Origin of the sequence: Devosia ginsengisoli, assembly GCF_007859655.1 — a bacterium.
In the GTDB taxonomy this organism is placed as follows: Bacteria; Pseudomonadota; Alphaproteobacteria; order Rhizobiales; family Devosiaceae; genus Devosia; species Devosia ginsengisoli.
In genome coordinates, this window is sequence record NZ_CP042304.1 from 2,962,389 (window position 1) to 3,018,520 (window position 56,132).

Genomic DNA, 56,132 nt, shown 5'->3' on the forward strand with positions numbered 1-56,132 from the left:
TGCCCGCCGACCCCGTGCTGAGATCAAAGAGGATGTCAGCAATGGCCTCCACTGGAACATTATTAAGTCCCTCCAGTACGAGGGCAGCCACTTGGTCGCTCTCCAGGGGAACTGCGGGGTTGATCGTTCTGCTCAATTCCGACGCGTTGAGTACTCCGATAGGCACGGCCAGGCGAAATGACTGGCTTCCGGCCAAGGCGATCGCGCATGCCCGCGCTGCCAGCGTCGCGAAAGCTCCTTTGAAGCTCACTAGGCAACAGGATGAGATAGCCGCGAATACTTCCGTCGCAAGTCTTTCTGCCGATGATGTCTTCAGTCCGATTGCCGAGAGATTTTGTTCCAGAAGTGCGGCTGGCCTCAAACTCTGTTCAGCGACGTTTTGGGCAACGGCTGCTGGGAATTCGATTGTTTCCAAGAGCAACGGTGGGGAGGACAAGACACCATGCGGTGGCGCCACCGGCGTCTGAGAGACGTAATCACTCTCAGCAACTTTATCCGTTGACAGATCTGCCTTCGCCTGCGGCAATTGGAGAAACAAAGATTCAAGTTCGTCGAGCCGTCCCGAGATTGTTTCGAACACTGTAGCGGTCTCGAGATGACGCCGCTCGTTGTCATCGCTTTCGGCGGTTAAACGCTCTAGTCCCTCCAGCAGCGGCACGAGTTTTTGTTCGTCGATGAGATGTCGGTGGCCCTCCTTCATCGCCGTGACAGAAGACGCCAAGCCTTCTACTTTCTCCTTCGTCTTCAAAAGCTCTGCCGCTAGATCTGTCACGCGAGAGGCAGTATCTTCAAAAAGCGTCGAAGCCGGTGTGGGCGCCGCTTGCCGCAACTGCTCAATATCGGCCGTGAGGGTTTCCAGCTCGACGACGACGGCATTCAGGCGGTCATCTTGGGATCGAATGAGTTCCTCGTCGCGATGAAGGCGTTCGGGCAGTCCGTGGAGAGCCTTGTCGCGATCGACTTCCTTCGCCGACTTCGAAGTAGCCAACGCGGCGGCGATGGCCTCAGATTCTTCGAACGGTCCGAAGAGGAAAAAGCGCTCAATTTTTTCCTTCGAGCATCGGTTTTCGACGGACGCTTCCTTGAGCGTGAAAAAAGACGGTCCGCCAATTCGAGAAACTCCGGCTCCTCCGCGGCATCCTCCTGGTCAAGGAGAAGTTCCATCTCGTTTAGGAGATCGTTGAGTTCAGCCTGTGCGCCGAGATGCTCCTTCCCCCATGCTCGCCAGAAGGAGTACAGCGCGCTGTCCGCTCGTGCCCTATCTGCACTGGGAACACCCTCCCGAGCCATGAATTTGGAAGCCAGAGTACGCTTTTGGACGGTGAGCTCCTGGGGGGTTCCTTTGCGAAAGCCCCTGACCGGGGGAAGCGTTTTGGCCAGGGCGCGCGCCGTGGCTGGCGGAACCTCGTTCAGAAATTCTATCAATTCCTTCTCACCCTCCATACGGAGGCGTTCCATTGCTCCCGGGCTCCAGGAAGGGCGTTTTGTCATCGGCGGCGACCTATCGATTGCATTATTTTGCGGGCATGACCCGCCATTCGCGAATTCAAGCCCAGTCTCTCGAGGCCTGCCAACATGTCACCGTCCAAAGCCTTTGGAACTCGTTTGCCGGCCAATAAATGGAGGTTGTTATTTCGGAATAGCCACTCGAGCTCTCGCCGGTAGCTATTCGGTAACTCCGGTGGTCGTTTCTCCTCGGACCGTTCTGCCATGGCGACCCACGACCCGTAGGCTCCGCAGTTGATCCAAATATCCTTATCGCGATCAAGGATGAGGTCGCCGAGCCCATCAGCAAGGGACGCCGGAGGTATCTGATAATCGGTCCACACTATCTCGGTCATTGCTCGGGCACATACGCGCGGCCTGACGAAGCTTGGAACTGAAATGGAGAGTAAGCGCAACCGACCGTGCCTTACATCCGTCAATGCTTCATAGCATGCAGGAAGGTGAAACTCCTCGACCCTCGTTGCGCCCGTGGCCGGATCCGACAGTTCGAGAGTTACCGCTTCCACTTTTGTGTAGCTCGCGGTTGTCCACTCGATGCCCTGGCGTTGTTCGCCCAAGACTATAGTTCCGACGCGTTCACCGGCATTGGAAGCGCGAACCTCCATCATCTGGGTTGCATTTTTTGATATTGGTAGGTCGAGCGTTCTCAGTTGGTTCATGGAAATTAGTTCCACGGTCCGCTCCGTTTCGTCATTGGAGGCGAAGGAAAGAACCATGGGTCCAACGTCTGGAAGAACAAGATCACCTGACGCGGTGGTGCCGAAAGGCGGAGGATAGACCACTCCCCATTGCGATAGGGGACCGCCAAATACTAGCCCGGTGTGCGTTGTCAGCCATCGCTCCGCAGCCGGGTCTCTTGTCTCTGGGAGGCCAACCAGAGCGCAGTGCCATCGACCTGTCGGGCCGAGTTCAGCAATGAGCAGATCATCCGGAATCTTCGCCGAAAGTTCTTCCCGCCAGATCAAGTAGTAATTCCTGCCCCAGCGGAGCGATGCTGCGGCCGGTTTCTGACGATCCTTCGAAGCCGAAAAGACGGTGAACCGATCGGCGTCGGGCGCCGCGACACGTTCGCGCACAACCGCGCTGTAGCGCGCTGGAACCTCATGACTGGTCCACGACGCAAAATAGGAGGTTGTGTCTGGATCCACGACATAGGTCTGGGCGCCCGTGACCAACCTCGCCATTTCGATCCGGCGATGGTTGCCGTTGCCGCATTCAAGCACAATGCTGCCCCACGCCGTTTCGGCTTTGGGCACAGTAATGTTGAGCCGCCAACGAGGGGGGGCGAGTGGGCCTTAGGGCTGCTTTCTCAACTGCGATTGAAAGGACGAGCGGCGGTGTCGCCGCTGATGTCTCGCCCGCGGATGTGACCAGGAGGCGCCAGTCGGGAAGGCCCTGAGATGGGTGGTAAAGTTCGCATTCCGGTCTTGCTGCGCGCACGACATGTGCAAAGTGGGCAACGCGATATAATCCCCTGCGTAACGTAACTGGGTATCCGCACACGGGACATCTATAGTCGCTCCTTCGATTGGCGTTCGACGCCCCGACTACTTTGTTGCTCTGGGTTTCGTGTGCGAAGTCCATTAGGAAAAGCGGGCTGCCTCGATATATCCGTCGTTCGTTTCGGTCCGCGGGGCCAACAATTCTTGGAGATTCGACCGACGCCATTGCCGGAAGTCGGTCGACCTGAGCGCACGCGGTATCATCCAGCGATCGACCGCCTTCCTCGATATCTCTTCGACTGTACTCAGAGCAGCTGTGTTCGGCACACCTTTGCCGTTCCGGAGGATCTCGAAAGAATTGGTGGCCATCTGCGCGATGAAAACTTCCCGACGAATGCCATGGCGCAGCACGCTCTCACTGACCCCCAATTCGACTAGCGCGGCCTTGATCGTCCGAAGCCGCCAGTTTGGACCACCGCCGTATTCGTGCTGATCGGCGTAGTGATGGTCTCGTAGGCGCAGAAACGTACGCATGTGGGAAAACAACTGCTCGGTAATGTGAAAATGACCCCAACCCTGCGTGTAACCAATGGGCATAAAATAGCTTTCTCCAGACAACTTTAATCTGTTGTAAACAGATGATCTGCCCATGGAGGAACTCGTCGTGACAGCAAGCAGGGATGCACTTTTCGCTTTGCCGGATATTATGCCCACTGAACTGCCATAGCTTTCACCGAAGTCGTTCAGGATGTCCCTGCTGCGAACTAGGCAGGCGACCGCCTTGCCGCCCAGCAGCATGCTATAGGGAGGAATGGCGCCCAACACATATGCGTCCATAATGCCCACGAGCCGATCCTCGCGGTCTCCAACCGACCATCCAATAAGGTTGTCCCTCACCCGCAGATTGAAGACGGGATCGCCGAGCGCGATTAGACCGGCAAGGCGGTCGTGTCCATCATCCCAGACAAGATAGCGCATACGCCGTCCAAAGCCTGAAGACACCGGCACCGACCAAGTCAGCGACGCCAATCGAAACAGGTTCGATTGCCAAGTGTCACTCTTCACCCGGATAAGCCGCAGGGAGATCTTCTCAGGTTCGATGTCTGCCCCATCAGCGAAATGATTGAGTAGTCGGCCAAGATTTCTCTCGATGAACGGCTTGCTGGATGCGATCCGTTCATCGCGTTGCCCAGCGTGAAGTCGCCGAACGTCATCCTTGTCTGACCCGGGCAATTGGAGCAGCCCGTCGGCACCCTTCGTAAAGCCCAACTTCGTGAAATGCTCACGAATGGCACGTTTCAACATAGCGTCCGGCATAAACGCCGGAGCAACGGCGCCTTTGTTACCTGTAGAATCCCTCATGGCGCTGACACTAAGTGATTATCTTTGCTTTGGACAGGACGGTGACATATGGCGGCACTGCTTCAGAAATCGCTAGAGGGCAGAAATGAAGATTAAGTTGCGAAATTGACTTTGGCCGTTGGCGAATCGGGTGTGTGCCCACAGCTGCAAGTACTCCGAAGCTTTAGCAAGTATTGCCGCAGTTCGGTCCTTTTGCGGGATGATTGATGGGTGACTCGCTGGTCATTCGGGGACGAAACCCGGCCACGATGCGCCTTGCCTAGGACCACCAAAGGCGATCCTGAGGTGTCCCGTTAGAGTAAACAGATAGAGGTCTACGACGAGTTGTCGTCGTCGGTTTGCGACCGCCGGGCGACCGTTTTCTAGGGAGCAATAGCTTGGCTTGGACCAGCAATAGTCATTGAGCGGTGACGGCTCAGCGTGACCAGAAAGCTGCGCTATAGTATAAGTAAGCCATGTAGATTGGAGCCGCCCGGCAGTGGGACGAACTAATGGTGTTTCCATTTCAGGATATCAATCACCAGGATCGTTTCGAAGCGGGGCGGTCATTGGTCCAACGGGGCGGAGCGGCCGCCGCCATGTGCGGCGCGAAGACTCGAAATGGCGGCTCTTGCCGGCAGCCTCCGCTTAAAGAGCATACACGCTGCCTTCGGCACGCCGGTCCAAAAGCCGCAACGGAGCATCGCGATCGCCAATGGCGGGATGTGCAGCGGGGGCGAATAAGCTGGGAGGACTTCGCCCTCGCGGAACTGAAGCGAGCGGCCAACCGACTGCGTTGGCGCTGGAAGAAGGACCCTTGGGCCCCGGGGCGCACAATAGACCTTGGGGAGCACGAGGACCGCTTCCAGATCGAGCTTGGGCGGCCGGACGAGCGCGGCCAGGCTATTGCCCCGGCAGTGCTGGACTGGTTGCGGTGGAAATTCCGTCGGATGCAACTTGACCGCCGCCGGGACGGGGAGTGGGCGGACTTGCTTCGGCATGAATACCCAGACCGGGTGCGCGCAGCTGGACCGGCGCCCAAAATGGAGGCTAACGAATGGGCGGGGCCTGAGCCCGAAGCGGCGGTCTGGGCTAGCCGCGTTCCGTCGACCACATCCAAGCGTGGGCGTCTGGACCGCGTGCGCGTCCGGAGGCCTGAAGACGATCGAGAAATTCGCGCGGTGCCCAGGAAAGAAAACCCGGAAGCCGAACGGGTGGCCCTCGCGCGCGTGGCGCACGAGAACCGGGTAGTTGTGGCGCCGCTGATCCAGAAATGCACCAGCGAGGACGAAGAAATCGCTTTTCTGCGGGTGCTGCGCGCCTGCGTCGAGAACCCCAACGACCAGAAGGCCCGCGCCAAATGGATTGAAGCGGCGCGGACCCTAAGCGCGCGCTAGCCCCAAATCGCCAGGGCGGCGTACCGCCCGTATTGTGGATCGCCTGGCAATACAGGCTTCACGCTTGGGCGCGTTCGCCCGGCAGGTTCGCGCGCTCGGCCCCGCTCGAGCACCCAGCCCAAGCCGTCGTCGGATGGGGAGAGCCCGAGTACGGAACCCAATTCGGGAAGTGTATCGAGGTATTCCATCAAAAAAAGGTTCTGCTCATGCGCCTGTAGCGTGGCTGTCCACAGGGCGCGGGCAAAGTCGCCAACGGGTGGCTCGCGGTCGGGATGCACCGAGACGAGCAGGGCTGTGCGCGTGTCGGCGTGCGTCTTGTACGGTTTGTAACTCTGGAAGTGGGTGTCGCGGTCCATGATCGCCCACTGGTCACGCCACTGACCGGACTTAAATGGCGGGTCCAGCACGTCCACCCAGGCGCCCGCCTTCAGCATTTCCGAAGCCTCCGCTGCACTGACGCGCAACGTGACGAACTCCAGCCGGTTGTCGGCCCTAAAGAGTTTGTCCGCTTCCACCCAAAGGCGCCGGGATACGGCGTTCCCTGCCCGTTGGCCGGGCGGTCCGGCTAGTAGAGCAGGGTCTTTCACCCACCCGCGTACGTCGGAGTCATAAACCAGGCGGGCATCCCGCTTTGGCTTTGTGGAGTGTCGTTTTGCTTTTGTCGTCGGCTTGCGCATGGTGTTTCCGAAGAGCGCGCGGCGGGATTGCCGGGCGTTAATTGTGCTGGGCTTTGATCTCCTTCCAGATGCCGCGGGGGAGCTTCTGCCCCGGGAAAATCCACACTCGTTCCACAGTCGCTAGCCCGGAGGGTTTGGCCTTGCACGCAACGGGAAAGTTCGCCTCTTTCTCCACCACCACAGTCGTTCCCTAAGCAACTTGACTGTGGTGGTGGGGGAGGGGAGGACCTGTTGTCCTCCCTCCCTCCCCACTCACTCTGCGCTCGGTTTCCACAGTGGTCCCCACAGTGAAATCCACTGTGGAGACGGGACCAGTCATCACCACCCCGGCACCACTTGTGGGTCCATTTGTACCGGCTCAGCGGGTGATTTGCCGACTTCGACAACTTCCATCATTCGCCCCGTCCGGCCGTCGTGCTGCTTGATCGTTGTCAGAGCCCCCTCGCGCTTCCAAGCGTTGAGCATTGCTACGACTTTGCGACGGGCAGCATTCTGGTTGGCGTCCCGTCCCTTCTGCCCACTAGCCGGCTCCCCAATATCGAGCCCCGTTGCGTCGGCTACCAGGTATCCTACCCAGTCCGGCGATTTATCTGACCACCGGGGCGGCGCTGCTGCCTGGCTGACGGCGCGCTGGACATTGATAAGGTCTGCAGCGCTTCCCAGCGTTGGGGTCGGCGGGGTCCAATGCTCTACCGTTTGCACGGTGTCGCCCTGCGGGTACTGAACATTCCCGTTGTTCAGGGAGACGCCAACCAGCTTCACCCACCGCGCAGCTTGAGCTGGGGCTAGGTTGGCCTTCCCGTTGTCCACCCGGATGAACTCCCAGCGCCGGTCCAAGGGCACGCCAAAGTTCCCCGCCTCTTTGTCCGTCATCTGCCCGAGCTGCCTTGAGCTGCGGACTGCATCCACCAATGCTGACGCGCCACGAGAGGCGCCCGCCCCCGCCGCGCTCATATTCGTCGACGCTACCTTGGAGGTGTGGTGGACCAACACAACGGCGACCCGCGCTTTGTCAGCAATCTCGCGGAGCGCGCCCATAAGCAGGTTCATCGCTTCGTTGCTGTTTTCCGGCAGGGTGTGAAGAGCGCCCAACGGGTCTAGCATGATAACGTCCACGCCGAGCTCCCGGGCTTGCTCAACGATGCGGTCCACCGACCGTTGGTCAACCTTTGGACCGTCGGCGCCGTCACGGGCCAGACTCAGACGGACATCCCGACCGCTGGACAAGATCAAGTTATTGTTGAGGTCCGCGAGGGTCAGCTTGTGGTGCTGCAACGCCGCCGCCAACCGCCGTTGGAGTTCCAGCCGGTCATCTTCAGCGTTGTGCAACCAGACGCGCAGCGGGCTCACCGGATTGTCCCCAGGCAGCAGCGTTTTCCCGGTGGCCATCGCAACAGCTTCCACCATCGTCAGCGCGGACTTGCCTGTGCCCCCGGGCGCCACCACCATCGAAATGTACCGGCGAATGATGGCGCGCCCGTACAGCCATTCCCTCGGCGGGATTTGCCGGGGGACAAATGGTTGTACCGGCACCAGGGCAAGACTCTTTGCCGGGGCGACAAATGCCAACTGCTCTGGCTCAATCGGCTGATTTAGGAAGGCCTCACGCGCAAGAAATCCCCGGGCAGTCTCGGGGGTGGAAGCGCGAGGTCCAAAGAAACATGCAGCGCCTGGTCGGCGTCGTACATGTCCTCAATTAGCTTCCAGAAATCGGCGCTGTTCAGATCAGCGCAATGCCCGTGGAAGCAGTTTGCTGTGCCGTCAGCGCCGATGAATGCGAAGCCACCAGGATCCCCATCAGAATGGACGCCGTGCATCATATGGTTGGGACAATCGCAATCGATCACGCCCGCGCGGCTCGACGGGCGCGGGTTGAGCCCCACTGCTTGCGCCAGCTTTACCAGCGGGTCGTCCATTGAGGCGTTGCGGTTTGGGGTGCCCCCACTACCGGCCAATGCACGGGTGGGACCCACCGGACCGATCATCGCCTTGCTCAAGAAGTCCGAGCCAATAAGATGCTCTGCGAGCTTATACAGGTCCACACTGGCGCCCGCATCGAAGTGTGTCGCCCGGACACGCCATGGACTACCGTCCAGCGGATTTACATACTTGGGTTTTCCGTTGATCCCGCCGGGCAGGCGCATGTACCGGGCGGCGTCGAAGCATGCGGGGTCACCCCAGCCGTTGGACTTGAGAAAATCCCGCACGCATGCAACCACCCGGCACGCTTCGCCTCCATCCTCAGGCACCGGCACCGAAAGCCTAAGCACCCATTGCTCGTTACCGGGGGAGGTTTCGATCTTGGCCAACGGGGCAAAGCCTGCCGCCTCCAAGGCGTCCAGGGTAGCGCTGGGAACCTTGGCGCCCGGGCCATCCCCGACGTCGTCAAACACGATCGCAACGTGGTGATCCACATGCGCAGCGGATCGGCCGTTGGTGCCAGGAGCCATAACACCGACGCTGTAGAAAAGATTGTCGTGCTCCTCCAGACTATACCCGGCCAGGCGCCCGCCCTGCCAACTGCCGGAGGAATTGTTGGGGTCGCCGGGAAGAGAGAGGACATGCACGCTGTTCTCATCAAATCCGGCAAAGAGCGCGGACAGAAACTCTTGAGGAGTTGCAGCAGATCGCACACCGGATCCGCTCATGCTGAGCGCTCCATCTCCATCCAAGCTTTCAATTCACTCGCACGCCAACGGGCTCGCCCTGCGATACGCAGCGGCTGAGGGAAATCGCCCCTTTGGCAAAGTCGAAGGATGGTCGAGCGGCTGAAACCGGTCAGGGCCTCCACCTGCGAATAGTTCAGCAGGTGGTCGAGGCTCAGAGGCTTGTTGCTGTACGACATGGGACTGCTCCATTGATGCTTGTTGCAGCACCATGACGCATCCAGCCGCCTTAGTTAGGGGTAGGTAATCGGCGAGTGGATACGCCAGGTCTGCCGGACATATGGCCAATCTGCCAGCGGTATTGGTCCCAAAGCCTCCGCGGGATCGCCGAAGTTATGACAAAACGCTCCGGCAGGCGTTGGTGCCGGCGGACGTAGGCGATTTCCTCCCGCGAAACTTCCCTTCGCCACGACCTGAATTGATAGTTGGAAACCGCCGCGCTGTCCCGCCCTGCAAACCCCTGCAGTGTCATTGCTAGACCCTCCCTGCGCGCCACAATCAGGACGCTGAGCACAAGAAGTTCTTTGCAGAGCCGGCTTTCAATCTGATAGTGGTGCTCGCCCCGCTTTCGCCTAGGCGGCCGTGCTCCACGAGGGCGAGAAAAGGTGCCAACGCTCATTGCGATGGCTCGAGGCAGAAAATCGTCCAAGAATTCCTCGTATTGGAGTTCAGCCTTCAAAGCGCCGTCAAAGTTCATACTGCGCGCCTTTGCAGTACGCGGCCCAGTCCTCCATCAAAAGCTTTCGCTTCACGAAGGCCGTGCCGCGACGGTAAGCCCTCTCAACTTTATTTCCTAAAATGTGCGCGAGGGCAGCTTCTGCGACTTCGCCCGAGTGGTCGGTTTCTTCGCCAACCCAGTCACGAAACGACGAGCGAAACCCGTGTGCAGTGGCCCCATCCACATTCATACGGCGCATAAGGGCGTTAAACACCATGTCGCTCATCGGCACGCCTTCCTTGGTACTCGGAAACACGAAACCGTGCCGCAGTGCAGGTTCAGGGGCCATCTCACGTAGGATTTCCAGACAGCGCTCTGTCAGAGGCACCCGATGCTCTCGCTCGGCCTTCATTCGACTCGCTGGAACAGTCCACACGGCGGCGTCCATGTCGATTTCAGACCAGACCGCACCTCGCACCTCGCCCGCACGGGCGGCGGTCAGAATTAAGAACTCCAATGCACGAGCACTAACGGCAGTTCGCTTGGCCAGTTCCGCCACGAATGCAGGAACCGCGCTGTAGGGCATCGCCGCATAGTGGTTGGGTTCGGCAGGCTTCTTTACTGTTTCCAGAGCATGCTCCAAACGCCCCGCCCAACGCGCCGGGTTTTCTCCCGCCCGGTACCCTTGATGGGTTGCGTGGTCCAAAACCTTTTCAATCCGGCCGCGCAAGCGCGTTGCAGTCTCGTGCTTCAACGTCCAAAGCTTGCCGCGAACGATCTTCTTCCCCACGCGTTTTGTGTGTTCGCGTTGCAAGACTTCCACAATGTCGCGGGTTTCTATTTCGTCCACCCGCATCGAGCACAAACGTCCGCAATAGGACTCACCTAGAGTTTGCCGCCATTGATAAAGGTGTTTAGAGTTTCGAGACTCTGGCGCGATGCGCAGGTCAATATACTCGTTGGCGACGGTGGCGAATGTTGGCTTCTCACGAGCCTCACGCAGGGCCTGCCGTTCGGCCTGCTTGGCAGCCGCCGGATCAATCCCCAACACTAACTGTTCCCGATGCCCCTGGGCCAGGGCACGAGCTGATTTAAGAGTTGTGCCCGGAAATCCGCCTAAGCCAAGCTCGGAGACCTTGCCTCCACCCGGGCGCGTATATCGGAAGACCCATCTCTTACCACCGCTGGCGTCCAGGCGGAGATATAGACCTCCGCCGTCGCTGAGATGCTTCGGCCCAACCGCGTTTTCCACCTGCTTTGGGCTCAGGCGATACATTGAACGGGCCATTTTATCCGCTCCGCCCATCGTGTGGTGCGAGACTGTCGGTCCATGGACCAGATAAAAGCCTTGAATAGCAGTGCCTTATCATCGTACCAACCCGTCGCGGCGTCTTACAAATCCTCTTACAATTAAGCTGCAGCGATCCCCCACGTCAAGACGCAGCATGACGCGTCAATCTCTTTGAGAGCCTTACATAACCTCAGGCTTTTCGAAAGCTCTGTGTGGCCGGACGCACTGAGATGCGATAGTTCGGTGGAGCTCAGCTCCACCATTCCGATACCCCTGCTATAAACCCTACCTTGCGGCCTAGTCCGCCATGGCGTGGGCGCGTTCGAGGGCCAGTTCTTCCTGGGTCTTGGGCGGCGCATTCCTGGCCTTTTTGGGGCCGCGCAGCAGCAGGATCAGCGGGATCGAGGCGACGCTGAGCAGCATCATCAGCCAGAAATCGTCGAGATAGCTGAGGATGGCCGACTGCTGCTGTACAAGGCCGTTGATCATGGAGACGATCTGCGGATCACCCGACAGCAGACCCGGCATCTGGGTTTGCACGGCCTGCGAGGTGGGCGTGAGCCTTGCGGCGAGTTCGGCGTGGTTGACCTGCATCATGCTGGCCAGCACGGCCGAGACCAACGAAATGCCGATGCCTTGGCCCATATTGCGCACCAGGCTGAACATGGCCGTGGCATCGGTGCGCATGCGCGGGGCCAGGGTGGCAAAGGCCATGGTGGAGAGCGGCACGAACAGGAAGCCCATGCCGAAACCCTGCAGCGCCCCGGTGATGACGATGGGCCAATAGTCCATTTCCAGGTTGAAGCTGGTCATCATCCACAGCGAATAGCTCATCAGGATGGCGCCGAAGAGCATCATCAGGCGTGCATCCACCTTGCCGCTGAACCGGCCGACGATCATCATCGCCACCATGGTGGCGACGCCCCTTGGCGCCATCAGCGTGCCGGTGAAAATCACCGAATAGCCCATCAGGTTCTGCAGCAGCGGCGGCAGGAGGGCGAGGCCGGAAAACAGGGTAATACCCATGACCAGCATAAACACCGAGGCCAGGACGAAATTGAAATCCTTGAACATGCGCAGGTCGACAAAGGGCTGCTCGGCCGTCAGCGAATGGACGACGAAGACCCAGAGGCCCGAGATGACGAGGCCCAGTTCCAGCCAGGTCTCGGTGGACTGGAACCAGCTGTTTTCCGCGCCGCGATCGAGCAGCAATTGCAGGGCGCCAACGGCCAGAGCCAGCATGCCGAAGCCGAAGAAATCGAAGCGCCGCCGCTTGATCTCGGTATTGGGCATATAGAGCAGGAGCATGGCGACGCAGAGCGCGCCGACCGGCACGTTGACCAGGAAAACCCAGCGCCAGTCGAAGCTCTCGGTGAGCCAGCCGCCCAGGGTCGGCCCGACAATGGGGGCGACCATGATGCCCATGCCATAGATGGCCATGGCCTGGCCGATCCGCTCCTTCGGGTTGATGTTGAGCATTACCGTCTGTGCCAGCGGAGCGATCATGGCACCGCACAGGCCCTGCAGGATGCGGAACAGCACCATTTCAGGCAGGCTGGTGGCGATGCCGCACAAAGCCGAGGCCAGGGTGAAGCCGATGACGGCGAAGAGGAACAGCCGCCGCTGGCCCAACCGGTCGCTCATCCAGCCGGTCAGCGGCGTGGCGATGGCCGCCGCCACGATATAGGAGGTGAGGACCCAGGTGATCTCGTTCTGCGCCGCGCCCAGGGCCGAGGCCATATGCGGCAGGGCCACATTGGCGATCGTGGTGTCGAGCACCTGCATGATGGTGCCCAGCATGAGCGCCACGGTGAGCAGGCCCTTGTTCTTGACGATCAGCGTGGGCTGGGAAACGGCATTGGCCATGATGGTATCCGAAGGATGGTGGCGCCCCGTGAGCCGGGCGCCGTGCCCTTATTGACCCTGGAGCTTGTCCAGCGTGGACTTGCCGGTATCGACGCTGACCAGCGCGCTCATGCCCGAGCGCAGGGCCACGTCGACACCATCCATGCCGAAATCGATGCGCACGGGAATGCGCTGCACGACCTTGACCCAGTTGCCGGTGGCGTTCTGCGCCGGGATCAGCGAGAATTCCGAGCCGGTGGCGGCGCCGATGCTCGAAACGGTGCCCTCGATCTCGACGCCTGGCATGGCGTCGATGGTGACCTCGGCCGGCATGCCGATACGGATGGCGCCGAGCTGGGTCTCCTTGAAATTGGCCTCTACCCAGGTGGAGCTGGTTTCAACCAGGCTGGCAATGGTGGTGCCGGCGCCAACGAACTGACCCACATTGAGGCTGGCGACCTGGCTCAGCACGCCGGCGGCCGGAGCGGCAACTTCGGTCTTACCGAGATTGCGTTCGGCCAGCGCAACCTGCGCCAGCGCCGTCTTGACCGCCGGATGGTCGTCGGTGGCGACCGCGGGATCGCCGCCCAGCGCGGCAGCGGCCGCGGCAACCTGCTGGTCGGCCGTGGCGACGGCATTCTGCGCCTGCTGCAGCGACAGCTTGGGCTGGTCGAGCGTGGCCGTCGAGGCGATGCCCTGGGTCACCAGGCTATTCTGCCGGTCGAAAGCGGCCTGCTGGATGGCCAGGGTATTCTGCGCGGCGGTCTGGGCGGTCTGGGCGGTGATATAGCCCACTTTGAGCTGCTCGACGGTGACACGGGCCGAGCCCAGCGCGGCATTGGCCTGGTCGAGCGCGATGCGATAGGGCTCGGGATCGATGGCGAACAATACGTCGCCCGCCTGCACCATTTGGTTCTCGGCGACATTCACCGTGGTGATGCGGCCGGCAATATCGGGCGAGATCGAGACCTTGACCTGCTGCAGATAGGCATTGTCGGTTTCTTCGTACCGACCGCCCGTGAGGTAGAAATAACCGCCCGCGGCCACCAGCAGCAGCGGCACGGCGACCATCAGCAGCAGGCGGCCGGGACGGCGCTTGCGGACCGGCGCTGCCACCTCGGGCGCTGCGGCCATTGCCGGCGCCGCCGCGGCCTCGCCGGACTTGGGTTCGGAGACATGGGCGTTCATCAGGCGTCTTCCTTCTGATCGGCGCGCGGGCCGTTGAGATTGTTGCGGATGCGCGTGAGGCCATTGGCCACCGCATCGAGCTCGGCCGGGCTCATGCCCAGCACGGCGGATTGGTAGAGTTCGACGCCCACGGCCTTGGCCGTGTCGTAGAGGGCCAGGCCCTCATCGGTCAGGCGGACGATCTTGGCGCGGCTGTCACTGGGATCCGGCTCGCGCCGGACCAGGCCCCGCTTTTCCAGCCGATCGAGAATGCCGCTGACGGTCATGGGGTCGGCATCGATGGCACCGGCCAGCACCACCTGCGACACCCCGCCCTTGCGGGCAAGCTCGGCTAGCGCGCGCCATTGCGGCAGCGTCAGGTCATGCCGGCGGGCTTCGTCCTCGAAACGACGACGAAAGGCCCGGGCGACCTCGTAGACCAGATAACCGACCGAAGCCTCGGTCGTGTTCGACGGTTCCATGGCATGCGGCTCCAACACAATGCCTACATATAATAAGCGAACTTATTATATGCCTAGTTAGTTTTGCGTGGCGGCCATTCGCGTCTTGCATGGAAGAGGGTGAGGCGTTGGGCGGTCAGGCCCGGCCCTTGCGCGCCGGCTTGCCCTCGGCCATGCGGCTCGAGGCGCGGGCGAAGCCTTCGGAAATGACGGCTTTCATGGCGAGGCGCGCTTCCTCGGCGTCGCCGGCTTCGATGGCGCGGGCAATGCGACCATGCGATTTGACGGCGGCCGCAGTGAGGGCCGCATCCTCGATGGGCGAGCTGATGGTGAAGGCCGCCGTGAGCGCCAGTTCGACCAGGGCGCTGACCGAGGCCATGAACGGATTGCCCGAGGCTTCGGCCACCATGCGGTGGAAGGCCAGGTCGGCGCGGGCGAATTCCTCGGGAGTTTTCGCCTCGCCCATGCCGACGGCAATGGCGATGAGGGCTTCGGCCTGCTGGTCGCTGCGGCGCTCGGCGGCAAGGGCGGCGGATTCCACTTCGACACCGATGCGGATTTCGGCCAGGCTCCGCAGCAGCGCGACATCCGGCCCGGTTTCGAAATGCCAGGCGAGCACGTCGGAATCGAACAGGTTCCAGCGCGAGCGGGGCAGCACGCGTGTGCCGATGCGAGCGCGCGCCTCGATCATGCCCTTGGCGGCCAGGGTCTTGAGCGCCTCGCGCAACACGGTGCGCGACACGGAAAACCGCGCCAGCAATTCGGTGTCGGAGGGCAGGATCGAGCCTTCAGGATAGTCGCCGCCCACAATGGCGACGCCCAGCTGCCACAGCACCAGCGAATGCAGGTTCCGCATCGGCACGCGGCCGGCGATCGAGGCGATCAGGTCGCCTGTCGTCCTTTGCGGTGCATCGCGCGTGACCATGGCCGCTCCCCAAACCATTAGTGTTACTTTTATGACCTATCCGACGCGGAGCCGGACGGCAACCGGCTGGACAGGGCTGGCTGCGGCGAGCGAGTGTAGCGGCAAAAAGGGAATCAACCACATGACCACCGCCAACCAGACCGAAGCCGTGCTCGCTCATGTCGATGCCGGGCTGAACCAGAGCCTCGAACGGCTCTATGCGCTGCTGCGCATCAAATCCATCTCGACCGACCCCGCCTATGCCGAGGAATGCCGGCGCGCCGCCGACTGGATCGCCAATGAGCTCAGGGGCCTAGGCTTTGACGCCGCAGCGCGGCCGACGCCGGGCCATCCTGTCGTCGTGGCGCATGGGCCGGAACAGGCCGGGCCGCATGTGCTGTTCTATGCCCATTACGACGTGCAGCCGGTCGACCCACTGGAGCTGTGGCATACCGACCCGTTCGAGCCGGTGCTGAAGAGTGACGACAAGGGCCGCAAGATCATCGTGGCGCGCGGGGCTTCAGACGACAAGGGGCAGATGCTGACCTTCATCGAGGCCTGCCGCGCCTGGAAGGAAGCCACGGGCAGCCTGCCTTTGCGCGTGTCGCTGATGCTGGAGGGCGAGGAGGAGAGCGGCGGCAAGAACCTGCCGCCCTTCATGGAAGCCAACAGAGCCGAACTGGCTGCGGCCGATATCGCTTTGGTCTGCGACACCGATATGTGGGACCGCCAGACGCCATCGATCACCACCATGCTGCGCGGGCTGGTGGCCGATGAAATCGAGATCACCTGCGCCAACAAGGACCTCCATTCCGGCATGTTCGGCAATGCGGCGCGCAACCCCAACCAGGTGCTGGCCGAGATCATTGCATCCTTGCGCGCGCCCGATGGCTCGGTAACCCTGCCCGGCTTTTACGACGACGTGGCCGAGATCAGCCCCGAACTCAAGGCGCAGTGGCAGGGGCTGGGCTTTGACGAGGCAGCCTTCCTCGGCGAGGCCGGGCTATCGCTGCCCGCCGGGGAACAGGGCCGTTCGGTACTCGAAATGCTGTGGGCGCGGCCGACCTGCGAAATCAACGGCATGAGCGGCGGCTATACCGGCGATGGCTTCAAGACCGTGATCCCGGCCAAGGCCAGTGCCAAGATCAGCTTCCGGCTGGTCTCGGGCATGCAGCCGGACAAAATCCGCGCGGCCTTCCGCAAGCATGTCGAGGAACGCATTCCGGCCGACTGCTCGGTGACGTTCCACCCGCATGGCGGCTCGCCAGCCATTACCGTGCCTTCGGATGGTGTGCATCTGCGCCGGGCGCTGGAGGGGCTATCAGGCGAATGGGGTAAGCCGGCCGTGGTGACAGGCTCGGGCGGATCGATCCCCGTGGCGGGCGATTTCAAGCGCATCCTCGGGCTCGACACGCTGCTGATCGGCTTTGCCCACGTGGACGACCAGATCCACTCGCCGAACGAGAAATATGATCTCGACAGCTATCACCGGGGTATCAGGAGCTGGGTGCGGGTGCTGGCGAGCCTGGCGGCTTAGTCTCGATTCTTCCCCTCTCCCCTTGAGGGAGAGGGACGACCTGACGCGTTCAGCGGAAGGTCAGGGTGAGGGGTGCTGCGTTCGCCCATGCTTCTGAGCGTGGGGAGGAAACCCCTCATCCGCCCTTCGGGCACCTTCTCCCTCAAGGGGAGAAGGGGGTTCGGTGCTTGTTTGGCGATAGCGCCCTACAAATACATCACCGCCAGCATGGTGATGACCGCCGGGACGGTCTGGATGAACAGGATCTTCCGGCTGGCCGTGGCTGCGCCGAAAATGCCGGCCGCCGCCACGCAGGCGAGGAAGAACATGGCGATCTGCCAGGCGAATTCCGGGATCGGGTGGACGAGGCTCCAGATGAGGCCGGCGGCAAGGAACCCATTGTAAAGCCCCTGATTGGCGGCCAGCGACTTGGTCTGCGCGGCAAATTCCGGCGTCAGGTTGAAGGCCTTCTGGCCGCGCGGACCGGTCCACAGGAACATTTCGAGGATGAGAATGTAGATGTGGAGCAGAGCCACGAGGGCGATGAGAACAAGGGCGATGACGCTCATTTGGTCTTGGTCTTTCTCGGTTGTTCCATAGCATCCCATGAGGCGTGGCGAGCCTGCTCGGCCTCGTAGGCCGCATCCTGGTCCGGCAGAGCCTCGCGCGAGCCGCCCAGTTCCACCAGCCGGTCGATGGTGGGCTGCACGCCGGGGCCGGCCTGGTCGCAGGTTTCGGGGCGGTCGAGCGCATCGAAGGCCGGGCTGTAGAACCTGGTGTCATAATCATCGACGCTGAGGCGGAGCTGTTCGCGCGCCAGGATATCGGCGGAATCGGTCAGCAGCGACCATTCCTCATCGGTGATTTCATAGCCCGCACAATTGGACGAGACGACATTGGCGAGCACGACCTCGCTGAGAAAGGCCTCGGCTTCGGCGCCGGTCATGCTGCTGAGCTCGGGGAGTTGCACGTAAATCTTGCCATCGGCCAAAGCCGGGCTGGCAAGCAGGAGCGTGGTGGTCAGGGTGGCGAGGAAAGTCTTCATAGGTCCGGTCTCCGCTGCATAGGTCATGGCACGCCGCAAGGGTGGCGAGCAAGGCTGGCAGGCGGTTGCGGGGGAATTGGGGCGGGTTGGCAGATGCCTCAGTCGTCCTTCCCTCCCCCTTGTGGGGAGGGATCGAGGGTGGGGGTGGCCACAAGCACCGAGCTTGCGGGACCATACCCCCACCCGGCTCGATCACGGACTTAGCAAGCTAAGTCCTATCTCGCTGTCCCTCCCCACAAGGGGGAGGGACATTGGCTCCACTCCCGAGGCCGCATTGCACCCACTCGTGCGGGTTGATCCCGACCTAACCCGGTTGCCCGCCAATGGATTGCACCGCCCTCGCCCCTGCCTCAATGGCCTTGGTCAGCGCTTCCCGTTCGTCCTTCCCGGCCAGTTTTGCGGCGATGAAACCGGCAGCGAAGGCGTCGCCGGCGCCGGTGGAATCCACCACGGTCACCGCAGGTGCCGGCAGGTCGAGGCGGATGCCGGCGCGCGAACCGATGGCAGCACCCAGCCTGCCGCGCTTGATGAGGACGGTGTCGTAATGCGCGCCCAGAGCCTGCATCTGCGCCGCGTAGCCGGTGACGCCGGTCAGCGCTTCGGCTTCGCTTTCATTGGCGAAGATGGCATTGGCGCCTGATGTCCAGGCGAGGAATTGCGCCGCGCCGACTTCGAGCAGGAAGCCGACCGAGGCCGGATCGACCGCGATGGTGATGCCCCGCGCCTTGGCGGCGGCAAAGAGCGACTGCACGGCGGCGCGGGGGCCGGGCGCGAAAAAGCTGTAGCCCGAGACCATGACCATGCCGATATCGTCGAGCAGACCTTCGCCGAGATCGCCGGGCGAGAGGTTAAGATTAGCGCCGCGATCGGTCAAAAAGCTGCGCTCGCCATCGGGATCGACAATGGTCACCAGCACGCCCGAGGGCTGCTCCCTGTCGCCCGACAGCACCGGCACCACGCCCAGCCCGCGGAAATAGTTCTCATACATGGGTTTGTCGTCGGCCCCGACGCGGGCGGCGAAGGTGACATCGGCGCCCATGGCGCCCAGCCAGACCGCCTGATTGGCGCCCGAGCCGCCGGGGCGGCTGCGCACCGTGGCGCGACGGTCGCTGCCTTTGACGATCGGGCCTTCGGGAACCACGATGACATCAGTCATCACGTCGCCAACGACGAGAACCTTGCTGGTCATGCGCGGCGGACACCCGGCCTGGGCGTGGCGCGGGCAGCCATGGCCACAGCGATCTGCGCCCCGACCTTGGCGTTGTTCTCGACCAGCGCGATATTGGCGACCAGCGACTTGCCGTCGGTCAATTCGAAAATGCGCTTGAGCAGGAACGGGGTCAGGTCCTTGCGGGACACGCCTTCCTGCTCGGCGCCCTTGATGGCCTCGGCAATGCGCGCCTCGATGGCCGCAGGGTCGAGCGCATCGGCCTCGGGGATGGGGTTGGCGATCAGCACACCGCCCAGGCCGAGATCGATCTGCATGGCGACGACCTTGGCGATATCGGCCACGTCGTCAAAGCGGTGATCGACCTTGTGGCCGCTCTGGCGCGCCCAGAAGGCGGGGAAATCTTCGGTGCCATAGCCCAGAACGGGCACGCCATTGGTCTCGAGCACTTCGAGCGTCTTGGCGATATCGAGGATCGACTTGGCGCCGGCACAGACCACCGCCACCGGAGTGCGGCCGAGTTCCTGCAGGTCGGCGGAGATGTCGAAGGTTTCCTCGGCGCCGCGATGCACGCCCCCGATGCCGCCTGTGGCAAAGACATGAATGCCGGCCAAAGCGGCGATCTGCATGGTGGTGGCGACGGTGGTGCCGGCCATCTCGCCCTTGACCAGCAGCGCGGAAACATCGCGGCGCGACGCCTTGGCGGCCGTACCGCCTTCGAGCGCCAGGCGCTCGAGATCCTCGCCCGATACGCCGACGCAGAAGCGGCCGTCCATGATGGCGATGGTGGCGGGCACGGCGCCGTTCTGGCGGATCACCGCCTCGACATTTTTGGCCATTTCCAGGTTCTGCGGATAGGGCATGCCATGGGTGATGATGGTGGATTCCAGCGCCACGACCGGCTTGCCGGCTGCGAGCGCCTGCTTCACTTCGGGGCTGATGGACAGATAGGCCTTGGCGCTCATGGCACGCTCGCTTTCCAGATTGGGTCATTGGGCCGCTGCGGCCCCTGTTGCCGCGGGTTTTGCCCCTTGTGGAGCCGGGGCGTCAACCCCCGTGGAATCTTGCCGCGGGACGCTTGTCGCGTCAGAGATTTGGCTCTAGGTTGCCCTCGTAAACTCCAGCGTGGAAAGGGCACTTCGCTGCAGACGCTCATTGTTGATCGCGCCCCGCGCGCCGATCGATACGCGCCCGGCTCCGGGCCAGGTTCAGCCGATTTGCCCAGCGCTTCCCAGCGCTCTTTTTCGTACCAGCATGCCAGACCGGATATGACGATCCGGATACTCTGAGATGAGCGCCCGGGACTGACGTCTCGCGCCCCGGGGCGCGCCCGATTGCCGCGCCCACCGGCGCCGTACCGCCAAAAATACCAAACGACCGAACAGGAGCTCAATCCAGATGAACAAGTCGCTCGCGCTTGCCCTCGGCGCTATCATGGTCGCCAGCCCCGTGCTGGCCCAGGAAGAGGCCGTGCTCAACGTCTATAACTGGTCCGACTATATTGCCGAGGACACGATCGCCAATTTCGAGGCGGAAACCGGCATCAAGGTCAATTACGACGTCTACGACACCAACGAGATCGTCGATGCCAAGCTGCTGGCCGGCAATTCGGGCTATGATATCGTGGTGCCCTCGGGCAATTTCCTCGAGCGCCAGATCCAGGCCGGGCTGATCCTGCCGCTGGACAAGTCCAAGCTGACCAATCTGGGTAATCTCGATCCGGCCGTGATGGCCACCGCCGCCGGGCAGGACCCCGACAATGCCCATGCCGTGCCCTATATGATCAACACGATCGGCTATGGCTACAACACCGCCAAGGTGGCCGAGGCTTTGGGCGCCGATGCGCCCGTTGATAGCTGGGACCTGATCTTCAAGCCCGAATATGCCGAAAAGCTCGCCTCCTGCGGCATTTCCCTGCTCGACAGCCCCTCGGAAGTGACGGGCATTGCCCTGCACTATCTGGGGCTCGATCCCAATTCGGAGAGCGAGGAAGACCTGGCCAAGGCCGAGGAACTGCTGACCTCGATCAAGCCCTATATCCGCTATTTCCACTCGTCCCAGTATATCGATGACCTGGGCAATGGCGAAATCTGCGTGGCCCTGGGCTATTCGGGCGACATTTTCATCGCCGCCGACGCGGCCGCTGCCGCCGGTGCGGGCGTGGAAGTGCAATATGTGATCCCCAAGGAAGGGGCCGCGACCCTGTTCGACTTCCTGGCCATTCCCGCCGATGCGCCGCATCCGGAAAACGCCCACACCTTCATCAACTACATCCTGCAGCCCGAAGTGGTGGCCGCGATCACCAATTACGTGTTCTACGCCAACCCCAACCTGGCCGCGACCGAGTTCGTGGATGAAGAGGTCAAGAACAATCCGGGCATCTATGCCCCGGCCGAGACCATCGCCAAGGCCTTCGTCATGGGCGCGCACAGCCCCGATTTCGAGGAAGTGCTGACCCGCACCTGGACCCGGATCAAGACCGGCCAGTAACAAGCATCGGGGAGCGTCTCTGCGGCGCTCCCCGAGAGCCATCCTCTCGGGAGACCTCATGGTGAGCTTGTCGAACCACGAGGTCGGGCGAGTGGAGCTGTCGAAGGGGCACGACCTCGTCCTTCGACAGGCTCAGGATGAGGTCTACTGGTAGGGCCGCGGTCGCCGCGAGAGTTTAATGGCCAAGAAACCCCAGATCGCTGCCGACACCCGCCCCTGGCGCGACCCCGCCGCCAAGCCCTTCGTGCGCATCCGCAACGTCACCAAGAAATTCGGCGACGTCGCCGCCGTGTCCGACGTGTCGCTCGACATCTACAAGGGCGAATTGTTCTGCCTGCTGGGCGGCTCGGGCTCGGGCAAGTCGACGCTATTGCGCATGCTGGCCGGGTTCGAGCAGCCCACGGCCGGCCGCATCGAGATCGACGGCCAGGACATGACCGACGCGCCGCCCTATAACCGGCCGGTCAACATGATGTTCCAGTCCTATGCGCTGTTTCCGCATATGAATGTGGAACAGAACATCGCCTATGGCCTCAAGCGCGACGGCCTGCCGCGGCAGGAAATCGCCGAACGCGTGGCCGAATTGCTGGCTCTGGTGAAACTGCAGGATTACGGCAAGCGCCGGCCGCATCAATTGTCGGGCGGCCAGCGCCAGCGCGTGGCTTTGGCCCGCGCCTTGGCCAAGCGCCCCAAGCTGTTGCTGCTCGACGAACCGCTCGGCGCGCTCGACAAGAAGCTGCGCGAGGAAACCCAGTTCGAGCTGGTCAAGATCCAGGAAACGCTGGGCGTCACCTTCATCGTGGTGACGCATGACCAGGAAGAGGCGATGAGTCTCGCCACCCGCATCGGGGTGATGAACCAGGGCGAAATCGCCATGATCGGCGAGCCCACCGATATCTATGAATTCCCCAATTCGCGCTTCGTCGCCGGCTTTATCGGCTCGGTCAACATGGTGGAAGGCACCGTGACCGAGGACGAGCCGGACCATGTGCGCATCAGCTCGGCCGAGCTGGGCTGCGACATCCATGTCGGCCATGGCGTCGATTGCGCGCCCGAGCAGATCCTGTGGTGGGCCATTCGCCCGGAAAAGCTGCATCTGAGCCGCGAAAAGCCGGCCAATCCGTTCAATGCCAATGTGACCCACGGCATTGTCGAGGATATCGGCTATCTGGGCGACATGAGCGTCTATCAGGTCGTGCTCGACAGCGGCAAACGCCTGCGCGTGACCCAGACCAATACGGTGCGCGGCAACCCCGACGCCATCACCTGGGACGAGCCGGTCTATGTCACCTGGGGCGACACTTCAGGCTCGGTGCTGACGGTATGATCGGGACCGACACCCCCTCCCTAGCTTTGCCAAGGTCCTTCGGACCCGGCGCCGCTACCCTCCCCTCAAGGGGGAGGGTGGAGATCGCGTTCCGGGCAGCAAGGCTCCACAACACCGGGTCTACCCTCCCCCTTGAGGGGAGGGTAGCGCAGCTCGGCCCCGCGGGCCGTAGCGAAGCTAGGGAGGGGGTGTCGTGGCCTCCACTGGCTCGATGCCTGCCCGACCTTCGACACCCCCACCCCCAACCCCTCCCCTCAAGGGGGAGGGGAGCAGCATCGGTGCGAACCCCATGACCACGGCGCACGAACCCACCATTCCTCCACCGCGCCGGCTGCGCCCGTGGAACGTCGTGGAGCGGCGGCTGGCGCGTGTCGGCATTACCGGGCGCATGCTGGTGCTGGCCGCGCCGGTGCTGTGGCTGCTGGTGTTCTTTCTCGTGCCGCTGGCCGTGGTCTTCGGCATTTCGCTGGCCACCAAGCAGTTCGGCCGCCCGCCCTATTCGGCGCTGCTCTCGACCGAAGAGGGCACGGTGCAGTTGACGCTGCATCTCAACAATTACATTCGCCTCTTCACCGACAATCTCTATGTCGCGGCCTATCTGAGCTCAATTCGCATCGCGGCCATCGCCACCGTGATCACGCTCTTCATCGGCTATCCCATGGCCTATGCCATTGCCCGCGCGCCTGACCGCTGGCGCAATATATTGCTGATGCTGGTGGTGCTGCCCTTCTTCACCTCTTTCCTGCTGCGCGTCTATGCACTGACCGGCTTCATGCGTGGCAATGGGGTGATCAACCAGTTCCTGGGCCTGTTCGGGGTTCCGCCGCTGGTGATGATGCAGACCGATTTTGCCGTCTATGTCGGCATCGTCTATACCTACCTGCCCTTCATGATCCTGCCGCTCTATACGACGCTGGTGAAGCTCGACGTATCGCTGTTCGAGGCCTCGGCCGATCTGGGCGCCCGGCCCTTGCGCACCTTCCTGTCGGTCACCCTGCCGCTGTCGCTGCCCGGCATCGTCGCCGGCTCCATGCTGGTCTTCATCCCGGCCATCGGCGAATTCGTCATTCCCTCGCTGCTGGGCGGGCCAGAGACGCTGATGATCGGGCGCGTGCTGTGGGACGAATTCTTCAGCTCGACCAACTGGCCGCGCGCCGCCGCCGTGGCCATGGCCATGCTGGTCGTTGTCGTCGTGCCCATCATGCTGCTGCAACGCGCGCAAAGCGCCGTGGTGGAGAAGTAGCATGCGCCGGGGCTGGTTCCTTCCCATCGCCGCCGCTCTGGGCTTCGCATTTCTCTATGCGCCCATCGTGAGCCTCGTCATCTTCTCGTTCAACGAAAGCCGGCTGGTGACCGTGTGGTCGGGTTTTTCGACCAAGTGGTATGGCGAGCTGTTCAACGACCCGCAATTGCTCGGCGCCGCATGGCTCAGCCTGCAGATCGCCGCGCTCAGCGCCACGATCGCGCTGGTGCTGGGAACGCTGGCCGCCGTGGCTCTGGTGCGCTTCCGCCGCTTCAAGGGCCGGACGCTGTTCTCAGGCATGGTCTCGGCGCCGCTGGTCATGCCCGACGTGATCACGGGCCTGGCTCTGCTGCTGCTGTTCGTGGCCATGGAATCCACTTTGGGTTGGCCGCAGGGCCGCGGCATGCTGACCATCGTCATCGCCCATGCCACCTTCTGCACCGCCTATGTCTGCGTGGTCGTGCAATCGCGGCTGTCCGATTTCGACCGGAGCCTGGAAGAAGCGGCCATGGACCTGGGCGCCTCGCCGATCCGCACCTTCTTCGACATCACCCTGCCCATCATCGCCCCGGCGCTGGTCTCCGGCTGGCTGCTCGGCTTCACCCTGTCGCTGGACGATCTGGTCATTGCCAGCTTCGTCTCGGGCCCGGGCTCGTCCACCCTGCCCATGGTGATCTTTTCCAAGGTCAAGCTGGGCGTGTCGCCCGACGTCAATGCGCTGGCGACGATCATCATCGGCATCGTGGCTTTGGGCGTGCTGGCGGCAACAATTTTGCAATTGCGGGCACGGCCGAAACGGGCGCGGGGCTAGGACAGCTCTACCGAGGCTATGAAGCCGACAATCAACAGCACGCCCAGGCCCATCAGAACCAAATCCAACCTGCTTTCAGAACCGGTCAGGGCCTTGATTAATCTGGCGGGAGCGTCCACGCCTTCCGTGTTGTGAGACGGCGAGATTTTCCGCTGTTCGCCGGCGGTGATATCCGCGCGGGTGAATATCCGGATGGCACCAAAGATGAATGCGGCCAGGCCGATCAGCGGCAGATAGAGTTGCAACTCGGCCATGTAGCCCTCCTTGGCGAGCGCGATTGTCGGCGCGTTCGAAGCAAGCCGCAAGCACATCCCGCTCATCCAGGACTGGACAGGCGCGATAAACGGGGTCATGCTCCTGTCATGTTCAACCAACGCGAAGGAGGTGATCCAGTGACTTTTGAGATTTTGGCGCTCGAAGAAGGCCTGGGATATGTGGTGCTGATCGGGAGTGATCTCGGCTAGCACACGCCTCCTCGGCACTTCGGGCCGATAAACTCAGGAAGGGTCGTCCCCCGGGGCGGCCCTTTTTGTTTGCCGCTCCCCACAGGGACGGCCCTTTTTGCTGCGTACTTGACGAAGACGGCCAAGCCATTGATACCGCTGCCAGCTTTGTTGGAGTGCCTGCCATGTCCTCGGCCAGTTTCGTCCTCACCCTCAGCTGCGCCGACCGCCCCGGCATCGTCGCTGCCATCACCACCGAACTGGCGGCCTTGGGCGCCAATATCGCCGAATCCAACCAGTTCTGGGATCGCGAAACCGACCGCTTCTTCATGCGGCTGGCCTTTACCGCGCCCGATGGCGTGGGGCGCGACACCATCGAGCGGGCGCTGAAATCACCCATCGAGCGCTTTTCGATGAAGACGAGCCTGACCGATGATGCGCGCAAGAAGCGCGTGGTCATCATGGTCAGTAAGTTCGACCACACGCTGCTGCACCTGCTTTATCAGATCCGTGTCGGCTGGCTCGATGCGGAGGTCGCGGCGATCATTTCCAACCATGACGATACGCGCAGGATTGCCGAGGATGCCGGCATCCCCTTCCACCTGCTGCCGGTGAGCAAAGACACCAAGACGGCGCAGGAGGAGCAGGTGCTGGCTTTGGTCAAACAGACCGGCGCCGACCTCGTCGTGCTGGCGCGCTATATGCAGGTGCTGTCGGACAATCTGTCGACGCGGCTGTTCGGGCAGGTGATCAATATCCACCACTCCTTCCTGCCCAGCTTCAAGGGCGCCAAGCCCTATCACCAGGCCCATGAGCGCGGGGTGAAGATCATCGGCGCCACGGCGCATTATGTGACGCCGGACCTGGATGAAGGCCCGATCATCGAGCAGGAAACCGCCCGCGTGACCCATGCCATGAGCCCCGACGATCTCGTGGCCGCCGGGCGGGATATCGAAAGCCGCGTGCTGGCGCGGGCGGTGAAGCTGCACCTGGAAAACCGGGTCATGCTGAATGGCAAGAAGACGGTGGTGTTTGGGTAGGGGATACCCCCTCCTAACCTCCCCCTGATAGGGGGAGGAACAGATCGAGCTTATGGCACGATCTTGCCCCAACCACTGCGCGGCTCCTCCCCCTATCAGGGGGAGGTTGGGAGGGGTATCCGCTAAACCGGCAAATCTTCCAGCCGGAGCGAGTCCGCCAGCGTCGTATGGTCCAGCACGTCGCGGGTGGCCAGGGTCACGCGCTCGAAGACATGGCGGATTTCACAGGACGCCTCGTCGCGGCAATCCTTGCAGCGCTTATAGGCGATCTTGGAAAGGCAGGGCAGCGGCGCGACCGGCCCGTCGATCAAGCGCAGCACTTCGCCGAACATGATCTCCTCGGGCGCCCGCAACAGCTCGTAGCCTCCCGCGCGGCCGCGCCGGCTGGCGACGAAGCCGGCCCGTTTCAACTCGAGCAAGATCTGCTCGAGGAACTTCTTGGGAATGGCCTGTTGCTTGGAAATCTCGCCGATCATCATGGTTTCACCGCGCTCGGCCCGTGCGAGGGAGACCAGCGCGCGCAAGGCATATTTGGCTTTCTGCGAAATCATCGGCCCACATATTCCTGGCGCGCCCGCGCGGCGCGCCGAAACTCGACGGGAGCAGAAGAGCCTGCCCCTAACTTCTATGCGCCCCACGCCAAGCCTTTGACAAGACCTGCAATCCACGTGGAAACGCTACTCTGGCGGCCATCTAGCTTTTGGGCTCTGGCACCACCGGCGGCACAGTATTGCGCTCTTCGGTTTCACTGTCGTCTACGGGCGGGGCAATGCCGCCCTCATTGGTCTCGTCATCGGCCTCCCGCTCGGTCTCCGCTTCGATCTCGGCTGCGGTCTCCGGCTCGGGTTCCGCAGGAGTATCAGGCTGAGGTTCAGGCTCGGCGTCCGGAGCGGCGTCCGGCTCAATTTCAGGCTCGGCTTCGGTCTCTGCGGGCGTCTCGGCAACCGGCTCGACCGGGGGTGGCACCACGACTTCATCGATGGCGGCTGGCGCCTCGCCGATGGCTTCGACGGGGGCGGGTTCGGTTTCTTCACCGGCCGGCGCCTCGTCCGCGGGCGGGGGCAATTCGATGACGGTTTCCGGTTCGGTGGCGACCACTTCGGCGACGACGGGCGCCGCGGCGGCCTTTTCGAGCAGGTTTTCCACCACAGGCAGCTTGGGCTCTTCGGGCACGGGCATGGCCGGGGCGGCCATGTCGCCGCCATCGCCGCGCAGGAAGGTCAGGATGCCCTTGCCGATCTCGCGCTCGCCCCTGATAACCGCGGTGGCGCCGAGATTGCGCAGGAAGTCTTCCTCTTCCTCGGAATAGGCGCGGGCGATGATGGAAATGCCCGGATTGAGCTTGCGGCCGGATTCGCAGACCGTGCCGGCCTCGAAGGCATTGGAAATGGCGATCAGCAGGTTGCGGGCCTGCGGCAGATTGGCGAGCCTGAGCGTATCCAGGCTGGCGGCATTGCCGAAGACGACTTCGAGCCCCTCGGCCCGCGCCGCCGCGACATCGTGGTCGGAATCTTCGATCACCACGAGACCGCCGCCGTCCTCCTTGATGCCGGCGGCGAGGATACGGCCAACCTGGCCATAGCCGACCAGCACGGTATGACCGGTCTGGTGGGAGGGCTCGCCGGTATCGTCATCGGCGCCGGGCGCGCCGCTATCGACCGCTGCTTCGCTGGGCGCGTCACTGGTGATGGGGCCATTGGCGGCTTCGGACAATTCACCGGGCTCGATGCGCGGGCCATCCTGCCCTGTCTGAGCGGCCTTGCGCGCTGCCGCCTTGGCTTCGAGGCGCGGCTTGGCCAGGTCGACCGCCCAGAACACGACCGGATTGAGGATGATCGACACCACCGATCCGGCCAGCACCAGATCCTGGGCTTCCTTGGGCATGATGGCCAGGGCCACGCCCATGCTGGCGATGATGAAGGAGAATTCGCCGATCTGCGCCAGCGAGGCCGAAATGGTCAGCGCCGTCGATACCGGTCGCCGGAACAGCAGCACGATGCCGAAGGCGGCCAGCGACTTGCCGATGACGATGATAAAGACCGTCGCCAGCAGCGGCAGCGGATCCTCGACAATGGTCGTGGGGTCGAACAGCATGCCGACCGACACGAAGAACAGCACCGAGAAAGCGTCGCGCAGCGGCAGGGTTTCCTGCGCCGCGCGGTGGCTGAGCTCGCTCTCGGAGAGGATCATGCCGGCAAAGAACGCGCCCAGGGCCAGCGAGACGCCGAACAGCACGGCCGACCCCAGCGCCACGCCCAACGCAATGGCCAGCACCGCCAGGCGGAACAGTTCGCGGCTGCCGGTATGGGCCGTGCCATGCAGGGCCCAGGGAATGATGCGGCGGCCGACGATGAGCATGAAGCCGACAAAGCCGGCAATCTTGATCGCGGTGAGCGCGATCACGCCCCAGATGCCGATGCCGCCGCCAACCAGCCGCTCGACAAACGACACGAAGGGGTCATGCGGGGCATTTTCGCTGCCGCTCAAGGCGGCGAAGGCCGGGATCAGCACCAGCGCCAGGATACAGACCAGGTCTTCGACGATCAGCCAGCCCACGGCGATGCGGCCGCGCTCGGTTTCGAGCAGGCGCCGGTCCTGCATGGCCTTGAGCAGCACCACGGTGGAGGCGCAGGACAGGGCCAGCCCGAAGAGCAGGGACGCTCCCATGTCCCAGCCCAGCAAGCTGCCAAGCCCGAAGCCGAGCAGCGTCGCCAGCGCGATCTGGCCAACCGCGCCGGGAATGGCCAGCGCCCGCACGCTCAGCAGGTCCTTGAGCGAAAAATGCAGCCCGACGCCGAACATGAGCAGGATCACGCCCAGCTCGGCCAGTTCGGCGCCGACCGCCTGATCGGCCACGAAACCGGGCGTATAGGGCCCAGCCAGAACGCCGGCAAACAGATACCCCACCAGCGGCGGCATCTTGAAGCGATTGGCGATCATGCCGAAGATATAGGCCAGCACCAGACCCGCGACGATCGTTGTGATCAGGGGGGTGTCGTGGTGCATGATGCCTCCGTCTAGGGGGATGATCCGGGCTGCTGGAAATCTCTACGGGCAAAATGGGGTATAGGGCCCCGATGCGCAAGCACCGCCGTTGCAAGAAACGTCAGCAATTTGGTCTACTTGGCGAAAGATTTCGCCGCCAACAGAACAGTCGCCGGACTTTGGCTTTGTTATGGCATTACGGCGCGGTCAGGACACGACGGTGATCTTTTCGGCGGCGCGGGTAATGCCGGTATAGAGCCAGCGCGCCCGCTCCTCGCGGAACACGAAGCTCTCGTCGAACAGATAGACATTGTCCCACTGGCTGCCCTGCGCCTTGTGGACGGTGAGGCAGTAGCCGAAGGTGAACTCGTCAAACTGGCGGCGCTCGGGCCAGCTCATCGTATCTTCCTCGCCCGAGAAGAAGGCCTTGTGCGTCAGCACCCGCGCCTCGCCCTTGCCCTCGTCGGCGCCCAGCAGCAGCGAATATTTGCCATTGGTCCGCTTGGTCACTTCGGTGACAATCCAGATCTGCCCGTTGAGCAGCTTCTTGCGCGGATTGTTCCTGAGGCACACCATGCGGTCGCCCTCGACCGGCTCGTGGAAGGGTAGGCCTTTCAGCTCACGCAGGCGGTCATTGTATTGCAGGCGCGTCTTGTTGCGGCCCACCAGCACCTGGTCGGCCTCCAGCACAGCATTGCGATCGACATTGTCGCGGCCCACCACGATGGAATCGCCATAGGTACCGCGCTCGAGAAAGCCGCCCTCGCGCACCTGCATGGAGAGGTGGATGATGGGATTGTCGGCCGCCTGCCGGTGGATTTCGGTGAGCATGATATCGGGCTCGTCGGCGGTGAAGAAGCCGGCGCCCTGCACCGGCGGCAGCTGGAACGGATCGCCCAGCACCAGCACCTTGACCCCGAAGCTGAGCAGGTCCTTGCCCAATTGCTCATCGACCATCGAGACTTCGTCGATGACGATGAGATCGGCATCGGCGGCCGGGCTTTCATCATCGAGCACGAAGCGCGGCTCGCCCTCCTTTTCGCTGACCAGAGTATAGATCAGGCTGTGGATGGTCTGGGCGCCCTTGCAGCCGCGCTTGCGCATGACCAGCGCCGCCTTGCCGGTAAAGGCGGCATATTTGACCGACCGCACATCCTGCGCCAGATGCACGGCGAGCGTCGACTTGCCGGTGCCGGCCCAGCCGAACAGGCGGAAGACCTGCGGGCCGTTCCGGTCCTTGAGCCAATCGGACACAGCCTTGAGTGCCGCATCCTGCTGGGGCGACCAGACCGGCATCAGGCGATCCGCGTCCTGACCGTGCCAATACCGGCAATGGCGCCTTCCAGCACATCGCCGCGCACCACCGCGCTGACGCCGGCCGGGGTACCGGTCATGATGATATCGCCGGCCTTAAGGGCCACGAAAGTGCTGAGATAGGCGATGGTATCGGGCACATTCCAGATCTGGTCGGCGAGATCGCCGCGCTGGCGCTCGACGCCATTGACCGAAAGCGTGATGGCGCCGCTATCGGGGTGGCCGATGGCGCTTGCTGGTTCGATCGTGCCTATGGGGGCGGAATGGTCGAAGCCCTTGGCCATGTCCCAGGGGCGGCCGGCCTTCTTGGCCTGCGCCTGGACGTCCCGCCGCGTCATGTCGAGGCCTACGGCATAGCCATAGACGTGGTTCAGAGCATCACCCGAAGCGATGTCGGCACCGTCCTTGCCGATGGCGACGACCAGTTCGATCTCGTGGTGGAAATCACTGGTCTGGCTCGGATAGGGGATATCGGCGCCGCCCACCACGATAGCGTCGGCCGGCTTGCCGAAGAAGAAGGGCGGATCGCGCGTGTCATTGCCCATTTCCACGACATGCTCGGCATAGTTGCGGCCGACGCAATAGACGCGCCGCACGGCGAACAGCCCGCCGCGGGCGATCGGGATGGTGACCGGCGCATGGGGCTCGAACAGAAAATCAGCCACGCTTGAACTCCTCGGCATAGGGGGCGATCAGGTCGAGGTCGATCTTGCCCAGCCTATCCTGTGCGGTGAAGCTCTGGTGCCAATAGGGATAGAGCAAAGGCGGCTGGCTGGCCGCATCGAGCCGGGCGCGCTCGTCCGGGGTGAGTTCAAGGCTGGCGGCTGCCAGGTTGTCCTGGAACTGCGCCTCGTTGCGCCCGCCGATGATGACCGAAGTCACCCCCGGCCGCCCAAGCAGCCAGGCGAGGGCCACCTGCGCGCCGGAAACGCCGCGCGTCTCGGCAACGGAAACGAGAACGTCGATGACATCGTAGAGCTTGTCCCAGTCATAGACCGGCGGCTCGCGGAAGCCGCCGACATGCCGGCCCGATTTCGGCCCGCCATCGCGGCGATATTTGCCAGAGAGCAGCCCACCGGCCAAAGGCGACCAGATCAGAATACCCAGGCCCTGGTCCTGGCTGATCGGGATCAGTTCATATTCGGCTTCGCGCGAATGCAGCGTGTAGTGGATCTGCTGGGAGATGAAGCGCTCGCCATGGCGGGCGCCCGCCGCAGCCAGGGCCTTGCTGATATGCCAGCCGGCATAATTGGAGCAGCCGATATAGCGGACCTTGCCCGACTTCACGAGCGTATCGAGCGCCTCCATCGTTTCCTCGATGGGCGTCTGCCCGTCCCATTCATGGACCTGGTAGAGGTCGATGACATCGGTCTGCAGCCGGCGCAGGCTGGCTTCGGCCTGGGCGATGATGTGATGGCGGCTCAGCCCGATCTCGTTGGGTCCGTCGCCCATCTTGAAGCGGACCTTGGTGGCGACCAGCGTTTTCTGGCGGCGGCCGTTCTCGGCCAGCGCCACGCCGATCATCTCCTCGGAGACGCCGGCATTGTAGACATTGGCGGTGTCGAGCAGGTTGATGCCGGCATCGAGGCAGAGGTCGATCTGGCGCGTTGCATCGGCCTGTTCGGTATGGCCGACCTTTTCCGAGCCGCCAAAGGTCATGGTGCCCATGGTCAAAACAGAGACCTTGAGGCCGGAGCGGCCCAGATAGCGGTATTGCATCGGCATTCCTCGTTTGTTCTGGCCGCGATAGGGCTAAAGGGCAAACGGAGTCGGGTCAATGTGCTCTGTGCCGCCTCCCCCTTCTCCCCTCGTGGGAGAAGGTGCCCGAAGGGCGGATGAGGGGGCGGCGAGTTATCCATTAGCATTGAAGCATGGGAGGGCGCGGTGCCCCCTCGCCCGGTTTTCCGCTGGACGCGGAAAACCACCCTCTCCCACAAGGGGCGAGGGTGACCCGACTGAAAAATCAGACGAGTGGCACGATGGTTCGATCCCTGCTAAACCGCCGCCGTCCCTTCCGAAAGCCCCTCCCCGTGCGGCCGCAATCCGTCGTCTTTTCCGTCCTGCTCGTCACGCTGGGCATGGTGTGCACCCAGACCGGGGCGAGCTTTGCCAAGGGGCTGTTTCCGCTGGTGGGCGCGGCCGGCGCCACGACATTGCGGCTGGTGCTGGCGGCAATCGTGCTGGTGGCCGTGTTCCGGCCATGGCGGCAGAGGCTCGACAAGAGACAATGGCGCGCCGTTTTGGCTTATGGCGCCGTCATGGGGGCGATGAACCTGTTCTTCTATGCGGCGCTGCAGACCATTCCGCTCGGCGTGGCGGTGGCGCTCGAATTTACCGGACCGCTGGCCGTGGCTTTGGCCGGATCGCGCAAGGTGCTCGATTTCGCCTGGATCGTGCTGGCCGTGGCCGGGCTCGCCATGCTGCTGCCGCTGGGGCAGGCGCAGGGGGAGATCGGTATATCAGGCGTGCTGCTGGCGCTGGCGGCCGGCGCCTGCTGGGCCGGCTATATCATTTTCGGCCAACGAGCCGGGACCGGTGGTGGGCCGCATATCACCGCGCTCGGCGTCTCCGTCGCTGCCGTCATCGCCCTGCCCTTCGGCGTGGCGACGGCGGGTATGGCTTTGCTCGACCCGGCCATCCTGCCCGTTGCGCTGGGCGTGGCCCTGCTGTCGAGCGCCATTCCCTATGCGCTCGACATGGTGGCCCTGCCGCACATTCCCTCACGGTTGTTCGGCATCCTGATGAGCGGCCAGCCGGCGCTCGGCGCGCTGTCGGGCTTTCTTATTCTCAGCGAGACGCTGAGCCTATGGCAGTTGGGCGGCATCATCGCCATCATCCTGGCTTCGCTGGGCGCGACGGTGACGATTGCGCGGAATACGCCGCCGCCCGTGGCGTAAAAATCGCTTCACCCGCTGTCTGAATTGGGCATAGTCGCTCGTCATGTCACTGATGAGAGATGCCTCAATGCTTTACGCTGTCCTCTGCTACAATGATGAAAACGCCGTTTCCACCTGGACCAAGGAGGAGGACGACGCCTGCATGGCGCGCCTTGCCGTGGTCGAGGATTCCATGAAGTCCAAGGGCAAGATGGGCCCGGTGGCGCGGCTGCTACCGACGACTTCAGCAACCACCCTGCGCAAGACCTCCGGCGAGCCCCTGATCATCGACGGGCCCTTTGCCGAAACCAAGGAGCAGTTCCTCGGCTTCTACCTGGCCGATTGCGACTCGCTGGACGAGGCCATCGCCTTTGCCAAGGAGCTGATCAAGGCCAATCCCAGCGGCGGCGGCTATGAAATCCGTCCCGTCGGCATCTTTCACCCCAGCGAGCTTGGATAATGGTCGACAACGCCTGGATAGCAGCGGCCCTGATGGCGGCCCGACCCCAGGCGTTGAGCGCCCTGCTGCGCTATTTCCGCAATCTCGACGCCGCCGAGGAGGCTTTTCAGGAAGCCAGCCTGCGCGCTGTCAGGACCTGGCCCGTCAAGGGGCCGCCGCGCGACACCGTGGCCTGGCTGATCTTTGTCGGGCGCAATAGCGGCATCGATGCGGTGCGCAAGGTGAAGAACAATGTCGCCCTGCCGCCCGAGGAACACCTGTCGGACCTCGACGATGCCGAGGTCGATATCGCCGAGCGGCTGGATGGCGCCCATTATCGCGACGACATATTGCGGCTGCTCTTCGTGTGCTGCCATCCGGACCTGCCCGCCAACCAGCAGATCGCGCTGGCGCTGCGCGTCGTAGCCGGCCTGCCGCTGCGGCAGATCGCCAGGGCGTTCCTGGTCAGCGAAGTGGCGATGGAACAGCGCATCACCCGCGCCAAGGCGCGTATCGCCGCCAATACTGTGCCCTTCGATCCGCCCGATGCCGAAGGCCGGCTGGAGCGGCTGGGCGTGGTGGCGGTCATGATCTACCTGGTCTTCAACGAGGGCTATTCGCGCGGCCATTCCGACCCCGATGCGGCCCTGCTCTGCGACGAGGCGATACGGCTCGGCCGGCTGTTGCAGCGGCTGTTTCCCAGCGAACCTGAAGTCATGGGGCTGGTGGCACTGCTGCTGCTGCAGCATGCCCGGCACCGGGCGCGTGTGGATGGCGAGGGCCAGATCGTGCTGCTGGAAGATCAGGACCGCAGCCTGTGGGACGGGCCGATGCTGGCCGAGGGGCGGGCGCTGGTGGAGAAGGCCCTGCGCCATCAGGAGCCGGGCACCTATCAGGTGCAGGCGGCCATCGCCGCCCAGCATGCGCGGGCCAGGCGCGCCGAGGATACCGATTGGGGCGCCATCGACCGGCTCTACCAGACGCTCGAAGTCATCCAGCCTTCCCCGGTGGTGACGCTCAACCGCGCCGTGGCTGTGAGCAAGGCCTATGGGCCGGCCGCGGCCTTGGCGCTGATCGCGCCTTTGGGCGACAAGCTCGACAGCTATTTCCACTATCACGGGGTGCGCGGCGGGCTGCTGCTGCAACTGGGCGATACATCAGGGGCGCGCGAGGAATTCAACCGCGCCATCGCGCTGGCCGGCTCGCCGGCCGAGGCGGCGCATATCAGGCTGCATCTCGACCGTCTCGCGGCGCAGCCGGCTTTGCCGCCGGCCAGCGCGATCAAATAAGGCGCGTCGAACTGGCGCCGGGCCACTCATCGTGCTTGCATACGTCAATCGAGGAGAACAGCCATGACCGCACCCCGCCCTACGACCGGCGTTACGCCCTATCTCAATGTCGACGGCGCCCGAAAGGCTCTCGACTTCTACAAGACCGCCTTTGCCGCCATCGAGCACGAGGCCATGCAGGCCGAGAACAGCGAAAAGCTGATCCACAGCACGATCGAGATCAATGGCAGCATGATCTTCGTCTGCGACTTCTTCCCCGAATATGGCTTCGCGCCGGTCAAGCCGCAGGGCTTCAACATGCATATCCATGTCGATGACGCCCAGCAGTGGTGGGACCGCGCCGTCGCCGCCGGCTGCAAGGTGACCTCGCCGCTCAAGGTCGAATTCTGGGGCGATATCTATGGCCAGCTCGAAGACCCGTTCGGCGTGACCTGGGCGATTGGGCAGAGTGTGAAGCAGGAGGGGTGAGCCCGTACGTTCTCAGCCATCGCCCCTCTCCCCTTGCGGGAGAGGGTGGTTTTCCGCGTTCAGCGGAAAACCGGGTGAGGGGTCCTGCGCCGTCCCATGCTTCAATGCCAGCGGATAGCGCAGGACCCCTCATCCGCCCTTCGGGCACCTTCTCCCGCAAGGGGAGAAGGGAACGCCGCCGGCATTGAGGTAAGTCTTCACTTCGCCCTGCTAAAGTCCCGCCATGCCCACCGACAAGCTCAAATCCTACCGCGACAAACGCGATTTCCAGCGCACCAGCGAGCCTGCGGGGGCGCTGGGCAGCGCGGGCAATCGCTTTGTCATTCACAAGCACCACGCCACGGCAGACCATTATGACCTGCGGCTGGAACTCGATGGCGTGCTGAAAAGCTGGGCCGTGCCCAAGGGGCCTTCGCTCAACCCGGCCGACAAGCGCTTCGCTGCCGCCACCGAGGATCACCCCATCGACTATATCGACTTCGAGGGCGTCATCCCCGAGGGCGAATATGGCGGCGGGCCGATGATCGTCTGGGATACCGGCACCTGGGCGCCGATGGGCGATCCGCATGAGGACCTCAGGAAGGGCGCCTTCAAGTTCCGCCTGGTGGGCGAAAAACTGCGCGGCGGCTGGATGCTGGCGCGGCTCAAGGGCAAGCCGGAGGACAAGGGCAAGGAGGGCTGGATCCTGTTCAAGGAACGGGACACATCAATGAGCACCGAGGAGAATATCCTCGAAACCCGCCCGGAAAGCATCAAGACCGGACGGCGGATCGAAGAACTGGCGGCGCCACCAGCGGCCCCGATCAAAAAGGCTGGCAAGCCACAGCCGGGCAAGTTGATCGGAGCCGTGAAGGCGCCCCTGCCCGCCACGATGGAACTGCAACTGGCCTCGCCGGCCGAAAAGCTGCCGGACCCCAAGGGGAAATACCTGCACGAAATCAAGTTCGACGGCTACCGCACGCTGGCCTTTGTCGAGGCCGGTACGACGCGGCTGATCACGCGGGGCGGGCTGGACTGGACCAAGCGCTATGGCGACCTGCCCAAGGCGTTCGGGGAGCTCAATTGCCGCGAGGCCATCGTCGATGGCGAGATCGTGGTGCTCGACAAGCAGGGGATCAGCCGCTTCTCCATGCTGCAGGATGCGCTGTCGGACGGGGCCGGCAACAAGCTGGTGTTTTATGCCTTCGACCTGCTGCATCTCGACGGCTGGGATCTGCGCCAGGTGCCATTGGTCAAGCGCAAGGCTCTGCTGGCGCAATTGCTCTCCGGCCATGTGACGCCGCGTTCGGCGATTCAATATTCCGACCATGTCGAGGGCGACGGGCAGGTGCTGCTCGACCATGCCTCCGAACTGGGGCTGGAGGGCGTGGTTTCCAAGCGCGCCGACAGCAAGCATAGCGCCGGGCGGTCATCGAGCTGGCTCAAGATCAAGGCGCTGAAGACCGGCGACTACGTCATATCAGGCTATAGCGACAGCGCCGCCAATGGCGGCATCGGCGCTCTGGCCGTGGGCGAATGGGTCGAGGGGGAACTGGTCTATCGCGGCAAGGTGGGGACCGGGTTTGACGCCGCCACGATGAAATCGCTGGTGGCGCGGCTGGCGCCTCTGCGGATCGACGAGAAGCTGGAGGGCGCGCCCAAGGAGATCCTTCCGGTGCGGCCGATCCTGACCGCGCGCGTGCAATATGCAAACCAGACCACTGACGGCATGCTGCGCCATGCCGTGTTCAAGGGATTGCGGCAGGCCGAGCTGACGACGCCGGTAAGCGCGCCGGTCAAGCGCATCATCTCCGACGCCGACCTCGCCGGCATCTGGGTGACCAATCCGACACGGCGGCTGTTCGGCAAGACCGGGCCGACCAAGCTCGATATCGCGGTCTATTATGCCGGTGTGGGCGACTATATGCTGCCGCACCTGTTCAACCGGCCGGTCTCGCTGTTCCGCTGCCCCACCGGCAAGCCGCATGACTGCTTCTTCCAGCGCCATCCCTTTACCGGCATGCCCGATGGCCTCAAGAGCTTCGAGACGCAGAATTCGGAGGGCGAGAAGCAGACCTATATCTCGGTCGAGGACGCCAGAGGCTATCTGGCTTTGGCCCAGTTCGGCGTCATCGAGTTCCACGCCTGGGGCACCCATGCCAGCCATATCGACAAGCCCGACCGGGTGATCTTCGATCTCGACCCCGGCGAGGGCGTACAATGGCGCGATGTGGTCAATGCCGCCGTGCATCTGCGCGGGGGGCTGGAGGGCATGGGGCTCAAACCCTTTGTCAAGACCTCGGGTGGCAAGGGCGTGCATATCGTGGTGCCGACCACGAAAAAGCTGACCTGGAAACAGGCGCATGCCGCCTGCGCCGCCATTGCGGTGGAACTGGCCAGGACCGGGCCCGACACGTTCACCACGACGATGGGCGAGCAGAACCGCAAGAACCGCATCTTCATCGACTATCATCGCAATGCGCGAAGCGCGACGGCGGTGGCGGCCTATTCGCTGCGCGCCCGCCCGCACCTGCCGGCCAGCACGCCGATAGACTGGCGCGATCTGGAATCCATCGACTCTCCGGAAGACCTGAATTATTCTACTCTTCCGGGTTTGTTAACCACGGCTGGCGACCCCTGGGCCGACATTAACGAGTCCGCACGGGATCTAACGTCATGATTTACGTGTTGTTTGCGTAGTGATCGCGCGTAGGAGACGAAAATGGCACCCAGAGCGAGTTGGAAGGGCCATATCAGATTGAGCCTGGTGAGCTGCGCGGTGAAGATGTTCCCGGCGACATCGACGTCGGAACGCATCAGCTTCAACCAGCTGCACAAGGATACGCATAACCGCATCAACATGAAGCCGGTCGACCCCGAATTGGGGCTGGTCGAACGATCAGACCTGGTGCGCGGCTACGAATACGAAGCCAAGCAATACATCATCATCGAGGACGAAGACCTCGAAGCCGTCCGCATCGAATCCAACCACACGCTCAATATCGAAGCCTTTGTCGATGAGAGCGAAGTGGACGAGATCTATCAGGACGCCCCCTATTATCTCGCCCCCGACGGGGCCATGGCCGAGGAAACCTTCGTGGTTTTGCGCGAAGCCCTGCGCAAGAGCGGCAAGGTGGCCATTGCCCGGCTGGTGCTGTCGAGCCGCGAGCGCGTGGTGACCATCGGCGCCCGCGACAAGGGCATGTTCGTGACCACTCTGCGCAATCCCAACGAGGTGCGCGGCATGGCCGAATATTTCGACAATATCCCGCAGGGCAAGCCCGACGCGGAAATGCTCGACCTGGCGCAGAAGCTGATCGACCAGAAGGTCACCCATTTCGACCCCAAGGCCTATGAGGACCGCTACGAAGTGGCCTTGCTCGGCATGATCAAGGAAAAGCTCAAGGGCCACAAACCAATCATTGCAGCGGCGCCCGAACGCGGCAATGTTATCAACCTGATGGACGCGCTGAAGGCGAGCCTGGGGGAAGCCAAGCCGGCCGCGAAAAGCAAGGCCAAGGCACCTGCCGCGGCGCCCAAGGAATCCGCCGCCAAGGCATCGCTCAAGGCCGCATTGGAAGCATCCAAGGCCGCAGCACCAAAGGCGGCCGCAAAAAAGAAAGCCTGACCTAGATGCGAGCAAGCGGGGAGAGCTATGGGGTGATCGGCGCCCTGCAGGCCTTCCCGCTGCGCCTGGCGACGCGGCGGGTGCAAAGCCTGGGCGGACGGCTGCATCGCAACATCACCCGCGGCACCACTGCCGCCGTGCTGGGCCGCACCCTGCTCGCAAGAAAATCGCAGGAATATATCGAGCAAGCCGCCAGCAAGGCGCGGGCAAACAACGTCCCTTTGCTGAGCGAAAACGGCTTCCTGCGCCTGCTGCGCAGCCTGCCCCCGGTGCCATCGGCCAATATCACCCGGCAGGCCATGCTGGATCAGTCGCGCCTCGATGGCGACGTGCTGGACCTGCTGGCGCTGTTCGACGCCTTCGAGCACCATGCCGAACCCTTCTCGTTCCGCGACGTCATCCTGGCGAAGAAATATGCCGGACTGGTCGCCTCTGGCGCGAGCTGGAGCGCCATTGCGCGCTCGGTGCACCAGATCGGCCCGGTGGGCTCGCTGACAGCGTTGACGCTGCAGGCCGATGGTCCGGCGCGCATCGTGGCCAGGGACGCCCATTCGCTGGCCGAACTGAACGGACAACGCCTGCTGCCCCTGCCCGAAGTGGACGAGGATGCCGAGGACTATTTCGGCCTGGCCGAAACGGCGGAGGCGGCCGAACTCTTCGCCGAGGCGGCGACGCTCTACGAGCATTGCTCATCGATCGACTCCACCGATGCGGTGGCAGCGTTCAATTTCGGCAATTGCCTGCGCAAGCTGGAGCGGCTGGAAGAGGCCGCGACGGCCTATATCACCGCCATCAAGCGCGACCCGGATTTCGTCGAGGCCTGGTTCAACCATGGCGGCGTGCTGCGCGACATGGGCCGCGTGGCGGCGGCGCGCGAGCACCTGGCCAGGGCGGTGGCGCTGGACCCTGATTATGCCGACGCGGTCTACAATCTCGCTGCGCTGGAATATGACGCGCATGACCTGGCCGCGGCGCGGCAATGGTGGCTGCGCTATCTGGAACTGGACAGCGATTCCGACTGGGCAAGACGGGCCCGGGCCGGGGTGGGGCTGGCCAATCGGACGCTGAACAAGGCAGGGTAGAGGCACATCGCATCCCCACACGCGATCGTCACCCTCGGGCTTGACCCGAGGGCTCTGTACTTGTTGTCCGTCCGGCAAGTGAAACGCCCTCGGGTCAAGCCCGAGGGTGACGGCCGGTGGGTGGGCGGCTAAAGTGCGCCCAAACCACGGGACCCCACGCCATGCCCACCAGCTTCCTCTTCGACGGCCCCGAAGATGCCCGCGTCACCATCCTGCTCGCCCACGGCGCCGGGGCACCAATGGATTCCGCTTCGATGAATGCCACGGCCAAGGCGCTGGCGGCGGAGGGCTTTCGCGTGGCGCGGTTCGAATTCGGCTACATGACCAGCCGCCGCACCGAGGCGGGCAAGAAACCGCCGCCGCGGGCGGACAAGGTGATGCCAGAATTCATCGCCGCGGTGGACGATCTGGGGCCGACCAATGGGCCGCTCATCATCGGGGGCAAATCCATGGGCGGGCGGGTGGCCAGCATGGTGGCTGATAGCCTGTTCGAGGCCGGGCGCATCGCCGGGCTGGTCTGCCTCGGCTATCCGTTCCACCCACCAGCCAAGCCGGAGACTTTGCGCACCGCGCATCTGGCGGAGCTGAAGACGCCGACCATGATCTTCCAGGGCACGCGGGACGAATTCGGCTCGCCCGAGGAGATTGCCGGCTACACCTTGTCGCCTGCCATCACGGTGCAGTTTCTCGAAGATGGTGACCATGATCTCAAGCCGCGCAAGACGCTGTCGGGCTTTTCGACCGCCGATCATCTGAAGACCATCGCCACCAGCATCGACGCCTGGGCCAAGCGCATCGCGAAGTGAAGATCGCCACCTATAATATCAACGGTATCAACCGCCGCCTGCCCAACCTGATGGCGTGGCTGGCCGACGCGGCGCCTGACGTCGTGTGCCTGCAGGAGCTCAAGGCCAGCGACCGGCAGTTCCCCGCCACCGGCCTGGCCGATGCCGGCTATGGCGCGGTGTGGCGCGGGGAATCGAGCTGGAATGGCGTGGCGATATTGGCGCGCGGGTCGGAGCCGGTGCTGACGCAGGGCGAACTGCCCGGCAATCCGGATGACAGGCAGGCGCGCTATATCGAGGCGGCGGTCAATGGCGTGCTGATCGCCTGCCTCTATGCGCCCAATGGCAATCCGCAGCCGGGGCCGAAATTTGCTTACAAGCTGGAATGGATGCAGCGGTTTCTAAGCCACGCCCAGGGCCTGTGGGACACCGGCCTGCCGGTGGCCTTGGTGGGGGATTACAATATCGTGCCCGAGCCGCGCGATATCTACGAAACCAAGTCCTATCGCGACAATGCGCTGGTGCAGCCGGAAAGCCGGGCTCTGTTTGCCGCCCTGCTGGCGCAGGGCTGGACCGACGCTATCCGCAAGACGCATCCGGACGAAACGATCTATACGTTCTGGGACTATATGCGGAACCGCTGGCCGCGTGATGCCGGCCTGCGGCTGGACCATCTGTTGCTCAGCAAGAGCCTCGCGCGCAAGCTGACCGCTGCGGGCGTGGACCGCGATATGCGCGGCGAGGATGGTGCCAGCGATCATGCGCCGGCCTGGATCGAGCTGCGGGACTGAAACGCCGCCCCATCAGACAATTAGGGACTTGAACCCGCCGCAAAGCCCATGTTAGCTCAATCATATGAACTATGGGGTGATAAAAGTCATGCAGCACTTTGTCGAGGTTGGGTTATGCCGGATTTCCGCCAATGTGTCTGCGTTGCGGCCCGACGCACCATGGCTGGTCTTTTCCAACTCGCTGATGACCGATCATACCATATGGGCGGCGCAGCAAGCCCACTTTGCCGGGCGCTACAATATCCTGGCCTATGACCAGCGTGGCCATGGCCGCTCCGACGCGCCGGCCAAAGTGAGCTTTGCCGATCTCTCGGGTGACGTGCTGGCTCTGCTCGATCACTTCGACATCGCCTCCTGCATCTATGTCGGGCTCTCCATGGGCGTGCCGACCGGGCTGAATTTCGCCGCCGGCAACCCCGGTCGCGTGACGGCGATGATCCTGTCCGACGGACAGATGGCGACCCAGCCCAGCGGGCGGCAGACCTGGCAGGCACGCATAGACCTGGCACGGGCCGAGGGCATGGCGCATGTCGCCGACGATACGGTCGCGCGCTGGTTCGACCCGGCCTTTATCGCCAGCGGTGGTGCCGAGACTTTGCGCCAGGCCGCAGCGGAGATGCAGGTCGATGGCTATTGCGCCTGTGCCGCCGCCTTGCAGGACTATGATTTTACCACCGCCGCCGCCGGGCTGACAGTGCCGGTGCAATTGCTGGCCGGTGCCAATGACGGTGCCATGCCCACTGTCATGGCGGCGATGGCCGAGACCATTCGGGGCGCCAGCCTGTCGGTCATCGAGGGCGCGGGGCACATTCCCAATGTGGAAAAGCCGGAAGCTTTCAACCGCGCCATGGAAACCTTCCTGACCTTTATTACTAAAAGCTAGCTAATTGACTTTTATAGGATCGAGTCGTAGGTTCGGCCTTGGACAATCGAGTTTGTGGAGGCGTTTTTGAAGCTGCATTGGTCCCCGCGATCCCCCTTCGTCCGCAAGGTCATGATCGTGCTGCACGAGACGGGTCAGCTTGAAAATGTCGAGCGCGTGCGCACCGTCGTCGCGCTGGCGACGCCACCCGGCGACGACATCCTCAAGGACAATCCGCTGGGCAAGATTCCGGCCCTCGTTCTCGATGACGGTAGCTGCCTGTTCGATTCCCGGGTGATCTGCGAATATCTCGATACCCAGCATAGTGGCCCACGCCTGCTGCCCTCCGAAGGCGCGGACAGGATCACCCATCTGCGCTGGCAGGCCTTCGGCGACGGCGTTACCGATATCGCATTGCTGTTCCGCTTCGAATATCTGCGCGACCATGCCGATCCGGCGCTGCTGGAAGGCTTCGAACGCAAGCTGCGCGCCAGCCTCACGGCGCTGGAAAGCGAAGCGGCTGCACTGGCCGCCACCCCGTTTGGCCTGGGCCATATCAGCATTGCCTGCATGCTGGGCCAGCTCGACCTGCGCTTTGCGCAGAGCAATTGGCGGCTCGCCGCCCCACGCCTTGCCGACTGGTATGCCGGAATTTCCCAGCGCCCGTCGCTGGTGGCGACGGCGGCAAAGGACGATGCGCCACCGGCTGCCAAGGACTCCACTTCCCTTATCAATTTCATGCAGAAATCATAATAATGGCCGGCCCCCTGACTGGAATACGTGTTCTCGATCTCAGCCGCGTGCTGGCCGGCCCCTGGGCGGGGCAGGTGCTGGCGGATCTCGGAGCAGATGTCATCAAGGTGGAGCGCAAGGGCGTCGGCGACGATACCCGCAGTTGGGGCCCGCCCTATCTGGACGAGGCCGTGGACAGCAAGAGCCGGGAATCGGGCTATTACCTGTCGGCCAATCGCGGCAAGCGCTCCATCGAGATCGACTTCAACGACCCCGCCGATATCGCCACCGTCAAGACGCTGGCCGCGCGTTCGGATGTGGTGCTGGAGAATTTCAAGGTCGGCACGCTCGACCGCTACGGGCTGGGCTATGCCGATCTGGCAGCGGACAATCCCGGCCTGCTCTATTGCTCGGTGACCGGCTTCGGGCTGACCGGGCCGCGCAAGGCGCAGGTGGCCTATGACTTCATGATCCAGGGCATGGGCGGCCTGATGAGCGTCACCGGCGAAAGCGACGAGCGCGGCGGCGGGCCCCAGAAGGTCGGTGTGCCGATTATCGACCTGATGACTGGCATGTATGCCGCTGTCGCGGTGCTGGGCGGGCTGGTCGGCCGCAGCAAGACGGGCAAGGGCGACCATATCGACGTGGCCATGCTCGACGTTTCGGTGGCCATGCTGGCCAACCAGGCGATGAACTATCTGGTGTCGCAAAAGGACCCGGTGCGCCGGGGCAACCGCCACCCCAATATCCAGCCCCAGGATGTGTTTGCCGTGCGCGACGGCCATATCGTCCTCGCCGTGGGCAATGACGAGCAGTTCCGCCGCTTTGCCGAAGCCGTGGGCAATCCCGACCTGGCCGGCGATGAGCGCTATGCCACCAATGCCGCCCGGGTGCAGAACCTGGACAGCCTGCATCCGCTGGTCAGCGAACTGCTGTTGCAGCGCGATCTCGACGACTGGCTGGCGCGGCTGGAGGCATTCGGCATTCCCTGCGGCCCGATCAATGAGGTGAGCCGGGTGTTCCGGGAGGAGCAGGTCGTGCATCGCGAAATGCTGAAAACCTTCACCGATACGGCCGGGCGTGATGTACCCCAGGTGCTCAGTCCGATGAAATTTGCCCATCACAGCCTGGAATTCGAGCGCCTGCCGCCGCGCCTGGGCGAGCATACGGCCGAGATTCTCAAGGAAATCGGGGACTGACATGAGCATGCATGATTACGGCTTCCCCGTTTCCCCAGAGGCCCGCATCGACCTGCCGCAGCCGGAAGACATGACCGCCGAGCAGCGGGCGGTGCATGACGCCGTGGTCAGCGGTCCACGCGGCCGCATGGTCGGCCCGCTGCGCGCGGTCATCCACAGCCCCGAACTGGCCGACAAATGGCAGCAGCTCGGCGCACTGATCCGCTATCGCACCGTGCTGCCCGAAGCGCTCAAGGAACTAGCCATCGTGGTCTGCGGTCGTCGCTGGAACAGCGATGTGGAATGGGCGGTGCATAGCCGCATAGCCAAGGCGGCCGGGATTTCCGCCACCGTGCTCGACCAGATCGAGAATGCCAAGGCGGTGCAATTTTCCAGCCAGCCGGAACACGAAATCTACGAATTCACCCGCTTCCTGCTGCAGCATGGGCAGGTACCCGACGCCATCTATGCCGCGGTGCGGCAGCGCTGGGGCGATCGCGGCGTGGTGGAGCTGACCGGCATTGTCGGCTATTACACCATGGTGGCGATGATGGTGAACACGCATCTGATCCCGGTGCCCGAGGGCGAGGGATCCGGCATCCGCCCGCTGGGCGCGGCGCTGACCGAATTGCCCGCCAGCGAGGTTCGGGCATGACCATTCGCGACGAGCATATTTTCGAGGCCACCAAGGATCTCTATTCCTGGGCTTTGCGCCGGGTGCCCGACGACACCAAGGCAGCACTGAGCCGCGCGCGGGAAACCGAGACCAACGAAACGGCGCGCAAGACGCTCAACATGATGCTGCATAGCGCCATGGCGGCCGAAAGCGCCGATCGCTATGTCTGCTCCGATGCCGGGGTGCCGGTTTATGTCGTACGCATCGGCACCAAGGCCGACTGGAACGCCAATATCAAATCGGCCATCCGGGCCGGTTTTGAGCATCTGGTCGAAACCATCGACCCGCCGCTGCTCAAGCATGTGACCAACCCGCTCACGCTGGAGCGGGGCTATCACGGCAAGGACATGCCGATCATCACCTATGACCTGATCGAGGATGCCGACTATATCGAGATCGTCTGCTCGCCCAAGGCGCTCGGTTCGGGCCGCTGGGCGGCCATGGAGCTGTTTACCTTCCCGACGCTCGAAACCATCGAGACCTATATTCTCGACGTCGCCATCAAGGCGGGATCGCAGCATTGCCCGCCCACCGTCATGGGCGTGGGTATCGGCGGCACCTTCGACTATTGCGCCAAGATGGCCAAGGAAGGCACCCTGCGCGAGATCGGCCAACCGCATCCCGAGCCGATGGTCGCCGCCATGGAAAAGCGCCTCTATGACGCGGTGAACCAGCTCGGCTATGGCCCGATGGGCACTGGCGGCGACACCACGGTATTGGGCGTCCATATCAACTATGCCGCCGGGCATGGCTTTACCCCCGTCGCGGTCGAATTCAACTGCTGGATCAACCGCCGGTCGATCGCGCGCATCCATAGCGATGGGCGTATCGAACGGGTGGAGTAGAGCCATGCGCAACATCACCCTGCCCGCCACCCGCGCCGACGTGGCCGACCTCAAGCTGGGCGACATGGTGACCCTGTCCGGGCCCATCGTGGTGACGGCGGGCATTCCGACGCATCACCGCATCATTGACTGTATCGAGAACGGAAAGCCGACGCCGATCGAACTGGAGGAAAGCGCCTTCTTCCATCTCGGCAGCTATAGCCGGGAAACCGAGAACGGCTTCGAAATCCTCTATATGAACCCCACCACGAGCACGCGCTTCAACGACCTGATGCCGCGCATCATCCGCCATTTCGGCTTGCGCTGCATCGGCGGCAAGGGCGGGCTCGATGCCGAATGCGCCAGGGCGCTGGGCGAGGTCGGGGGCGTTTACCTGTCCTTCCTCGGTGGCGGCGCGCCGATCATTTCCTCCGCCATACGGCGCATAAGGCAGGTGGCCTGGGACGACCTGATCTCCCATTACCGGCTGGTCGAGCTGGAGGTGGAAGCGCTGGGTCCGCTGACCGTGGCGATCGATGCGCAGGGCCGCAGCCTCTATCAGGACATTGACGAAACCGCCGCCGCCAAGCGGGCCGGCATTCTTGAACAACTCGCCCGCCAACGGGCAGCGACACAATAGGCCGGAGACCCATCATGCTGACAATGGCCGAAAAGATCGTGGCGCGCGCCGCGGGACGCGAAACCGTGCTGCCCGGCGAATATGTCACCGTTTCTCCCACCTATACTGTGTGCCAGGAAATCTCCTGGGGGCCGCGCAAGCGCATCATGCAGCAGGCCGGCTGCACCACGCTCAAGCGACCGGAAAAGGTGGTCATGGTCGTCGACCACACCACCTCGGCCAGCATGGGCACGCCCTATTATCAGGCGCATCGGGAAATGCAGGATTTCGCTCGCGAAACCGGCGCCCGCTTCTATGGCCCCGGTTCGGGCCTGCGCCATCTGGTGATGACCGAGAATGGCTTTGCCAAGCCAGGCGACCTGATCTTTTCCGACGAGCCCAATATCGCCACGGTCGGCGTGGTGGGGGCGCTCAACATCGCCATGTCGTCCGAAGTCGTGGTGTCCCAACTCACCGATGAGAACTGGATGATGGTGCCGCGCTCGGTGCGCTTCAACCTGCATGGCAAGCTTCCGGCCGGGGTGATGACCCGCGACCTGGTGCAGGTGATCATCCGCGATTTCGCCCAGACCGACCTGCTGAGCCAGGCCTGTATCGAATATGCCGGCCCGGCCATTGCCGGGCTGAGCCTCGATGAACGCCAGTCGCTGCTTGCCTGCTCCTACCATGCCGGGGCCGATAGCGCCCTGATGCCGGTGGATGAGCTGGCGCTGGCCTATGCGCGGGAGCGCGGGGGAGCGGATATCGAGCCTATCTCCAGCGACGTCGGCGCGCATTACGACTACGAGCACGATTATGACCTGTCGGCGATCGAACCGATGATTTCCCCGCCGCCCGAACTGCACAATGCGGTCGCGGCGGCCAGCCTTGCCGGGCTGAAGATCGATCAGGCGGCGCTGGGCTCCTGCGCCAATTCACGGCTGGACGACATGCGGGCGGCCGCCGAAATCCTCAGGGGCCGTACCATCGCGCCGCATGTCACCTTCTACATCACGCCGGGCAGCCGCGAGGTCTATGCTAGCGCGGCGCGGGAAGGCCTGCTGGAAATCTTCATGCAGGCCGGCGCCACGGTGCTGGCACCCGGCTGCACCACCTGCTGGGGCTATGAGGGTTTCCTCAACCCCGGCGAGGTGCAGCTTTCGACGCATCAGATGAACTATCACGGCCGCAATGGCAGCCGCGAGGCGCGCTCCTACCTGTCCAGCCCCTATGTGGTCGCCGCAGCGGCAGTGGCCGGCCAGGTCGTCGACCCGCGGACCCTGCTGGCAAGTTAGCGCAGCTTGATGTCGAAACGCACCAGGTGGCCCTGATAAGTGCCCTTGGCGATCAGCACGGCAATGCCGTCGGCATCCACCACGCGCCGATAGACATTGGCTACCGGTGCATTCAGCTGCATGTCCAGCGCCGCCGCCGTCTCGACATCGGCGGACCCCACGATCAGGGTCTGCTGGGCATCCTGGATGGCGAGGCCCGGAATGTCGTGCACCAGCCGCAACGCCGTCTTGGAGGCAATGTCCTCGGCGGTCAGGAACTTGCGCAGCCGCTCGTCGATATAGACCTCGGTCAACAGGAACGCCGTGTCGTTGCGCCAGTGCCGGCGCCGCAGGCGACGGTAGAGCGGGGCCAGTTCCCCGATCAGATAGGGCACGTCGGACAGCACGATATCGGCTTCGTCATCCAGCACTTCGATACGCGCATCGGCCGTAGGCTGCAGCAGGCCCGACCAGTCCGTACCCACGGAGCACCACAGTTCCGGCTGCGAATTGCCGCGCACGAATGTGCCCTTGGCGCGGAAACGCTCGATCAGCCCGTCGCGCCCCAATTGGTCCAGCGCCTGCCGGATCGTGGCGCGCGCCACACCATATTCGCTCGCCAGATCCTCGACCGTGGGGATTTGCTGATCGACTTTCCACTGCCCCGAATTGATCTTCTCGCGAAACAGCGACGCCAGCTGGAGATAGCGGGAAACGCTGCTTCGATTTAGGTCAATGCCGGCCATATTGGTCTCACTGTTCCAGATATCCGCCAGCGCGGCGGCCTATATTCATCGTCCGACAAAGATCGGAGCCCGTTTTTCGACCACTGCGCGTGCCGCCTCTCTGGCGTCCTCGGTCGTCATTAAACGAGTACTATAAGTCTGCTCAAGCGCATATCCATCATCCACCGCCATGAACTCGGCAGCGTTCATGGATTCCTTGCCCAGCCGCAGTCCCAGCGGCGCCTTGTCGGCGATGATCGCAGCCATTTCCTCGGCCGCGCCGAGCAGCGCATCGCCGGGATGAATGGCATTGACGAAGCCGAAGCGATACGCCTCGTCGGCCGAGATCGGTTTGCCGGTAAACACCATCTGGCGCAGGATGGCCTGCGGCAGATGCCGGCCCATATGGGCGGTGCCGCCACAACGCCCGACATTGACTTCGGGCAGGCCGAAAGTGGCATTGGGCGCAGCCAGCCGGATATCGCAGACCGAGGCCAGCACGCACCCCGCACCCAGAGCCGGGCCGTTCACGGCAGCGATGACGGGGACCTTGGCGTGGCGAACCGCAGCGAAAGTGCGCCGCACGATCTCGGCGCGATACGGGTCTTCCTCGACCGTTGCGGTGATGAATTCCTTGAGGTCCAGCCCGGCACAGAAGGCCCGCGACCCGGTAGCGGTGAGGATGATGCAGCTGACGGCGCTATCGGCGGAGAGGGTGTCGAACAGGTCGGCAATCTCGCCATAGAGCGCCAGCGTCAAGGCATTGGCGGGCGGGCGATCGATCTTGACCGTCGCGACCTTGCCTTCTCTTTCCACCACCAGGGACATGCAAAAACTCCAGTTCAACTACCAAAAGGTCATAAAACCAGTTAAAGAGATTTAATGCGGTTGACAAGCGATCCCATCTGGAGCTTTTTCACATAAAGCTCATTGACCTGCATTTTTGGCTGAACGAGGAAACGATGTCCAGCATCCCCGCTCCTGGCACCGTCAAGACCGAAATCCTGACGACCAGCCCGGTTGCTGTTGTCACGATCGACTTCCCACCGCTCAATGTGGGCTCCCATGCCATGCGGTCGGCTCTGCTGGCGGCGCTGGACGCCCTGGCGGAGCGAACTGATCTCAGCGGAATTGTGCTGGTTGGCGGCGGCGCAAATTTCGTTGCCGGTTCGGATATTCGCGAATTCGATGCCCCGCCCCTGGCTCCGCATCTGCCCGAAATCATCGAGCGGCTGGAAAGCCTGCCCATGCCGGTTGTCGCCGCCATCAAGGGCGCGGCCTTGGGCGGCGGGTGCGAACTGGCTTTGGGCTGCGACTGGCGGGTAGCATCGCCCGATGCGGTCATGGGCCTGCCCGAAGTCACGCTCGGCCTGATCCCCGGCGCCGGTGGAACGGTGCGGCTCCCGCGCCTCGTCGGGGCGGAACTGGCACTCGACATGGTGGCGACGGGGCAGCGCCTCACCGCCGGACGGGCGCTCGAAACGGGCCTGGTAGATCAGGTGGCCGATGGCGACGTCATCGCCGCCTGCCTCGCCTGGCTCGAGACGCATAAGCAGAAGCGCCGTTGCCTCGACCTGCCGGTGCCCGCCTACGGCCAGCAGAACCTGGCCGCCGCCGGAAGGGCGCTTGTGGCCAAGGCCCGTGGCGCCGACGCAGTGCCCGTGGCCATAGAAGCCGTGCAGCGCGGGCTGACCCTGCCTCCGGCCGATGCGCTGGCGCTGGAACGCGCCTATTCCCTGCGCCTGCGGGTCTCGCCGCAATCCAGGGCCCTGCGCTATCTGTTTCAGTCCGAGCGGCGCGCCGGGCGGCTGCCGGCGCGTGTCACGGGCCGCCCCATTCACCGGGTTGGCGTAATCGGCGCGGGGCGAATGGGCAGCGACATCGCCTTTGCGCTGGCGCGCGGCGGGCTGTCGGTGCTCGTAGTCGAGGCCAATGCCGACGTGCTGGCCCAGTCCATGGGGCGCATCACCCAGTCGGCCGAACGACTGGTCAAACGCGGCGAATTGCCTGCAGTGGTCGACCTCCTCGATCGCATCCACTCCGTTACGCTGGAGCAATTGGGCGATTGCGAGCTGGTGGTGGAAGCCATTCCCGAGGATATGGCGGCCAAGTCGGCCTTGTTCGCGCAGTTGCAGACCATTGTGGGCCCGGAAGCGATCCTGGCCACCAACACCTCCTATCTCGATATCGACGCCATGGCCGAAGTGGTGAGCCGCAAGGACCGGGTGGTTGGCCTCCATTTCTTCAATCCCGCTTCCATCCTGAAACTGGTCGAAGTGGTGCAGGCCGAGCAGACCGGGCAGGATGTGCTGGCCAGCGCGCTGCAGCTCGCCCGCCGCATCGGCAAGCTGCCGATCCTGACCCGGGTCGGCGAAGGCTTTGTCGGCAACCGGATTTTCGCCGCCTATCGCCGCCAATGCGAATACCTGCTCGAAGAAGGGTGCCTGCCCGAAGAGATCGACCGCGCCATGCGCGAATTCGGCATGGCCATGGGGCCGTTCGAAGTGTTCGACCTGGCCGGCCTCGACATCGCCTGGGCCATGCGCAAGCGCCTCGCCGCCACCCGCAAGGCCGAGGAGCGCTATGTCACCATTCCCGATACGCTGTGCGAACTGGGTCGCTTCGGCAGAAAGACCGACAGGGGATGGTATGACTATGAGGCGGGCAAGCCGGTTCCGAGCGCAGAGGTTACCCAGCTGATCGAGGACGCATCCCGCGCCAGGGATATTGCCCGAAAGGTTTTCACCGACGGCAAGATCGTTTCGCTGCTGCTCACTGCCATGGTCAACGAGGCGGGATGGGTGGTGGCCGAAGGGGTTTCCGCCCAGCCCGAAGATATCGACGTGGCCTTCTGCAACGGCTTCGGCTTCCCCCGGCATCTGGCCGGGCCGCTCTATTGGGCGGCGCTGCAATCCCCGGAAATCCTGCATGCCGAGCTGACGCAGGTGCGCGCCATGAGTGGTCGCCCAACCGCACCGGGCCTCGACGCCATGCTGCGGCGGATCGCCGATCAGGATCGTCGATCCGCTTGAAAAGTCATTTAACTGGTTTATAGTGCCTTCATGCCGGCGCAAACAAACGGCAACGTTCCTAAGGGAGGAAAATTCGTGAAAAAGCTTTTGAGCATTGGGCTCGCAACGCTGCTCGCTTCGGCGGGTGTAACGGCGGTCCAGGCGCAGGATTATCCGACGCGCCCGATCGCCCTGATCAACCCCTATGCCGCCGGTGGCTCCGCCGATCTCATCGCGCGCACGATCGCCGAATATATGGGCCGCACGCTCGGCCAGCCCGTGGTGGTGGAAAACCGCACCGGCGCCGCAACCGCCATCGCCGCGACCTATGTCGCCCATGCCGCGCCCGACGGCTACACCATCCTGCTGGCCGGATCGCCCACCCATGTCATCACCCCCGCCCTGAACCCGGCAGCCGGCTATAACGGGATCGACGATTTCGCCTTTGTCGCGGCCGTCGCCAGCGTTCCCAACGTGCTGGTCGTGTCCAAGGAATCGGGCATCACCTCGATCGACGAACTGGCCGAGAAGGCGCTTTCGGCGCCCGACACCGTCTCCTATGCCTCGGTCGGCAGCGGCAGCCTGCCCCACCTCACCGCGCTCATGTTCTCGCAGCGTATCGGCGCGCAGATGCTGCACATCCCCTATGCCGGCGTGGCACCGGCCACGGTCGATATCCTGGCCGGCAATGTCGATACGGGCTTCCTCAATGCGCCGCCGCTGATCGCCCATATCCAGAGCGGGGACATGATCCCGCTGGCCGTGGCCGCCACCAAGCGGGCCAGCCTGCTGCCCGACGTGCAGACCATGGGCGAACTGGGCTATGGCGACTATGAAATGGGCACCTGGTACGGCGTTTCGGCGCCGGCCGGCACGCCCGCCGACGTGATCGCCAAGCTGGATGCCGCAATCGCCGAAGCCCTGGACAACCCCGAAGTGCAGGAGCGCCTGCAGCAGTCAGGCGTCGATATCTTCTACAAGTCCACGCCCGAGTTCATTGACTTCATCAAGGCCGACGCCGAAACCGTTCTCGGCCTGATCGAGACCTCCGGCGTCGAAGGCGCACAGTAACTGGATCAGGGGGAGCGCCGATGGCGCTCTCCCACCTTCGGGGAGACGGCAGATGATACAAGGGCGCGCCTGGACCTTTGGCGACAATATCAGCGCCGATGACGGCATTATCCAATATTCCCAGGTGCCCGACCTGGGCAGCTTCGATATCCCCGCCCTCAAGGCGATGTGCTTCCTGACGCTGAACCCCGAATTCCCCAGCCAGGTGCGCGATGGCGACATCATCGTGGCCGGCAAGAATTTCGGCCATCACAGCCATCCCCATGCCTGCGTGGCGATGAAGGAATCCGGCATCAAGGCCGTGCTGGTCGAAAGCACCGACTCCGCCTTTATCCGCAAGGCCCTCAATGTCGGGCTGCCCATCATTTCCTGCCGCGGCATCAGCACCATGGTAGCCCATCATCAAACCGTCGCGGTCGATGTCGCCGAGGGTTTCGTACGCAATGTCGATAGCGGCGCCAGCCTGCAGTTCAGGCCGTTTGCCCCGCAGATGATTGAAGTCTGGCAGGCCGGTGGGCTTGCCCCTGCCCTCAAGGCCCGCCTCGTTTCGGAGAACAGTAATTGAGCACGCAATCTCGCCGAAGCCTCAACCCGTGGGAACTGGGCGCCGCGGCCATCTTTTTCGCACTCGGCGCCTTCATGGCCTTCGAGGGCTATGGCTATGGCATCGGCACCATTACCCGTATCGGCCCCGGCTTCTTTCCGGTCAGCATCGGCATCCTGCTGATGCTCCTCTCGGTCGCCGTGGGCTTTGAGGCCCGCTACAGCCTCGCCAAGAAGCCCGATATTCCCCGTCGCATCAGCGCCGTCATCGTCGTCGGCCTTGTGGCTTTCGCCGCCTTGGTGACCACGGCGGGCCTGATCCCGGCGACGTTCGCGCTGGTCTTCATCAGCCGCTTTGCCGAACCCGGAACCAATATCCGGAACTCGCTCATCCTGGCCGCCGGCGTCGCCTTCTTTGCCTGGCTGGTCTTCATTCTCGGCTTCAATCTTCCGCTCAAGCCCTTCTGGTGGTGACAAATGGATCTGTTCACAAATATCGCACTGGGCTTTGAACGGGCGCTTTCGCTCGACGCCCTGCTGTTCTGCTTCTTCGGCGTCACTATCGGCACCTTTGTCGGCGTGCTGCCGGGCGTGGGCGCCATGGCTGCCGTGGCGCTGTGCCTGCCCATCACCTTCTACATGGACCCCACCGTCGCCCTGATCATGCTCGCCGGCATTTTCTACGGCGCGCAATATGGCAGCTCGACCGCCTCCATCCTGCTCAACGTGCCGGGCACCGTCACATCAGCCGTGACGTGCCTCGACGGTTATCCGATGGCCCAGCAGGGCAAGGCCGGCGTCGCCCTGTTCATGGTGACCATCACCTCGTTCATCGGCGGCTCGATCGCCATCGTGCTGATGATGCTGTTCACGCCGGCCGTCGCGGCCTTCGCGCTGAAATTCTCCTCCGCCGAATATTTCATGATCATGGCACTCGGCCTGATCACGGCAGCAACCATCGCACCCGGCTCGCCGCTCAAGAGCCTGATCATGGTCGTGGTCGGGCTTGCCCTGGGCACGGTCGGCACCGACAGCGCCTCGGGCGCGATGCGCTTCACCTTCGGCATTCTCGAACTCAGCGACGGGGTGAGCCTGGTCGCCATCGCCATGGGCCTGTTCGGCGTCGCCGAAATCATCTCCAGCATTGGCCGCGATTCCGGCAAGCCCATCGACGCCAAGCAGGTCACCTTCAAGTCCATGCTGCCCAGCAAGGCGGAGCTGAAGGCTTCCGTCATGCCGACTTTGCGTGGCACCGGCATCGGCGCGCTGATCGGCGCCCTGCCCGGCGCCGGCGCAACCGTGGCCACCTTCATGGCCTATGCCGCCGAAAAGAAGGTTGCCAAGGACCCGTCCCGCTTCGGCAAGGGCGCCATCGAAGGCGTCGTGGCCCCCGAGGCCGCCAACAATTCGGCCGTGCAGGCCGCCTTCATGCCCACGCTCAGCCTGGGCATTCCCGGCGACGCGCTGATGGCCTTCCTGCTGGGCGCCATGATGATCCATGGCATCGTGCCGGGTCCGCGCTTCCTCGTCGACCAGCCGGTCATGTTCTGGGGCCTGGTGGCCAGCTTCTGGATCGGCAACGTCTTCCTGCTGATCCTCAATATCCCGCTGATCGGCGTCTGGGTGCGCATCCTGACCATCCCCTACAAAGTGCTCTACCCCACCATGCTGTTCTTCATCTGCATCGGTGTCTTCGCCATCAATTTCCAGGTGTTCGACGTCATCGCCGTGCTGTTCTTCGGCTTCATGGGTTTCATCATGATCAAGTTCGGCTATCCGCCGGCCCCGATCTTGCTCGGCTTCGTGCTGGGCCCGATGATGGAAGAGCATTTCGGCCGTGCGCTGCTGATGTCGCGCGGATCGTTCTCCATCTTCTGGGAACGCCCGATAAGCGCCGTGCTGCTGGTCATCACCATCGTGATGCTCGTCCTGTCGGCCAAGAGCGTCATCCAGCATGTGCGTTCGGGCACCCGCAAGGTCGAGGAGGCCAGCCTTGAGCTCTAGCCGGGACCTCCTCGTCGTCGCGCCCATCCCGCCCGAACTCGAGCGTCGGCTCGCCGCCGACTTCACGCTGCTCAAGCGCAAGCCGGAGCAGGCCGAACGCCTGCCGCACGCCGTGCTGGTCACGACAAGCATGGTCGGCGCCGATGCCGCAATGATGGACGCCCTGCCCGATCTGCGGCTGATCGCCTGCAATGGCACCGGGCTGGACATGATCGACCTGGCGGCGGCCGAGGCGCGTGGCATCACGGTGCAGAACACGCCTGACGTGGTGACCGAGGACACGGCCGATTTCGCCATCGGCCTCACCTATGCCGCGCTGCGGCGCATCCCCGAGGCCGACCGCTTCGTGCGCGCCGGACGCTGGCGCAGCGAGCGCATGACACCCGCCAGGCGTGTGTTTTCCCGCCGGCTCGGTATTGTCGGGCTGGGCAAGATCGGCAAGGCCGTGGCGCGCCGCGCCGCCGGCCTGGGCATGAGCGTCGCCTATACGGCGCGTTCCCCCAAGCCGGACCTGCCCTATGATTTCCACCCCAGCGCCG

At 63.4% G+C, this 56,132-nt stretch carries 53 protein-coding genes and 1 pseudogene (2 of these 54 cut by a window edge); 29 read left to right on the forward strand and 25 right to left on the reverse strand.

The window, feature by feature from the left end; translation table 11 throughout:
- The 4 genes from FPZ08_RS14405 to FPZ08_RS14415 all read right to left on the reverse strand — a co-directional run.
- Positions 1-988: the 5' portion of a hypothetical protein gene (locus FPZ08_RS14405; protein WP_146290643.1), read on the reverse strand. The gene continues 485 nt to the left of window position 1, outside the view; only the first 988 of its 1,473 coding nucleotides appear in the window; it begins with the start codon at positions 986-988; the stop codon falls past the left edge of the window.
- Between the two features lie 499 nt (positions 989-1,487).
- On the reverse strand, positions 1,488-2,762 hold the full coding sequence (locus tag FPZ08_RS14410; RefSeq protein WP_146290644.1) for a hypothetical protein: 1,275 nt from the start codon (positions 2,760-2,762) through the stop codon (positions 1,488-1,490).
- A complete protein-coding gene (locus FPZ08_RS23095; RefSeq protein WP_484068195.1) occupies positions 2,722-3,174 on the reverse strand; it encodes a competence protein CoiA family protein in 453 nt (150 codons plus the stop codon). Before FPZ08_RS23095 ends, FPZ08_RS14410 begins: the two co-directional genes overlap by 41 nt.
- A complete protein-coding gene (locus FPZ08_RS14415; protein WP_425457605.1) occupies positions 3,090-4,253 on the reverse strand; it encodes a Druantia anti-phage system protein DruA in 1,164 nt (387 codons plus the stop codon). The genes FPZ08_RS23095 and FPZ08_RS14415 overlap by 85 nt, the downstream gene beginning before the upstream one ends.
- A gap of 548 nt (positions 4,254-4,801) precedes the next feature.
- Between FPZ08_RS14415 and FPZ08_RS14420 the strand changes: the two genes are divergently transcribed.
- The gene (locus tag FPZ08_RS14420; RefSeq protein ID WP_146290645.1) at positions 4,802-5,686 is read left to right on the forward strand and encodes a hypothetical protein; all 885 of its coding nucleotides are present in this window, start codon (positions 4,802-4,804) and stop codon (positions 5,684-5,686) included.
- Here the strand turns inward: FPZ08_RS14420 and FPZ08_RS14425 are convergent.
- From FPZ08_RS14425 to FPZ08_RS14465, 9 genes are all read right to left on the reverse strand, one after another.
- Positions 5,683-6,363 (reverse strand): hypothetical protein, encoded by a 681-nt coding sequence (locus FPZ08_RS14425; RefSeq protein ID WP_146290646.1) that lies wholly within the window; start codon positions 6,361-6,363, stop codon positions 5,683-5,685. The two genes, FPZ08_RS14420 and FPZ08_RS14425, sit on opposite strands and share 4 nt — an antisense overlap.
- 318 nt (positions 6,364-6,681) lie before the next feature.
- A complete protein-coding gene (locus FPZ08_RS14430) occupies positions 6,682-7,932 on the reverse strand; it encodes an AAA family ATPase (RefSeq protein ID WP_186767016.1) in 1,251 nt (416 codons plus the stop codon).
- A 23-nt stretch (positions 7,933-7,955) separates the two neighbouring features.
- A complete protein-coding gene (locus FPZ08_RS14435) occupies positions 7,956-9,011 on the reverse strand; it encodes a DNA-primase RepB domain-containing protein (RefSeq protein ID WP_146290648.1) in 1,056 nt (351 codons plus the stop codon).
- A complete protein-coding gene (locus tag FPZ08_RS14440; protein WP_146290649.1) occupies positions 9,008-9,208 on the reverse strand; it encodes a helix-turn-helix transcriptional regulator in 201 nt (66 codons plus the stop codon). The genes FPZ08_RS14435 and FPZ08_RS14440 overlap by 4 nt, the downstream gene beginning before the upstream one ends.
- 507 nt (positions 9,209-9,715) lie before the next feature.
- The gene (locus tag FPZ08_RS14445) at positions 9,716-10,975 is read right to left on the reverse strand and encodes a tyrosine-type recombinase/integrase (protein WP_146290650.1); all 1,260 of its coding nucleotides are present in this window, start codon (positions 10,973-10,975) and stop codon (positions 9,716-9,718) included.
- 300 nt (positions 10,976-11,275) lie between these two features.
- Positions 11,276-12,844: a DHA2 family efflux MFS transporter permease subunit gene (locus FPZ08_RS14450; RefSeq protein ID WP_146290651.1), complete on the reverse strand. Its 1,569-nt coding sequence runs from the start codon at positions 12,842-12,844 to the stop codon at positions 11,276-11,278.
- Between the two features lie 48 nt (positions 12,845-12,892).
- Positions 12,893-14,011, reverse strand: a complete 1,119-nt coding sequence (locus FPZ08_RS14455) for an HlyD family secretion protein (protein WP_146290652.1) — start codon at positions 14,009-14,011, stop codon at positions 12,893-12,895.
- Positions 14,011-14,472: a MarR family winged helix-turn-helix transcriptional regulator gene (locus FPZ08_RS14460; RefSeq protein ID WP_146290653.1), complete on the reverse strand. Its 462-nt coding sequence runs from the start codon at positions 14,470-14,472 to the stop codon at positions 14,011-14,013. Before FPZ08_RS14460 ends, FPZ08_RS14455 begins: the two co-directional genes overlap by 1 nt.
- Before the next feature lie 115 nt (positions 14,473-14,587).
- Complete coding sequence (locus FPZ08_RS14465; RefSeq protein ID WP_246132666.1) at positions 14,588-15,376, reverse strand: FadR/GntR family transcriptional regulator; 789 nt, start codon at positions 15,374-15,376, stop codon at positions 14,588-14,590.
- Positions 15,377-15,497: 121 nt separating this feature from the next.
- Here FPZ08_RS14465 and FPZ08_RS14470 point away from each other — a divergent pair, with 121 nt between their 5' ends.
- On the forward strand, positions 15,498-16,892 hold the full coding sequence (locus FPZ08_RS14470) for a M20/M25/M40 family metallo-hydrolase (protein ID WP_146290654.1): 1,395 nt from the start codon (positions 15,498-15,500) through the stop codon (positions 16,890-16,892).
- A 185-nt stretch (positions 16,893-17,077) separates the two neighbouring features.
- Here FPZ08_RS14470 and FPZ08_RS14475 read toward each other — a convergent pair whose 3' ends face one another.
- The 4 genes from FPZ08_RS14475 to FPZ08_RS14490 all read right to left on the reverse strand — a co-directional run bounded on the left by FPZ08_RS14475 (position 17,078) and on the right by FPZ08_RS14490 (position 20,049).
- Positions 17,078-17,440 carry a DUF1304 domain-containing protein gene (locus FPZ08_RS14475; protein ID WP_146290655.1) on the reverse strand — a complete coding sequence of 121 codons (363 nt, stop codon included), beginning with the start codon at positions 17,438-17,440 and terminating at the stop codon, positions 17,078-17,080.
- Entirely contained in the window at positions 17,437-17,916 is a 480-nt protein-coding gene (locus tag FPZ08_RS14480; RefSeq protein ID WP_146290656.1) for a hypothetical protein, read from the reverse strand. Before FPZ08_RS14480 ends, FPZ08_RS14475 begins: the two co-directional genes overlap by 4 nt.
- 304 nt (positions 17,917-18,220) lie before the next feature.
- Positions 18,221-19,105 (reverse strand): carbohydrate kinase family protein, encoded by an 885-nt coding sequence (locus tag FPZ08_RS14485; RefSeq protein WP_146290657.1) that lies wholly within the window; start codon positions 19,103-19,105, stop codon positions 18,221-18,223.
- Positions 19,102-20,049, reverse strand: a complete 948-nt coding sequence (locus FPZ08_RS14490; protein WP_146290658.1) for a pseudouridine-5'-phosphate glycosidase — start codon at positions 20,047-20,049, stop codon at positions 19,102-19,104. The genes FPZ08_RS14485 and FPZ08_RS14490 overlap by 4 nt, the downstream gene beginning before the upstream one ends.
- A 433-nt stretch (positions 20,050-20,482) precedes the next feature.
- Between FPZ08_RS14490 and FPZ08_RS14495 the strand changes: the two genes are divergently transcribed.
- From FPZ08_RS14495 to FPZ08_RS14510, 4 genes are all read left to right on the forward strand, one after another.
- Positions 20,483-21,574 carry a polyamine ABC transporter substrate-binding protein gene (locus FPZ08_RS14495; RefSeq protein WP_146290659.1) on the forward strand — a complete coding sequence of 364 codons (1,092 nt, stop codon included), beginning with the start codon at positions 20,483-20,485 and terminating at the stop codon, positions 21,572-21,574.
- A 178-nt stretch (positions 21,575-21,752) separates the two neighbouring features.
- Positions 21,753-22,901, forward strand: coding sequence for an ABC transporter ATP-binding protein (locus FPZ08_RS14500; protein ID WP_146290660.1), 1,149 nt, complete (start codon positions 21,753-21,755; stop codon positions 22,899-22,901).
- Between the two features lie 289 nt (positions 22,902-23,190).
- Complete coding sequence (locus FPZ08_RS14505) at positions 23,191-24,144, forward strand: ABC transporter permease subunit (RefSeq protein ID WP_146290661.1); 954 nt, start codon at positions 23,191-23,193, stop codon at positions 24,142-24,144.
- Position 24,145: 1 nt separating this feature from the next.
- The gene (locus FPZ08_RS14510; protein WP_146290662.1) at positions 24,146-24,955 is read left to right on the forward strand and encodes an ABC transporter permease subunit; all 810 of its coding nucleotides are present in this window, start codon (positions 24,146-24,148) and stop codon (positions 24,953-24,955) included.
- Here FPZ08_RS14510 and FPZ08_RS14515 read toward each other — a convergent pair.
- Positions 24,952-25,422, reverse strand: a complete 471-nt coding sequence (locus tag FPZ08_RS14515) for a hypothetical protein (RefSeq protein WP_146290663.1) — start codon at positions 25,420-25,422, stop codon at positions 24,952-24,954. The two genes, FPZ08_RS14510 and FPZ08_RS14515, sit on opposite strands and share 4 nt — an antisense overlap.
- A 161-nt stretch (positions 25,423-25,583) precedes the next feature.
- Here FPZ08_RS14515 and purU point away from each other — a divergent pair, with 161 nt between their 5' ends.
- Positions 25,584-26,438, forward strand: a complete 855-nt coding sequence (purU, locus tag FPZ08_RS14520; protein WP_146290664.1) for a formyltetrahydrofolate deformylase — start codon at positions 25,584-25,586, stop codon at positions 26,436-26,438.
- A gap of 122 nt (positions 26,439-26,560) precedes the next feature.
- Here the strand turns inward: purU and FPZ08_RS14525 are convergent, their stop codons facing one another.
- The 5 genes and pseudogenes from FPZ08_RS14525 to FPZ08_RS14545 form a co-directional block, all read right to left on the reverse strand.
- Positions 26,561-26,989, reverse strand: coding sequence for an RrF2 family transcriptional regulator (locus FPZ08_RS14525; protein WP_146290665.1), 429 nt, complete (start codon positions 26,987-26,989; stop codon positions 26,561-26,563).
- A gap of 670 nt (positions 26,990-27,659) precedes the next feature.
- A pseudogene (locus FPZ08_RS14530) lies at positions 27,660-29,444 on the reverse strand (cation:proton antiporter domain-containing protein); the annotation flags it as partial.
- Between the two features lie 186 nt (positions 29,445-29,630).
- Positions 29,631-30,719, reverse strand: a complete 1,089-nt coding sequence (locus tag FPZ08_RS14535) for an ATP-dependent DNA helicase (protein WP_146290667.1) — start codon at positions 30,717-30,719, stop codon at positions 29,631-29,633.
- Positions 30,719-31,402 carry a fumarylacetoacetate hydrolase family protein gene (locus FPZ08_RS14540; RefSeq protein WP_246132667.1) on the reverse strand — a complete coding sequence of 228 codons (684 nt, stop codon included), beginning with the start codon at positions 31,400-31,402 and terminating at the stop codon, positions 30,719-30,721. Before FPZ08_RS14540 ends, FPZ08_RS14535 begins: the two co-directional genes overlap by 1 nt.
- Positions 31,395-32,456 (reverse strand): aldo/keto reductase, encoded by a 1,062-nt coding sequence (locus FPZ08_RS14545; RefSeq protein ID WP_146290669.1) that lies wholly within the window; start codon positions 32,454-32,456, stop codon positions 31,395-31,397. The genes FPZ08_RS14540 and FPZ08_RS14545 overlap by 8 nt, the downstream gene beginning before the upstream one ends.
- A gap of 311 nt (positions 32,457-32,767) precedes the next feature.
- Here FPZ08_RS14545 and FPZ08_RS14550 point away from each other — a divergent pair, with 311 nt between their 5' ends.
- The 16 genes from FPZ08_RS14550 to FPZ08_RS14625 all read left to right on the forward strand — a co-directional run bounded on the left by FPZ08_RS14550 (position 32,768) and on the right by FPZ08_RS14625 (position 48,260).
- Positions 32,768-33,634 carry an EamA family transporter gene (locus tag FPZ08_RS14550; protein ID WP_246132668.1) on the forward strand — a complete coding sequence of 289 codons (867 nt, stop codon included), beginning with the start codon at positions 32,768-32,770 and terminating at the stop codon, positions 33,632-33,634.
- Between the two features lie 67 nt (positions 33,635-33,701).
- Positions 33,702-34,073: a YciI family protein gene (locus FPZ08_RS14555; RefSeq protein ID WP_146290671.1), complete on the forward strand. Its 372-nt coding sequence runs from the start codon at positions 33,702-33,704 to the stop codon at positions 34,071-34,073.
- A complete protein-coding gene (locus FPZ08_RS14560) occupies positions 34,073-35,341 on the forward strand; it encodes an RNA polymerase sigma factor (RefSeq protein ID WP_146290672.1) in 1,269 nt (422 codons plus the stop codon). Before FPZ08_RS14555 ends, FPZ08_RS14560 begins: the two co-directional genes overlap by 1 nt.
- A gap of 63 nt (positions 35,342-35,404) precedes the next feature.
- Complete coding sequence (locus FPZ08_RS14565; RefSeq protein WP_146290673.1) at positions 35,405-35,809, forward strand: VOC family protein; 405 nt, start codon at positions 35,405-35,407, stop codon at positions 35,807-35,809.
- Positions 35,810-36,032: 223 nt separating this feature from the next.
- A complete protein-coding gene (ligD, locus tag FPZ08_RS14570; protein WP_146290674.1) occupies positions 36,033-38,468 on the forward strand; it encodes a DNA ligase D in 2,436 nt (811 codons plus the stop codon).
- Between the two features lie 42 nt (positions 38,469-38,510).
- Positions 38,511-39,416 carry a non-homologous end joining protein Ku gene (ku, locus tag FPZ08_RS14575; RefSeq protein WP_146290675.1) on the forward strand — a complete coding sequence of 302 codons (906 nt, stop codon included), beginning with the start codon at positions 38,511-38,513 and terminating at the stop codon, positions 39,414-39,416.
- 5 nt (positions 39,417-39,421) lie between these two features.
- A complete protein-coding gene (locus FPZ08_RS14580; protein WP_146290676.1) occupies positions 39,422-40,498 on the forward strand; it encodes a tetratricopeptide repeat protein in 1,077 nt (358 codons plus the stop codon).
- Positions 40,499-40,659: 161 nt separating this feature from the next.
- Positions 40,660-41,304, forward strand: a complete 645-nt coding sequence (locus tag FPZ08_RS14585) for an alpha/beta hydrolase family protein (RefSeq protein WP_146290677.1) — start codon at positions 40,660-40,662, stop codon at positions 41,302-41,304.
- Positions 41,301-42,074 (forward strand): exodeoxyribonuclease III, encoded by a 774-nt coding sequence (locus FPZ08_RS14590; RefSeq protein WP_146290678.1) that lies wholly within the window; start codon positions 41,301-41,303, stop codon positions 42,072-42,074. Before FPZ08_RS14585 ends, FPZ08_RS14590 begins: the two co-directional genes overlap by 4 nt.
- Positions 42,075-42,162: 88 nt before the next feature.
- Positions 42,163-42,957: an alpha/beta fold hydrolase gene (locus FPZ08_RS14595; RefSeq protein WP_186767017.1), complete on the forward strand. Its 795-nt coding sequence runs from the start codon at positions 42,163-42,165 to the stop codon at positions 42,955-42,957.
- A 66-nt stretch (positions 42,958-43,023) separates the two neighbouring features.
- Entirely contained in the window at positions 43,024-43,689 is a 666-nt protein-coding gene (locus tag FPZ08_RS14600) for a glutathione S-transferase family protein (RefSeq protein ID WP_146290680.1), read from the forward strand.
- A gap of 2 nt (positions 43,690-43,691) precedes the next feature.
- Positions 43,692-44,867 carry a CaiB/BaiF CoA transferase family protein gene (locus FPZ08_RS14605; RefSeq protein ID WP_146290681.1) on the forward strand — a complete coding sequence of 392 codons (1,176 nt, stop codon included), beginning with the start codon at positions 43,692-43,694 and terminating at the stop codon, positions 44,865-44,867.
- Position 44,868: 1 nt separating this feature from the next.
- Positions 44,869-45,501: a carboxymuconolactone decarboxylase family protein gene (locus tag FPZ08_RS14610; protein ID WP_146290682.1), complete on the forward strand. Its 633-nt coding sequence runs from the start codon at positions 44,869-44,871 to the stop codon at positions 45,499-45,501.
- A complete protein-coding gene (locus FPZ08_RS14615) occupies positions 45,498-46,367 on the forward strand; it encodes a fumarate hydratase (RefSeq protein ID WP_146290683.1) in 870 nt (289 codons plus the stop codon). The genes FPZ08_RS14610 and FPZ08_RS14615 overlap by 4 nt, the downstream gene beginning before the upstream one ends.
- A 4-nt stretch (positions 46,368-46,371) precedes the next feature.
- On the forward strand, positions 46,372-46,986 hold the full coding sequence (locus FPZ08_RS14620; protein ID WP_146290684.1) for a fumarate hydratase C-terminal domain-containing protein: 615 nt from the start codon (positions 46,372-46,374) through the stop codon (positions 46,984-46,986).
- A gap of 14 nt (positions 46,987-47,000) precedes the next feature.
- On the forward strand, positions 47,001-48,260 hold the full coding sequence (locus FPZ08_RS14625) for a 3-isopropylmalate dehydratase large subunit (protein WP_146290685.1): 1,260 nt from the start codon (positions 47,001-47,003) through the stop codon (positions 48,258-48,260).
- Here FPZ08_RS14625 and FPZ08_RS14630 read toward each other — a convergent pair.
- Entirely contained in the window at positions 48,257-48,985 is a 729-nt protein-coding gene (locus tag FPZ08_RS14630) for a GntR family transcriptional regulator (protein ID WP_146290686.1), read from the reverse strand. The two genes, FPZ08_RS14625 and FPZ08_RS14630, sit on opposite strands and share 4 nt — an antisense overlap.
- A 45-nt stretch (positions 48,986-49,030) precedes the next feature.
- Positions 49,031-49,792: an enoyl-CoA hydratase/isomerase family protein gene (locus FPZ08_RS14635; protein ID WP_146290687.1), complete on the reverse strand. Its 762-nt coding sequence runs from the start codon at positions 49,790-49,792 to the stop codon at positions 49,031-49,033.
- Between the two features lie 134 nt (positions 49,793-49,926).
- Here FPZ08_RS14635 and FPZ08_RS14640 point away from each other — a divergent pair, with 134 nt between their 5' ends.
- From FPZ08_RS14640 to FPZ08_RS14665, 6 genes are all read left to right on the forward strand, one after another.
- Positions 49,927-51,996 (forward strand): 3-hydroxyacyl-CoA dehydrogenase NAD-binding domain-containing protein, encoded by a 2,070-nt coding sequence (locus FPZ08_RS14640; protein WP_146290688.1) that lies wholly within the window; start codon positions 49,927-49,929, stop codon positions 51,994-51,996.
- Positions 51,997-52,071: 75 nt separating this feature from the next.
- The gene (locus FPZ08_RS14645; RefSeq protein WP_186767018.1) at positions 52,072-53,046 is read left to right on the forward strand and encodes a Bug family tripartite tricarboxylate transporter substrate binding protein; all 975 of its coding nucleotides are present in this window, start codon (positions 52,072-52,074) and stop codon (positions 53,044-53,046) included.
- Between the two features lie 52 nt (positions 53,047-53,098).
- Entirely contained in the window at positions 53,099-53,611 is a 513-nt protein-coding gene (locus FPZ08_RS14650) for a LeuD/DmdB family oxidoreductase small subunit (RefSeq protein ID WP_146290690.1), read from the forward strand.
- The gene (locus tag FPZ08_RS14655) at positions 53,608-54,063 is read left to right on the forward strand and encodes a tripartite tricarboxylate transporter TctB family protein (protein WP_146290691.1); all 456 of its coding nucleotides are present in this window, start codon (positions 53,608-53,610) and stop codon (positions 54,061-54,063) included. Before FPZ08_RS14650 ends, FPZ08_RS14655 begins: the two co-directional genes overlap by 4 nt.
- 3 nt (positions 54,064-54,066) lie before the next feature.
- Entirely contained in the window at positions 54,067-55,593 is a 1,527-nt protein-coding gene (locus FPZ08_RS14660) for a tripartite tricarboxylate transporter permease (RefSeq protein ID WP_146290692.1), read from the forward strand.
- Positions 55,583-56,132: the 5' portion of a 2-hydroxyacid dehydrogenase gene (locus tag FPZ08_RS14665; protein ID WP_246132669.1), read on the forward strand. It continues 356 nt past the right edge of the window; 550 of the gene's 906 nt are visible here — the first part of the coding sequence; it begins with the start codon at positions 55,583-55,585; its stop codon lies beyond the right edge, outside the window. Before FPZ08_RS14660 ends, FPZ08_RS14665 begins: the two co-directional genes overlap by 11 nt.

What these genes read in the sequence shown, in the direction of transcription:
- FPZ08_RS23095 (WP_484068195.1), bottom strand. Translation starts at nt 3,174, where the DNA reads ATGGCGTCGGTCGAATCTCCAAGAATTGTTGGCCCCGCGGACCGAAAC.
- FPZ08_RS14415 (WP_425457605.1), bottom strand. Translation starts at nt 4,253, where the DNA reads ATGTTGAAACGTGCCATTCGTGAGCATTTCACGAAGTTGGGCTTTACG.
- FPZ08_RS14420 (WP_146290645.1), top strand. Translation starts at nt 4,802, where the DNA reads ATGGTGTTTCCATTTCAGGATATCAATCACCAGGATCGTTTCGAAGCG.
- FPZ08_RS14425 (WP_146290646.1), bottom strand. Translation starts at nt 6,363, where the DNA reads ATGCGCAAGCCGACGACAAAAGCAAAACGACACTCCACAAAGCCAAAG.
- FPZ08_RS14435 (WP_146290648.1), bottom strand. Translation starts at nt 9,011, where the DNA reads ATGAGCGGATCCGGTGTGCGATCTGCTGCAACTCCTCAAGAGTTTCTG.
- FPZ08_RS14440 (WP_146290649.1), bottom strand. Translation starts at nt 9,208, where the DNA reads ATGTCGTACAGCAACAAGCCTCTGAGCCTCGACCACCTGCTGAACTAT.
- FPZ08_RS14445 (WP_146290650.1), bottom strand. Translation starts at nt 10,975, where the DNA reads ATGGCCCGTTCAATGTATCGCCTGAGCCCAAAGCAGGTGGAAAACGCG.
- FPZ08_RS14450 (WP_146290651.1), bottom strand. Translation starts at nt 12,844, where the DNA reads ATGGCCAATGCCGTTTCCCAGCCCACGCTGATCGTCAAGAACAAGGGC.
- FPZ08_RS14455 (WP_146290652.1), bottom strand. Translation starts at nt 14,011, where the DNA reads ATGAACGCCCATGTCTCCGAACCCAAGTCCGGCGAGGCCGCGGCGGCG.
- FPZ08_RS14460 (WP_146290653.1), bottom strand. Translation starts at nt 14,472, where the DNA reads ATGGAACCGTCGAACACGACCGAGGCTTCGGTCGGTTATCTGGTCTAC.
- FPZ08_RS14465 (WP_246132666.1), bottom strand. Translation starts at nt 15,376, where the DNA reads ATGGTCACGCGCGATGCACCGCAAAGGACGACAGGCGACCTGATCGCC.
- FPZ08_RS14470 (WP_146290654.1), top strand. Translation starts at nt 15,498, where the DNA reads ATGACCACCGCCAACCAGACCGAAGCCGTGCTCGCTCATGTCGATGCC.
- FPZ08_RS14475 (WP_146290655.1), bottom strand. Translation starts at nt 17,440, where the DNA reads ATGAGCGTCATCGCCCTTGTTCTCATCGCCCTCGTGGCTCTGCTCCAC.
- FPZ08_RS14480 (WP_146290656.1), bottom strand. Translation starts at nt 17,916, where the DNA reads ATGAAGACTTTCCTCGCCACCCTGACCACCACGCTCCTGCTTGCCAGC.
- FPZ08_RS14485 (WP_146290657.1), bottom strand. Translation starts at nt 19,105, where the DNA reads ATGACCAGCAAGGTTCTCGTCGTTGGCGACGTGATGACTGATGTCATC.
- FPZ08_RS14490 (WP_146290658.1), bottom strand. Translation starts at nt 20,049, where the DNA reads ATGAGCGCCAAGGCCTATCTGTCCATCAGCCCCGAAGTGAAGCAGGCG.
- FPZ08_RS14495 (WP_146290659.1), top strand. Translation starts at nt 20,483, where the DNA reads ATGAACAAGTCGCTCGCGCTTGCCCTCGGCGCTATCATGGTCGCCAGC.
- FPZ08_RS14500 (WP_146290660.1), top strand. Translation starts at nt 21,753, where the DNA reads ATGGCCAAGAAACCCCAGATCGCTGCCGACACCCGCCCCTGGCGCGAC.
- FPZ08_RS14505 (WP_146290661.1), top strand. Translation starts at nt 23,191, where the DNA reads ATGACCACGGCGCACGAACCCACCATTCCTCCACCGCGCCGGCTGCGC.
- FPZ08_RS14510 (WP_146290662.1), top strand. Translation starts at nt 24,146, where the DNA reads ATGCGCCGGGGCTGGTTCCTTCCCATCGCCGCCGCTCTGGGCTTCGCA.
- purU (WP_146290664.1), top strand. Translation starts at nt 25,584, where the DNA reads ATGTCCTCGGCCAGTTTCGTCCTCACCCTCAGCTGCGCCGACCGCCCC.
- FPZ08_RS14525 (WP_146290665.1), bottom strand. Translation starts at nt 26,989, where the DNA reads ATGATTTCGCAGAAAGCCAAATATGCCTTGCGCGCGCTGGTCTCCCTC.
- FPZ08_RS14535 (WP_146290667.1), bottom strand. Translation starts at nt 30,719, where the DNA reads ATGCCGGTCTGGTCGCCCCAGCAGGATGCGGCACTCAAGGCTGTGTCC.
- FPZ08_RS14545 (WP_146290669.1), bottom strand. Translation starts at nt 32,456, where the DNA reads ATGCAATACCGCTATCTGGGCCGCTCCGGCCTCAAGGTCTCTGTTTTG.
- FPZ08_RS14555 (WP_146290671.1), top strand. Translation starts at nt 33,702, where the DNA reads ATGCTTTACGCTGTCCTCTGCTACAATGATGAAAACGCCGTTTCCACC.
- FPZ08_RS14560 (WP_146290672.1), top strand. Translation starts at nt 34,073, where the DNA reads ATGGTCGACAACGCCTGGATAGCAGCGGCCCTGATGGCGGCCCGACCC.
- FPZ08_RS14565 (WP_146290673.1), top strand. Translation starts at nt 35,405, where the DNA reads ATGACCGCACCCCGCCCTACGACCGGCGTTACGCCCTATCTCAATGTC.
- ligD (WP_146290674.1), top strand. Translation starts at nt 36,033, where the DNA reads ATGCCCACCGACAAGCTCAAATCCTACCGCGACAAACGCGATTTCCAG.
- ku (WP_146290675.1), top strand. Translation starts at nt 38,511, where the DNA reads ATGGCACCCAGAGCGAGTTGGAAGGGCCATATCAGATTGAGCCTGGTG.
- FPZ08_RS14580 (WP_146290676.1), top strand. Translation starts at nt 39,422, where the DNA reads ATGCGAGCAAGCGGGGAGAGCTATGGGGTGATCGGCGCCCTGCAGGCC.
- FPZ08_RS14585 (WP_146290677.1), top strand. Translation starts at nt 40,660, where the DNA reads ATGCCCACCAGCTTCCTCTTCGACGGCCCCGAAGATGCCCGCGTCACC.
- FPZ08_RS14595 (WP_186767017.1), top strand. Translation starts at nt 42,163, where the DNA reads ATGCAGCACTTTGTCGAGGTTGGGTTATGCCGGATTTCCGCCAATGTG.
- FPZ08_RS14605 (WP_146290681.1), top strand. Translation starts at nt 43,692, where the DNA reads ATGGCCGGCCCCCTGACTGGAATACGTGTTCTCGATCTCAGCCGCGTG.
- FPZ08_RS14610 (WP_146290682.1), top strand. Translation starts at nt 44,869, where the DNA reads ATGAGCATGCATGATTACGGCTTCCCCGTTTCCCCAGAGGCCCGCATC.
- FPZ08_RS14615 (WP_146290683.1), top strand. Translation starts at nt 45,498, where the DNA reads ATGACCATTCGCGACGAGCATATTTTCGAGGCCACCAAGGATCTCTAT.
- FPZ08_RS14620 (WP_146290684.1), top strand. Translation starts at nt 46,372, where the DNA reads ATGCGCAACATCACCCTGCCCGCCACCCGCGCCGACGTGGCCGACCTC.
- FPZ08_RS14625 (WP_146290685.1), top strand. Translation starts at nt 47,001, where the DNA reads ATGCTGACAATGGCCGAAAAGATCGTGGCGCGCGCCGCGGGACGCGAA.
- FPZ08_RS14630 (WP_146290686.1), bottom strand. Translation starts at nt 48,985, where the DNA reads ATGGCCGGCATTGACCTAAATCGAAGCAGCGTTTCCCGCTATCTCCAG.
- FPZ08_RS14635 (WP_146290687.1), bottom strand. Translation starts at nt 49,792, where the DNA reads ATGTCCCTGGTGGTGGAAAGAGAAGGCAAGGTCGCGACGGTCAAGATC.
- FPZ08_RS14640 (WP_146290688.1), top strand. Translation starts at nt 49,927, where the DNA reads ATGTCCAGCATCCCCGCTCCTGGCACCGTCAAGACCGAAATCCTGACG.
- FPZ08_RS14650 (WP_146290690.1), top strand. Translation starts at nt 53,099, where the DNA reads ATGATACAAGGGCGCGCCTGGACCTTTGGCGACAATATCAGCGCCGAT.
- FPZ08_RS14660 (WP_146290692.1), top strand. Translation starts at nt 54,067, where the DNA reads ATGGATCTGTTCACAAATATCGCACTGGGCTTTGAACGGGCGCTTTCG.